The sequence below is a fragment of the Paractinoplanes ovalisporus genome, from assembly GCF_016834655.1.
GTDB lineage: Bacteria > Actinomycetota > Actinomycetes > Mycobacteriales > Micromonosporaceae > Actinoplanes > Actinoplanes ovalisporus.
The window spans coordinates 55444-96866 of record NZ_JAENHP010000033.1 but is presented as its reverse complement, the minus strand read 5'-3'; the positions used below and the strand labels follow the sequence as shown (position 1 = coordinate 96866).

The following is a 41423-nucleotide window of genomic DNA, read 5'->3' as shown; positions in this document are numbered from 1 at the left end:
CCGTACGCGGAAACAAGGCTGAGCCTGAAACCGGCGGGACGGACATAAGAGCGTACGCGGAAACGAGGTTGGCCTCGAAGCGGCGGAGCCGGCCTCACGCCGTACGCGGAAACAAGGCTGAGCCTGAGACCGGCGGGACGGACATAAGAGCGTACGCGGAAACGAGGTTGGCCTCGAAGCGGCGGAGCGGGGCTCGCGCCGTACGCGGGAACGGGGTTGATCTGGGTCTTGCGGCGTCAGGAAGGCTGGACCATGGCTGACTTGGCGGCCCGGTCGTGGAGGCCCCGGCCGTCGCCGTCGTTGATCATGGCGGGGATCACCAAGGCCAGCAGCAGGGCTCGGAGTGCGGCTCGGGGCAGGCCGATCGCGCCGCCGTCGGTTATGGACACGCAGCGGATGCGGGCCAGGGCCATGCCCAGCGTCTGTCCGAACAGGCCGACGAAGAAGGCGTGCACCAGCACGAAGATGCCCAGCTGGGGCCACGGGTTGGCGCGCAGATCGTCGACCAGCAGGGCGGCGACCACGGTGGCCAGCGCCCAGTCGATCATCAACGCGCCCAGGCGGCGGCCGAACGAGGCCACCCTCGCCGAGCCGAGATCGAGTGCGCCGTCTGCCCTGCCTGCCATGCGCCCAGCCTAGCGGGGGCGGTTTCGGCGAGCTGGCACGCGGGCCGGGCAGGCGCGATAGCCTCGCCTTGATCGCGCTGCGGGCCGGAATCCTCACAGACGCCGTAACACGACGGAAACAATAGGGATACGCCCGGGCAACTCCCGCCCCATAGCGTCGCGACCAGCCTAGCCATGCGGCGGAACCACGCCGCCCCGGTATTGAAATCGTGTGCCAGGAGGACGTGTTGTTCGCCAATCCCGAGGAACTCCTGCGATACCTCAAAGACGAGGACGTCAAGTTCGTAGACGTACGGTTCTGCGACCTGCCCGGCGTGATGCAGCACTTCAACATGCCGACCGAGTCGTTCGACGACAGCGTCATCACCGACGGTCTCGCCTTCGACGGATCCTCGATCCGCGGGTTCCAGGCCATCCACGAGTCCGACATGATGCTCCTGCCGGACGTGACCACGGCCTTCATCGACCCGTTCCGGATCCAGAAGACCCTGGCCCTCAACTTCTTCATCCACGACCCGTTCACGCGCGAGCCCTACTCGCGTGACCCGCGGAACGTGGCCAAGAAGGCCGAGACCTACCTCGCTTCCAGCGGCATCGCCGACACCGCCTACTTCGGCGCCGAGGCGGAGTTCTACATCTTCGACTCGATCCGCCACTCCACCGGCGCGAACGAGTCGTTCTACTACATCGACTCGATCGAGGGCGCCTGGAACTCCGGCAAGGAGGAGGAGGGCGGCAACCGCGGCTACAAGACCGCGTACAAGGGCGGCTACTTCCCCGTGGCGCCGGTCGACCACTACAGCGACCTGCGTGACGCCATGGTCCGCCGCATGATCGACGTCGGCTTCACCGTCGAGCGGTCGCACCACGAGGTCGGCACCGCCGGCCAGGCCGAGATCAACTACAAGTTCTCGACGCTGCTGCACGCCGGCGACCAGATGCAGATGTTCAAGTACATCATCAAGAACACCGCCTGGGAGCACGGCAAGACCGCCACGTTCATGCCGAAGCCGCTGTTCGGCGACAACGGCTCGGGCATGCACACCCACCAGAGCCTGTGGCTGAACGGCGAGCCGCTGTTCTACGACGAGACCGGCTACGCGGGTCTGTCCGACACGGCCCGCTGGTACATCGGCGGCCTGCTGCACCACGCGCCGTCGCTGCTGGCGTTCACCAACCCGACCGTCAACTCCTACCGGCGCCTGGTGCCCGGCTACGAGGCCCCGGTCAACCTGGTCTACTCGCAGCGCAACCGCTCCGCCTGCACCCGCATCCCGGTCACGGGAAGCAACCCCAAGGCGAAGCGCGTCGAGTTCCGCGTGCCGGACCCGTCGTCCAACCCGTACCTGTCGTTCTCGGCCCAGATGATGGCCGGCCTCGACGGCATCAAGAACAAGATCGAGCCCCCGGCGCCGATCGACAAGGACCTGTACGACCTGCCGCCGGAGGAGTGGGGCAGCGTCAAGCAGGTGCCGGGTTCGCTCGACGCGGTGCTGAACAGCCTCGAGAACGACCACGAGTTCCTGACCGCCGGTGGCGTCTTCACCGACGACCTGATCTCGACGTGGATCGACTGGAAGCGGACCAACGAGATCGACCCGGTCCGCCTGCGCCCGACCCCGCACGAGTTCGAGATGTACTACAACGTCTGATCTCGGGCGTTGCTGACAACGGCGGTCATCTGTGGCTAAACGCCCGGGTGGCCGCCGTTTCGCATGGTGAAGCGGCGGTAGTGAGTGGGCGTGCCGAGGTAGGTGCCCGACTCGCCCGGCTCGATCTCCCGCATGCCCAGGCGCTGGAGGATGCGTACGGACGCGGTGTTGGCCGCCCACGCCTCGGCCCAGATCTCGTGGAGGCCCAGGTCGGTGAAGCCGTGGTGCAGGGCCGCCCGGGCGGCCAGTCCGCCGAGCCCGTGCCCCCACCGCCGCGAGTCGCCGATCACGAAGCCGAGTTCGCGCCGCCGGGGCTCGGTGCCCTGGAGGTCGACGTACCCGACCAGGTCGCCGTGGCCGACCAGATCGCCGTGGCCGACCAGATCGCCGTGGCCGACCAGGTCGCCGTCGTGGACGACTCCCAGCCGGATCAAGCCGTCCGGCGGGTCGGTGATGAGGCGGCCCTGGAACCGCTCGTGCTCCGCCAGCGGCAGACCGGGTGACCATTCCGCGGCGGCGCGGAACCGCTCGTCGAGCGACCACGAGGCCAGGACCGCGGCGTCGGAAGCTTCCAGAGGCCGGAGTCGGACAGCGAGGTTGGACGGCACTCGCGAAGGCTAGCGGCGGCCCGCCCGATGTCGCCAGAATCAGCGGCATGACGGATCGCGAGCTGGTGGAACTCAGGGAGCGGGCGGCGCGCGGGGACTCGGACGCGGTGGGGCAGCTGGTGGAGCTGGCGGGCGAGCGCGGCGACCTCGCCGAGCTTCGCCGGCTGGCCGAGGCGGGCAGCTCCGACGCGACCGACGAGCTGGTGCAGGCGGCGGGTGAGCTCGGAGACGTGGCGGAACTGCGGCGCCTGGCCGACGGCGGCAACCAGGACGCGGCGGATGTGCTGGCCGAGATCGAGGAAGACTGAGCGCTAGGGTTACCCGGTGAAGATTTCCGACGTGCCGGAGAAGGGTCGCTTCGAGGCACGGGACGACGACGGCACGCTGGCCGGGATGATCACCTATCAGGTGACCGGCAACGTGGTCGCCTATACGCACACCAAGGTCGAGCCCGAGTTCGAGCACCACGGCGTCGGTGGTGAGCTGGCCCGCGCGGCCATGGAGGACGCGCTGGCCAAGGGGCGCCTGGTCGTGCCGATCTGCCCGTTCCTGGCCGGCTGGCTGGACAAGAACCACGACTATGACGCGATCGTCGCCCGCTCCCACCGCCGGGTCAAATAGCCCGGAACGGGCGCTGCTGCGGCCGGAGCGGCTGTTCACGGCGGCCGAGGTGCGGGAACGGGACTGCCCCATCCCGAAAGCCGCAGGGGTCTACGCCTGGTATTTCGATGCGCCGCCGGTGCCCGTACCGGTCGGTGGTTGTCATGTCGTCGATGGGTGGACGCTGCTGTACGTGGGCATCTCGCCGAAGAGCGACGCCAGCCGGCAGACGATCCGCAGCCGGATCCGCTACCACTACCGAGGCAACGCGTACGGGTCGACGCTTCGCCTGACGCTGGGCTGCCTGCTCGCCGACGAGATCGGGATCGGGCTGCGGCGCGTCGGCTCCGGGACCCGGCTGACCTTCGGGGCGGACGGCGAGGCACGACTGTCGGCGTGGATGGCCGAGCACGCGCGGGTGGTCTGGGTCGTGACCGGCGAGCCGTGGCTGCTGGAGGAGCGGCTGATCCGGGAGCAGACCTTGCCGCTCAACCTCGACCAGAACCGGCACAGCCCCTTCCACCAGCAGTTGTCCGCGTTGCGGGCCGAGCAGCGGGCACGGGCCCGGCAAGGCCCGATCCCCTGAGAACGCAGCCCGCTCTAGGAGAACGGGCTGATCGGGCGGGGTTGGGGCTCGCCGTCGACGATGACGTCTACCCGCTCGTCGTAGAAGCAGAGCAGGTCGCGGATCTTGGGGAGCTCGGCGATCGGGTCGGGGTAGCTCCACGCAGCGTCGGGTAGCGCCGGGTGTGACCAGTAGCGGGCCACGCCCTTGTACGGGCACCGGCTCACCGTCTCGCTCGCGGTGAGCAGGTCGGTGCGCACGTCGGCGAACGGCAGGTAGTAGCGCGTCGGCAGCGACGTCTCGAACAGCAGCACCGGCCGGGTGCTGTTGGCCACCTCCTGGCCGTCGATCAGGACCTGGACGCGGCGGGAGCTGTGCATCGTGTCGACCCGGTGGCGCGGCGAGCGGGCGTGCACGAAGACCTGCTCGTCCTCCTCGTACCAGTCGACGGTCTCCCACGAGAACGTGACGTGACCTTTGAGCTCGTCGAAACGGTCATCGGCCCACGCCGCGCCACGCACGTGCCGGTCCCCCGCGGTCACCGACCATCTGCCCTCGGCCTCGTCGGTCAGGGCTTCCGGCCGTACGTCTTCACGGGGCAGAAAATACGTCGGGAAGCCGTGCTCACTGATCTCGTCGAGCAGCAGCGCGCGTGTGCTGTCGGCAATCACCTCGCGGCCCAGGCGCACCCGGATCCGGCGCGGGGTCGGCTCGACGACGGTCGGGGGCGGGCGAAATTCGTCCATGATTCCGGCATACACCGTCCGGCGCATAGATTCCACGGATGGCCTATGACTATCTGGCCGAGAGCCGTCGCCTGATCGCGGACGGGCTGCCCGACCGCCCGGTGCGTCTGAGCCGCCGGCACCGGTTCGCGGCGCTCGCCGTGGACGTCGACGGTGCGATGGCGGCAACCCGGTTCGTACGGCGTGGGGTGGCCTGTCACTGGGACGACACGCACGTGCTGACCCGCGGCGCCGACGGGCTCTGGTGGGTGCACGGCGGGGGCGGCGGCTCGTCGGACGGGCCGTGGTCGACGGCCGAGTTCGAGCGGGCGCGGGCCGAGCTGGAACCCGGCGCGATCGTGGTCGAGGGCGGTTCGGGCGTGATGGTGCCGCCGTGGATCCAGGCCATCGAGCTGCTGGTGGGAAGAGACGCGGCCACCGTACGGATCGACGACCGTCGAGAGCTGCAAGTGCCTCCGCACGGTCGCCTCGTGGTGGTGTCAGCGGAGCGGTGCCCCCAGCTGTCCACGCACGACGCCGCCGGAAACAAGCTGGCAGAAGCATAGCCGCGGCCCTCGCGCGTACGAAGCAGATTGCTGGAGCCGCAGCAGACGCTCGTACGACCCGGAGGGCTGGAGCCGCCACACACGCTCGTACGACGCGGCGTGCTAGATGTGCGGCACTCGCGCGTACAACATCGCCGCGATCGCCGCGTGGCCGGCCGCGTTCGGGTGGTCGCCGTCGGGCGCCAGCAGTCCGGTCGGGTCGTCCTCGCCGCCGTCGCCGTGGAACGCGGCCCCAGTCGGCACGAAGACCGCTCCGCTCCTCGTCGCTGCGGCCGACAGCGCGTCGTTGACCAGGTCGGTGGCCCGGGCCGCATCCCGCACGCCGTCGGCGCCGTACTTCGACACCGCCACCTGGCCGTCCACCATGACGTTCCAATAGCCGACCAGCACCACGGGCATCCGGTGCACCCGCTCGATCGCCGCCACCGTGGCGACCACGTCGTCCTCGACCGCCGCCGCCACCGTCGAATACCGCGCCGGCTGCCCGAACACCGCGGCCATGTCGTTGGCGCCGGTCATGATGACGACCTCGGACGCCGACGCCAGCTCGCTGCTTTCCGAGGAGAGATTTCCCCGTACGTCGGAAGCCGTTGATCCGGGTATGGCGAGGTTGACGTCGTGGGCGTGCACCTCGGCCGCGTAGAGGGCGGGGAACGGCGTGCAGCCGCAAGCCGTGCCGGCCGGAACCGAATCACCGAGCGTGACCACTGTGGGCATGGCGGCAGGGGCGGCGCAACCCGCGAGCAACAGGACCGCCAGCGCGAGCAGCCGCCTCACGACGCGGGCCGGGCCAGGTGAGCGGAGAGCCAGTCGAACGACGGCGCCTCCATCTGCCGCCACACCGCGCTGCTGTGCCCGCCGTGCGCAACGACCGCCGTCGTCACCGCGAGTGGCGCGTGGGCCTCCGCGGCGAGCCGGCGCGAGTCGCGGGCCGCCCCACGGTCGTCGTCCGCCCAACCCAGCCAGAGCGCGATCGCCGGTTGCGGAAGGTGACGCAGCCGCCAGCCCGGGTTGTTGGTGGTGTTCTCGGTGCCGTCACCGATCGTGATGCCGGGTGAGGCGTACCCGGACAGGCTGGCGGCCGCCGCGTACTGGCCGGGGTGACGCAGCGCGAGGTTGGTCGCGCAGAACGCCCCCGCCGAGTAGCCGGTGAGCCCCCACCCGTCCCGGTCGGTGCGCACCGAGTAGTGGGCGCGCACGAACGCGGGCACGTCGACGGTCAGGAACGTCTCGGTCTGCGGCCCACCGCGCAGATTGGTGCATTCGGTGTCGAGCAGACGGTCGGGCGTCTGGTAGGGGAACAGCACCACGGTCGGCGCCATCCGGCCCGCCGCGATCTCCTTGTCCAGGTAGGACTGCACGCGCAGCTTGCGCAGCCAGGTCTCGGGCGTGCCCGGATAACCGTGCAGGGCCTCGATCACCGGCAGGCGGACGCCGCTGCGGTAGGCGGCGGGGAGGTAGACGTACATGGAAAGCGTCAGCCGGCTGGCCGGCCCCGGGACCGTCACGTCGAGCAACCGGCTGCCCTCACTCGATGTGAGGGACGCGCCGACCGTGGGGAACGCCTGCGTCAGCGAGTTGACCTGGACGGCCACGGTCGCGGCGACGCTGAGCACGCACGCGACGATCAGCCCGGAGCGTCCGACCGCACGCACGCGGTTCCAGCCGAGCGCGATCGCGACCGCCGTCAGCACCACCGCCACCAGTCCGATGATCATGACGCGGGGAGGGTCAGAGGGGCCGCCAGCGCAGGTGGCAGCGTGTTCGCGGGCCGGTCGAGGGCGGCCGTTCCGGGTGGCGCGGCGGCGACGAACGCGGCCGCCAGTGGTCCGCCTTCAACCGACCAGCCGACGGTCGACACCCGGAGGTCGCGGGCGAGCTCGGCCGGCAGCGAGAGCAACGCTGTGGCCGACGTGGTTGCGGTGGGTGAGAGCGTCACGGTTACTTCCTCCCCCGTACGGTGGGAGGCCGCACCCTGCGTAGCGAACTCCAGCATCACGGGGAAGGTGACGTCCGTACGGTCGTGGTAGTCGGCGGGCAGGGTCACGGTGGGTGGCCGGGCGAGGTTCCACGCGCGCAGCCCGGGCGGCCGCCACGTGAACGATCCGTCACGGGCGTGGACGTCGAGCAACCCGGCGTGCACACGATCGGTGACAGTCTCCGTGCCGGTGTCGCCGCGCAGCGCCTGCCACGACGGGTAGAACTCCTCGTGCCGGTTGACGGCCAGCCCGGCCGTGATCACGAGGCTCGCCTCCAGCAGGAGGACTCCGGCCGTACGGGAAAGGGCTCGGAACCGGCCGCCCCGGGACCAGAACCGGACGGTCGCCGCGCCGATGACAACCGCCGTGAAGGCGGCCAGCAGAATCAGCGGACGACCGGTCAGGCTCATGCGCCGGCCCTTTCCCGCTTGTCGCGCGAAGGCTTGTCGCGCGAGGGCTTCCCGACCGAGGAATTCTCGTGCGCGGGCGTCTCATGCGTGGACGTCTCGTGAGCACGCGTTTCGAGCGAGCGCGGCTCGTGGGCGCGCTTCTTGTGGGCGGGTCGCAACCGGAGGCGCGGCGTGGGCAGAAACGCCTCGGCCGAAAGGGCAGCCACAGCGATCCGTGGCAGATCCCGAGCGGTCGGGAAACACAGATAGCGCGGCGACCACGTAGGCAGATATTTGGCGTTCGCGCGGTAGAGCGACTCGATCTGCCACCGCCGCGACGCCGCCTTGAGCAGCCGGTGCCACACGCGCAGAACCGGTCCGGCGCCCAGCTCCTCGGCCCGCGCGAACACCGACCGCAGAACGGCGAAATTCAGCGACACCCGCCGGACGCCCAGACCCGGCGCCGCCTCGAGAACGGCCACCACCATCAGCTCGGTCAGGCCGTTGTCGGCGGTGCGGTCGCCCCGCATCAGATCGAGCGAAAGCCCGGACCCGCCCCACGGCACGAACTGCAGCAGGCCGCGCAGTTTCCCCTCGGCGTCGGAGCAGAGAACCAGCAGGCAGCCGGCGTCGCGCGGGTCACCCAGCCGGGACAGCGCCATCGAGAAACCGCGTTCGACCGGCCCGTCGCGGAACTGATCGGCGGCCCGGACCGCGGCGTCCAGATCGGTCTCGCTCAGGTCGCTCTGACGCACCACGCGGCACGTGTATCCCGCCCGCCGCATACGATTCACGGCCTGCCGGACACCGCGCATCGGCCGGCCGTCGAGCGAGAAGACATCGGTGTCCACAATGGCTTCGTCGCCCAGTTCCACCACGTCCAGACCCGCTTTCCGGTACGCCTTTCCGGCCGCGTTCCCGCATCCGAGAACGGCCGGGGTCCAGCCGTGCCGGGTGGCGTCGCCGAGCCATGCGCCGATGGCTTCCGGCCATGCCGACTCGGGCCCGATCGGATCGCCGGCGGCCAGGCTCACGCCGTTGACCACGCGATAGGCGACCACCGCGGCATGGTTCGGCGACCACATCAGCGACTTGTCGGCGCGCAACGCGAAATAGCCGAGGGAGTCGTTCCCGCCGTACCGGGAAAGGAGCCGGCGCAGACGCTCCTCGCTCTCGCCGTCGGTCTGCGGCCGGCGTGAGCCCGGCCTCAGCAGCAGAATCATCGCGACACCGGCGGCGAGCAACCCACAGGCGCCCGTCGTACAGGCGACCAGTTCGGCCGCGAACCGCCGGTGGAATTCGACCGGTCCGTCGAGCCCGACCAGGCCCAGGGCCGCTTCCTGGGCCCAGGCCACGACGCCCGGCGAACCGACCAGATGGTCGACGCGGATCCCGATCTCGACGAACCCGAGCACGAACCCCGCCGCCGCGAACCCGGCCAGCGCGCTGAGGGCCCGCCACCGGTTGCGCTGATCGGCCTCGGCGGTGAATCGGTCGTGCGTGGCGACCAGCATCACCAGCAGCACCCCGGCCACGATCGCGGCGTCGTAGTCGAAGCTTTTGACCAGGTGCAACACGATCGACGCGGCGGTCAGCCCGACCGCGACCTGCCAGGCCCGCCGCTTGCCCCGGCGCAACCCGGCCCCGAGATAGACCAGGAGCAGGCCGACGACGATGGTCGCGGCCCGCGCCGACAGCACCCCGGCCGCCGGCACGAACTCCACAACCTCCGCCATCCGCCCATGCCGCGGCGGCACCACCGCGGTGACAACAGTGAAGAGGCCGGCCACCTGCACGATGCGCGCGATGGTCCGCCGGGAGAGCGGCGCCCGCTCCAACGTCTGCTGCATGCCGTCATCTTCTGTGCGCCCGCTGTGAAACGCCCTGAAAGCCAGCTGTGTGCTAGCTCAACGCCACGCTGACCAGCACCCGAACCCGCTGTGTCGCTGATCCCGTCACGCGCGGACTCGCGGATGGCGCACGTTCGGCTCGGAGACAGCCGGTAGCGTCGAGGGGTGCAGACCTTTCTTCCGTACGCGGATTTCGTCGCCTCGGCCAAGGTGCTCGACCAGAAGCGACTCGGGAAGCAGCGCGTCGAGACCGTTCAGGTTCTGCGGGGGCTGGTCACGCCGGGTTACGGGTGGCGGCACCACCCGGCCGTCAAGATGTGGCGGGGGTATGAGGAAGGGCTGGTCCGTTACGGGCTGGACACGGTTGAGGTGTGGACCGCCACCGGGCGGGCCGACACCACGGCCGCGACTCTGCTGATCGATCTCGGCACCACGACCGACATCCGTACGCAGGAGGAACTCGCCGCCGTGGGGGAACTGCCGCCCTGGCTCGGTGACCCGGATCTGCATCGCAGCCACCAGTCGGCGCTGTTGCGCAAGGATGCCGAGTTCTATCGGCCGCTGTTCGGGCCGGAGGTGCCGGACGACCTCCCTTATGTCTGGCCGCCCTCGGACCGGCCGGGCCGCGACCTTTAGGGCCTGTCTGGTGGATCACGCGGGAGTGAGGCGTGGCCGTCATCTACGCCAAGCCACAGTCCATTCTCGACTGCGAGTACGTCTGGTCCCGTACGGACAAATGGATCGACCCTGGCGGCGCTCGTCCCGGCGTGGCGCGGCAACCGGACCGGACTGATCACCGTGGTCGCGTCGCGGGTGCTGTCCGCCCTGCTGGGCATCGGCGCCTACTTCGACGACCGGGCGCCGACGTGGGCCCGGATCGGTGTCACCGTCGCGATGGTGCTGACCGCGCTGGCGGTATGGCTGCTCATGCCGGCCCTGAGGAACCGGCGGGTGTCACAGGCGGCCGGGTAGGACAACGGGTGCGCGGAGCGGGCAGAATCGTACGGGTGGAAATCGCGGTGCTCGGGCCGTTGGAGCTGCGCGGCCGCACCGTCTCGGGAGCGCGCCTGCGTGCGCTGCTGATTCTGCTCGCCCTCGAACCGGGCCGCGTCGTCTCGGCCGACCGCCTGATCGACGGCGTCTGGGGCGACGACCCGCCGGCCGCCGCCGGCAACGCACTGCAGGCCCTCGTGTCGCGGTTGCGGCGGGCCGCGCCCGAGCTGGTGATCGAGGCGACCGCCCACGGCTACCGCCTGGTCGTCGAACCCGACGCCGTCGACGCCCACGTCTTCACCCGCCTGGCCACCACCGACCCGGCCGCGGCGCTGCGCCTGTGGCGGGGCGACCTGGAGTTCCCCGAGGTGGCCCGGGCCGAGGCGGTCCGCCTGGAACACCTGCGCATGCTCGCGCTCAAGCAGCGGATCGCCGACGACCTCGGCTCGCGCACCGTGGTGCCCGAGCTCGAAAGCATGCTCGCCGCCGACCCGCTCGACGAGTCGCTGGTCGGGTTGCTGATGCGCGCGCTGGTCGCCGCCGGCACCCCGGGACGCGCGCTGGAGGCGTACGAGAAATTCCGTTCCCGCCTGGCCGACGAGCTCGGCACCGACCCCTCACCGAGCCTGCGGACGCTGCACGTCGATCTTCTCAACGGGCGGGTCGAGGCGCGGCGCGGCAATCTGCCGGCCGAGGTGAGCAGCTTCGTCGGGCGCGAGTCGGACGTGACCTCCGTACGCTCCCTGGTCGCAACCCACCGCCTGGTCACGCTGCTCGGGCCGGGTGGCAGCGGCAAGACGCGCCTGTCGATCGAGGCCGGCGCCAAGATCCCGGGCGAGGTGTGGCGGGTCGAGCTGGCCCCGGTCACCGATCCCGGCGAGATCCCGCAGGCCATCCTCACCGCCCTCAACCTGCGCGGCCACGCCGTGCTCGACCGGCCCGGCCGGAGCGCACGGTCCGGTCTGCTCGAGGCGCTGTCCGGTCGCGAGATGCTGCTCGTTCTCGACAACTGCGAGCATCTGATCGCCGCCGCGGCCGAGGTCGCCGACGATCTGCTGCGCGCCGCGCCCGGTCTGCGGCTGCTGACCACGAGCCGCGAGCCGTTGGGCATTCCCGGTGAGCGTCTCTATCCGGTCGAGCCGCTGGCGCTGCCTCCGGTGGGCGCGGATGCGACGACCGCTTCCGGCTTTCCCGCCGTACGGCTTCTGCTCGATCGCGCCGCGACCTTCGTGCTGACCGAGGAGAACACCCAGGCCGCCGTGCGGGTGTGCCGCGCGCTCGACGGCATGCCGCTGGCGATCGAACTGGCCGCGGCCCGCCTGCGCACGCTCCCCGTCGACGTGCTGGCCGACCGCCTGACCGACCGGTTCCGCCTGCTCACCGGCGGCAGCCGCACCGCACTCCCCCGCCACCAGACGCTGCGCGCGGTCGTCGATTGGAGCTGGGATCTGCTCGGCGAGCCGGAGCGGGAGTTGTGGCGGCGGTTCGCCCTGTTCGCCGGCGGCGCCACCGTGACCGCCGCCGAGCAGGTCTGCGGCACCGACCTCGACGCGCTGGCCGCCCTGGTCGACAAGTCGCTGCTCGTGCTCGGCCGCGACGGGCGTTACCGCATGCTCGAGACGATCCGCGAGTACGGCCTGGAGCGGCTGGCCGAGGCGGGCGAGTTCGAGCCGCAGCGTCTCGCCCTGGCCGGCTGGCTGCTGGCGGCGGCGGCCGAGGCCGACCCGCATCTGCGCGGCGCCGACCAGATGCTGTGGCTGGCCCGGCTCGGCGAGGAGCACGACAACCTGCACGCCTCGGTCCGGGCCGCGATCGAGGCCGGTGACCGGGCGACCGCGGCCGCGTTCGTGGCCCGCCTCGGCTGGTACTGGTGGCTCAGCGGGCACCGCTCCGAGGGCTCGGTGCTGGCCGCCGAGGTGTCGACGATGCCGGGCGAGGCCGAGCGGGAAGACATCGCGCTGGTCCACACGTACGCGGCGATCAACGGGCTCGAGGGTGGGCTGCCGGTCGACCGGGTGCAGAAGGAGTTCCGCCTCGCCCACGAGGCGAGCGCCGGCGTCGACCCCACCCATCCGGCGCTGCGGCTGATCCCGCCGCTGTCCGTCATGTTCGAAGACCCGACCGGTCCGGAGGCCGGGTTCCGGCTGGTCGAACCGCTCTTCGACGACCCCGACCCGTGGCTGCGGGCGGTGTCCAAGATGTTCGTGGCGCAGCTGCGGCTCAACTTCGGGCAGAGCGCCGAGGTGGCCGAGGCCGAGCTGCGCGAGGCGCTCGACGGTTTCCGCGAGATCGGTGAGCGGTGGGGCATCGGGTTCGCGCTGAGTTCGCTGGGCGACCTGGCCGCCGCCCGCGGTGACTTCGCGCAGGCGGTGGTGTGGCAGCGCGAGGCGATCGCGCTGGTGCGTGACGTCGGCATCCGCGAAGACCTGCCGCAGATGGAGGTGAAGCTCGCCCACCAGCTGTGGCTGGCCGGCGAGAACTCGGAGGCGCGGGCGGTGCTCAAGCAGGCGCGGGCGGCGGCCGAGGAGGTCAACCTGCCCGAGGTGCTGGCCTCGGTCGCGTACGGCGCGGCCACGTTCGCCCGCATGGAGGGCGACCTCGAGGAGGCCCGCCGCAGCATCAACGCGGCCGTCGGCAAGATGCGGCACCCGGCCGCCGTCCCGCAGTTCCGGGCGATGGCGTTCCACACCGAGGGCCTGATCCAGGCCGCCGCCGGGGAGTACGCCGCGGCCCGGGCCAGCCACACCGAGGCGGTGCACACGGCGGTCGAGTCGCGGGATTCGCCGGTGATCGCGCTGACGCTGGTCGGGGCGGCCGATCTGGCCCTGCGCACCGGCGATCCGGAGCGCGCGGCCCTTCTGCTGGGCGCCTCGGACGCCGTACGGGGGTCGCGTGATCTTTCCGTGCCCGACGTCGAGCGCATCACGTTCGAAGCCCGCGCCGCACTGGGCGACACGGGCTTCGAGGCGGCTTACCGCCGTGGGACCGCGACCACGTTGTCCACGGCCACCGAACTGATTTAGAGGAGGCGTCCCAGGCGGAGGAAGACGGTCTCACCGGTGGCGTCGTCGATGGCGTCGTTGTCGGTGACGGCGTACGTCTGCCCGTCGCCGCCGATCGCGAGGCCCTCGACCTTGTCCTGCACCCAGCCGTTGTCGGCCTTGAGCAGCGGCAGCAGGTCCTTGACGAGCTTCTTCCGCACGGTCGGGGTGCCGGTCCAGCCGGCCGGGGTGTCGAACGCGTACACCTTCTTGATCGACGCTTGCGGGCCGCGCTGGTTGTCCCGCTCGATCACGGCGAACGTGTTGCCGTCGACCGCGACGATCTCGGACAGGCCGGTCCAGCCGATCGGGGCGGTGTCGAGCGGGTAGAGCAGCCACGACCACGCGCCGGTCTTCAGATCGAGCTTCCCGATCCGTACGACGTTCTGGGGGTCGGTCTTGATCGGGCGCTGGATCGCGACCCACACCGCGCCGTTGGTCTCGGCCACCCCTTCGAAGCCGTTCGTGGTGACGGCCGCGGCGATGTCGGCGGGCAGGGTGATCTCCTGCTGGACCCGGCCCTTCTCGTCCAACCGCACCAGCAGATCGGGCGCTTCACTCGCGAGCCAGTAGCCGCCCGCCTTGCGTGCCACGATGCCCTCGGCGTCGTACCCGACCGGCTTGCCGTCCTTGGTGACGGTCAGCTGCCGCTCGATCTCGGCCGGCCGCTGGGCGGTGTCGATCGTCAGAATCCGGGTCGGGGTGTAGGCCGAGTCGGTGACCGAGACCAGCTGTGAGCGCTTGCCTGGAACAGCGGAGAGCGCCGACAGCGTGCCGAACGGGATCCGGTCGTCCGAGACGATCGACGGGAACTGGCCGTGGCCGATGCCGAAGACCTGCACCGAGCCGCGGATGTTGGCGTCCGGGTTCTCCTCCTCGCTGGAGACCACGACCAGGCCGCGCGACGGCACCGCGACCACGCCCTCGGGCGCGTTCACGGTCGGGAGGATCTGCTGGAACTTAGGCTTCCACGGGTTCGACACGTCGTAGACGGCGGTGAAGTTGCCGCGCTCCGAGTTGACGAAGACGTACGGCGTACGGCCGATCGTGGCGAACGCGACGTTCTCGACCTCGATGCCCTTGGCGTCGGAGCGCTTGTCCGGGTAGAGGCCGTGCTGGACGGCGATGTGCTCGAGCGTGTTGCCGGCGTCCCAGACGACCTTGCCGTCCCGCGAGAAGATCGTCCAGCCGCGGGTGCCGCCCTGCCAGTCGCCCTCGTTGGCGGCGGCGAACATCGAGTCGTTGATCCAGGTGACGCCGTCGGGCTCCCGCTTGGCGGTGATCGAGCCGTCCAGCGTGATGGTGTCGTCGTCCTTGGTGTCGACCTTGTCGACCGTGACCGTGCCGGCCGGGAAGTGCTTGACGACCTTCTTCGAGGCCAGCGACACGATCGCGATGTGGTTGTTCTCCTGCAGGGAGACGACCGCCTCGTCGCGCGAGTTGACGCTGACGTACTCGGGCTCGGGGTCGGCCGGGCCGATCGCGGCGAGACCGGTGAGGTCGACCTTCGAGGCCTTCCACGTCCGCGTGTCGATCACTGACAGGTAACCGGCGGGCAGCTGCGGGATCGCGCCGTCGTTGACGTCCTCGTCGCGCTCGTTCTCGATCGCCACCGCGATGTAGCGGCCGCTGGGCGCCACCGCGACCGAGTCGGGCTGGCCGCCCAGGTCGATCGTGCGGACCACCTTGCGGCTGCGGTCGTCGATGACGACCAGCTTGCCGGACGGGTTGACGAAGCTCTCGCTGGTGTTGACGCCGGCCAGCAGCAGACGGCCCAGGTGCGCGACCGAGGTCGGCTCGCCGTCGAGGGCCAGCGTGCCGGCGGGCTTGGGCTTGCCCGGGTCGGTGATGTCGACGAACCCGAGGCGCTGGCCCGGGCTGTCGGTGTAGACGACCGTGCGGCCGTCCTCGGTGACGGTGGAGATCTCGGCGGCGGCCGTGTCGTCGATCGACGAGTTCAGATATGCGGGGAAGGTGGAGAGTCGCTTGAACTCCGTTGGCTTCTGATGAGCCGCGGCCGGCGTCGCGACAAAGGTCGCGGCCAGCCCGATCAGGGCGATTGCCGAGCGTTTACGCATGCGCTCTGACTACGTGAGGATCTTGTCCTCCTCGTGGACTTCCGCTGAACGACGGGTGCCGATGGGTGTCCAGATCAGCAGGGCCAGGCTGAACCAGACATAGAGGTTGCCGCCGATGAGCTCCAGCGGCGGGCGCGGGCGTTTTTCCCACAGCCAGGTGAGGCGGCTGGTCATGACCACGTACGCACTGATTCCCAGCGCTTTCCGGTTGGTCTCGATACACCGGATGATCGCCGGCAGCAGCCAGACGCAGTGGTGGATCCACGTGACCGGACTGATCAGGCAGCCGACGATGCCGGTCAGCGCCAGCCCGCCCACGATGTCGTCCGGCGCCTTGGCCACCCGCCACGCCCAGAACACCAGCGTCAGCAGTACGCAGACCATCCACACCTTGGCCTCGACCTGCGGGATGGGCAGGCGGGCCAGGAAACCCCGCTCGGACTGGTTGGACAAATAGGACAGCACGCCGACCCGGTTGGTGTCCCACAGCGCCGACGTCCAGAACTCGCGGGACTCGTCCGGGAAGATCGCGGCGGCGAGCAGGGTGGCGCCGGCCGCGGTGCCACTGGCGGTGGCGGCGGCCCGCCAGCGACGGGTCACGAGCAGATAGACGATGAAGATGCCCGGCGTGAGCTTGATCGCGGTGGCCAGGCCGATGCCGACGCCGGCCCACTTGCGGCCACGCGACAGCCCGAACAGCAGGTCCCCGGCCACGAGCGTGAGCAGCAGCGTGTTGACCTGACCGAACGTGATCGTCTCGCGGACCGGCTCGAACGAGAGGGCCAGACAGACCGCGATCCCGTACGCGAACCAGACCGTCCACCCTCTACGCCGGATCAGGTCTCCGGCCAGCCACCACGTGAGCAGGGCGGTGGTGAGAACCGTGGCGACGACCGCGAGGACGACCACCGCCCCGAACGGCAGAACCGCCATGGGCGCCATGACCAGGCCCGCAAAGGGCGGATAGGTGAAGCCGTACGGGGTCCCGGGCCGCAGCCAGTCGTAGACCATGCCGCCGTCGCCGTGGAACCAGTACTGGATCGCCCCGTAATAGACCTTGGAGTCGAAGTAGCCGTTACGCGTCTCGGCGAGATAGACGATCAGGATCGTGATCAGCCCGGCGGCGCTCAGCAGTCCGATTTTTCGCTTCATCAACCGATTTCCACGCTAAATAAAGGATGAACGCTGTCATGGCGACGGCGCCCTGGGCCTTCACGGCCAGGGCCAGGTTGTAGCCGTCGGGCAGACAGAGGGCGGCCGCGACCGCGCACGGGACAACCAGCCACCTAAGGCGGTCGTGCAGGGTGGCGGCCAGGATCGGGAGCGGCCAGAGCGCGTACCAGGGGTGGAAGACCGGCGCGAGCAGCACGGTCGCGGCCAGGGCGTAGCCGGCGTAGAGCAGCGGGTTCTTGTTCCGAGCCGTCCACCAGAGGGAGATCAGCACGCCGGCCAGCGCGACGATGCCGAGGACGCGGGTGACGGGAACCGCGTCCGGGCCGATCAGGTCGATCGTCATGCCGAGGGCGGTGGGCAGCGAGGTCCACTGCACCGAGACGCCGCTGCCGCTGAGGGCGGTCACCCAGCCGAAACCGCGCCCGCTGACCGCTGAGACCGCCGCCAGCGCGAGAAGCAGGCCCCCGACCAGCGCCGTAGCGTTCGCCACCACCTCCCCCGCCCGCCCAGGGAGAGGCCCGACGTTACGCCTTCCCTCCGACAAAACCGCGGGGTTGGCCACAGGCCGGTCGCCCCCGGTTATGCCGTTCTCCCCAGAGCGGATCCGCCGGTCGAGCAGGAGCAGCAGCGCGAACGGCGCCACCACCACGGCCGTCGCCTTCACCGCGACCGCCAGCCCCAGCAGCACCCCCACCGCGAGCCCGGCCGCCCATCCCTTCCGGACGACGGCGACCGCCAGCCCCGCGACCAGCAGCCCGACCATCAGCGCGTCGTTGTGCGCCCCCGAGATCAGGTGGATCGGCACCAGCGGGCAGGCCAGCGCCAGCCACACCGCCCGCCCCAGTGGAACGTTGCCCCGCCGGGCCAGCACCGGCAGCGCCACCGCGATCAGCCCGACCCCGAGCAGCGCGATCACCCGCAGCCCGACGAGCGTGCCGGCGAGACTTCCCGTGGCCTTGGCCGCGATCCCCGCCAGCACCAGGAACAGAGGGCCGTAGGGCGCCGGGGCATCACGCCAGGTCGGCGCCACGGCGTCGGCCCAGGGACAACCCAGAACGTCGACCCCACCCGCGTACGGGTCGAGGCCCGCACTCTGCTGCCAGCCCTGACACGCGTACGAGTAAGCGTCGTAGCTGCCCAGCGGCAGGAACGCGACCAGCGGCAACATCCACAGCGCCGCCGTGACACAGGCCCAGCGCGCGGTCTTCTCGAGCCGGACGCCGGCCACCCACGCCGCGATCAGCAGCCCCGTGCCGGCCAGCCACGCGACCGGCAGCAGAATCCCGTCGTCCCCCGCGAAGATCGTGCTAGGCGTGACCGTCGGCTGCCACGGATCGGTCGCACCGCCGAGCCAGGCGGCCACCGCGAGCGAGGCGCTGCCGGCCAGGCCCCCATAGCGGACGAGAGCGGGGCGGGGCATGGCGAGCACACTACCGTGCGTACCGGTAGGGTCTGTGCGCGTGTGGGCTCGGCACCGGCTGGAATGCATCACCGCCGCCCTCGCGGCGGCCCTCGGCGTCGCCTACCTGCTGCTCCCGCCGATGGGCTCCGACCTGGCCGCTCAGCAGGCCCGGGCCGACTTCTTCGCCACGCACGGCTACACCCCCATGGACCTGCGCTGGTACGCCGGCGTGGACCAGCTCGGCTACAGCCTGATCTCACAGCCCGTAATGGCGCTCCTGGGCGTACGCCTGACCGGCGCCCTGTCCCTGCTGGCCGCCGCGGTCCTGTTCGCCCTGCTGCTGCGCCGGACCGCCGCCCCTCGCCCGTGGCTGGGCGCCGTCGTGGGAACGGTCGGCATAGCCGGAAACCTGGTGAGCGGGCGGGTGACGTACGGCCTCGGGGTCGCCCTGGCCCTGGCCGCGCTGGTCGCCCTGACCACCCGTCACCGCACCTGGCTCGCGCCGCTGTTGACCGTGCCGGCCGCCGCCACCAGCCCCGTCGCCGCCCTCTTCCTGGGCCTGGCCGGCGTGGCCCTCGCCGTGTCCCGCAAGTCCCGTCGCGCCGGTCTGCTGATCGCCGTGCCGGCCGCGCTCCCCCTCGCGCTCAGCGCCCTGCTCTTCGGCGACGGCGGCTGGATGAACATCAGCCGCACCGACACCGTGAAGGCAGTGGTCGCCAGCCTCGCGGTGGCCCTCCTGGTCCCCCGCCGCCCCGTCCGCATCGGCGCCGTGTTGTCCGCGCTGGGGGTTCTGGCCGCCGCGTTGATCCACACACCCGTGGGCCTCAACGCCACCCGCCTGGCCGTGATGTTCACCCTGCCGCTGCTGGCCGCTTACGCCGCTCTCCCCCGCTTTTCCCGTACGGCACCAGTTTCCGCCGACTCGCATACGTCTCCTGTTTCAGCCGACCCACGTACGACGCCAGTTTCGGCCGACTCGCATACGTCGCCAGTTTCGGCCGACCCTCATTCGCCACCTGTTTCGACCGACTCTCGCCCGTCGCCCGTTTCGACCGACTCGCGTACGTCGTCAGCTTCGACCGACTCGCATGCGTCGCCAGTTTCCGCCCGCGAGCCGCGAAGCCCGGCTCCGATCACGGCCGGCGACCCGGTCCCCGAACCCACCGCTCCGCACCGGACCACCGCCCGGCCCCTACCTATCTGGGCCGTGCTGGCGTTGCTGGTCGTGGCGTGCTGGTGGCAGCCCCCCGTGGTGACCGGCGACATCCGCGACATCGGCAACCCGACCGCCGACGCCGCCTACTTCCGCCCCCTCCTGGACCGCCTGGCCCAGGAACGCTTGACCGGCCGAGTCGAGATCCCCGCCACGCGCGACTACTGGGAAGCCGCCCACATGGCCGACATCCCATTGGCCCGCGGTTGGCTGCGCCAGGCCGACATCGACCGCAACCCGCTCTTCTTCACCACCATCCCCGGCGCAACCGGCACCGGCGTACCCCTGACCGCCGACACCTACCGCGCATGGCTGGACGAGCTGGCCGTCCAGTTCGTAGCCGTCCCCGACACCGAGTTGACCTGGTCGGGCCGCCCCGAGGCCGCCCTTGTGACGGCAGGGCTCCCCTACCTGACCGAGATCTGGTCCAGCCCCGACTGGCACCTCTACTCCGTGACCAACCCTCGTCCCTTGATCGCCGAGCCGGCCACCCTCGTACGGCAGGACGCAGCCTCCGTGACATTCGAGGCCCCCACAGCCGGCGACGTACCCGTGCGAATCCGCTGGAACCGCTGGCTCTCCGTAGGCAGCGGCGCCACCCTGACCCGCCAGGGCGACTGGACCGTCGTACGGGTCCCCGCCCCAGGCACCTACACGGTAACGAGCTGAGCCGGCCCGCGAGAGTTATCCACATTGCCCGGTTGTCCACAGGCCCCCACGCAAAGATCGCCTCGTCACGAAACAATGGGGGTTGGGTGGGGGTCCCCCTGGTAGGGCGGGTTATGGATAGGAGCAGTAATGGGTGGGAGCAGTGACGAGTGGGAGCGGTAATGGGTGGGAGCGGTCATGGGTGGGAGCAGCTACCCCTGGCGCGGCGGTGAATTGATCGGCTCCAAGACTCGGTTGCGGGCGTGCTGGTAGATCACTGAGCTTCGGAAACCGACGATCTCGCGGCGGCCGGTGAACTTGTCCATCAGGAACGAGTGGAGCGCGTCGACGCTGGGAACGCCCACGTGCACCAGGAAGTCGTCGCCGCCGGCTACCACGAACACCGACAGCACCTCGGGCAGGCCGGTCGCGTAAGCCTTGAAGTTCTCGATCACCTCGCGGCTCATCGGGCGCACCTGGACGTGCAGGAACGCCTGGACGTGGCGGTTGAGGGCGCCCAGGTCGATCTCGGCGTGATAACCGGTGATCACTCCGCGGTCGCGCAGCAGCCGTACGCGTTCCAGGCACGTCGACGGCGCGATGCCCACCGCGCGGGCCAGGTCGCGGTTGGTCTGCCGGGCGTTCGCCTGCAATTCCCGCACGATCGCCGAATCAACTTCGTCCACGGGGTCGCCTTTCCTGCCGGTTGCCGAACAAGATTCGGCGCGGCGCCTGAACGGCTGGGCAAGCGCCTAGCTTCACCCCATGTTCTCGCATGAACGGATCATCATCCGGCGCGGTCCCGAGTCCGGGCTGCCGATCGTCGTGGCCGTGCACTCGACGGCCCTGGGCCAGGCTCTCGGCGGGTGCCGTCTGGCCGTGTACCGGGACTGGCGCGACGGCCTGGCCGACGCCCTGCGACTGTCCGCCGCCATGACCGACAAGTGCGCCCTGGCCGGCCTGCCCAACGGCGGCGGCAAGACGGTGGTCGCCCTCGACGCGCCGCTCGACGACTCCCGCAAGCAGGCCGCCCTGCACGACGTCGGCACGGTCATCGAGGAGCTGGGCGGCATCTACGCGACCGGCCCCGATGTCGGCACCGGCCCGGACGACATGGTGACAATCGGTTCCCGTACGCGGCACGTCTTCTGCCGTCCGGTAGCCGCCGGTGGCAGCGGCGACTCCTCCCCCGGCACCGCCACCGGAACGGTCGCCGCCTTGCGGGCCGTGTGCGCCGACCGGTTCGGTTCGCCCGAGCCGGCGGGCCGTTCCTTCGCCGTTCTCGGCCTGGGCCGGGTCGGGGGCCGGGTCGCGCGGCTGCTCGCCGAGGCGGGCGCGAAGCTGCTCGTGGCCGACGTCGACCGTTCGAAGCACGCCCTGGCCGACGAGCTCGGCGCCACCTGGGTCACACCCGACGAGGGCCTGTCCGCCGCCGTCGACGTGGTCGTGCCGGCCGCTCTGGGCGGTGTGCTGACCCCGGACTCGGTCGCCGCCCTGCGCTGCTCGGCCGTGGCCGGACCCGCGAACAACCAGCTGGACTCCCCCGCGACGGCCGACCTGCTGCAGGCCCGCGGCATCCTGTGGGCGCCCGACTACGTGGTCAGCGCGGGCGGAGTCGTCAGCGCGACCGCCGTCGAACTGCACCACGAGACCCCCGAGCAGGTCACAGCGCGGCTCGACGGCATCGGCAACACGCTGACCAACGTGTTCGCCGCGGCCCGGCGCGACAACATCACGCCGAGCGCCGCGGCCGCTGCGGAAGCCGCCCGCAGACTGTCCAAAGCAGGTTGAAGCCAGACGGCCGACACCAAAGCGAGCCGTACGGGCGCAGCCAGGCAAAGCGCGTGCTGGGCAGGCGCAGACGAACGAGCGGCGAAGCCTGATCGCTCACGGATGACGGCGGCGCCACCCAGCGACGTGATCGCAGGCCCGGCGACTCTCGTACCGGGGTGGGAACGAGGTCAGTCGCCGGCGTGGGCGGGTGGGCTGACCGGCTCGGCCCGGTCGTACGGCGGATTCAGCGGCGCGTCACCCGGCATGTCGGCGAAGTGGCGGTTGAGGTGGGCGTACGGGTTGCGCCGGGGGTCCCGGGCGGCGCGGGCGACACGCCGCTGCTGGCGGCGCAACGTCACGGCGAGCCGCAGTTCGGGCCACAGCCGCAGCCGGCGTGACGAGTCGAGGGCGGCGAGCGCGCGGGCCAGGCTCTCGCGTTCCCGCTCCGGCACGAAGGCCAGGACGATGATCAGCGGCAGCACGGCCGACACGATCTCGGTGAGGACGAACAGCAGCACCAGCAGAGCGACGATTCCGGCCAGCAGGTTGATGGTCATCGACGTTCTCCTGTCCGAGGAGGAGGCGGATCCGCCCGGTGTGGGGACCGGTCGGCTCGGAGAGGTGATACCTGGATGAGAAACGACCAGGAAACGGTCGCATATGCACTTGCAGGGTCCGACCTCGTCGTCGCGAGAACCGCTGAACACGTACGGCTATTGATCCGACGCTTGCAGCAACCCCTCGTGACCCCTACCACTGAATATCCGCGTCTATGCACCGAGATGCAAGCACGATCCGAGGGCATGAATATTCTTTCCTTGGCGTTCACGCGGACCTACCCAGCTCTGGACCTTTGTGCTTGCATGAGGTATGCGCCGCTGCCGCATGACCATCAGGACTGCTGTATCGTTCGCGCGTGACGACAAATCAGCCCTTAACGGCTGCTCAGGATGCAGCGCCGCGCCTGACCTTGGTGACGACGCTGTGCGGCGGCGGGACCTGCCCGACCGTCTACCGCACCGACCGGAATACATTTGTTGTGCAGGGATACACCGTGACCGCGGAGGCCGCCGGTCTCGACCTCCCCGCGGGAGAACAACTCGTCGAGATCCCGGCCGAGCTCATCGCCGAGGCCATGAAAGCAGTCAGCTGACCGAACTGACCGAACTGACCGAACGGGAAGGAGGGCGAGCGGAATGACCACCTCGCCCGAATTCCCGGACAGCGCCGAAGAGCACGTCGGCGCGGCCCTGGCCCGTCGGCGCAAGAGCCTGAAGATTCCCGGGCAGGTGCTCGGTGAACGGGTCGGCATGAGCCAGGCCAAGATCTCGCGTCTCGAGACCGGCAAGTCGGCGGCCGACCCCCAGGATGTCCGGCTCATCGCCGAGGCCCTCAAGATGCCCGACACCGAGGTCGAACGCCTCGCCGGGCTGGCCGAGCGCTCGAACAACCAACTTGTCGACTGGCATCCGGCCGAGCTGGGCCTGCAGAACCGGCAGAAACGTGTCCGGCAGCTCGAAGCGCCTGTCCGCGAGATCCGCACCTTCCAGCCGGCTGTCGTCGTGGGCCTCCTCCAGACCAGCGAATACGCGCGGGCCGTGCTCGACCAGCTGCGGACCCAGCTCGACGACGACCAGATCGCCGATTCGTTGCTGACCGTCTCCGAGGCGGTCTCGATCCGGATCCAGCGGAGCCAGCTGCTCTACGATCCCGGGCGCCAGTTCCACTTCGTCATGACCGAGACCGTTCTGAGCAACCGGGTGTGCGGACCGGCCGAGATGCTGGGCCAGATCGCCCGGCTACGCGAGGTCGCCACACTGCCGAACGTCAGCATCCGGTTCATCCCGCGCGAGGCGGAGTTGCCGATCGCGCCGTTCCACGGTTTCGAGCTCATGGGCGACCGCACTGTGATGGTCGACATCTTCAGTGCGAGCCTGGAGTCCCAGGGCCGTGGCATCGTCCGCCGGTATCGGCGGGTGTTCGACGCCTTGGAGTCGGCTGCGACCACGGACATCGAGCCTCTTCTCGACGCGTACGAGAAGAACTGCATCCGGCAGCTGGCCCAAGCCGCGGCCTGACCCATTGTGACGGGGTTGTTTCGGTCCGTACGGTGGTGTCATGACGACCCACAAGGATTCCGTCGAGGCCACCGACAACCGGCTCGACATACTGACGAGTCTCTGCGGAAGTGGCACCTGTCCGACCGTCTACCGCACTGCCGGCCAGTCAGTGGTCGTGCAGGGCCACGCGCTGACCGGCGAACAAGCCGGTGTGGAGGTGCCCGACGGCGAGCACCTCGTGGAGATCCCGGTTGAGGTTCTGCTCGCGGCAGCCGACAAGATCCGGAACCAGGCCTGAGACAGCGTCGTCACCAGGCGAAACGACGCCGCTTCTTCTTCTGGCCCCGCAGGCCGGACAGGAAGTCGGCACCCTCGCGCAGCGCGCGGGAACCGCGGCTCGGGCCGCGCCTGGCCTCCAGCTTCTCGCTCAGCTTGCGAGCGCCGAAGGCGGCCAGCGGAACGGCGATCGCCATGATCGCAAAGCGCTTCACCATGTTGAACAGCATGGAAGAGGGATACCCACTCAGGACTCGAGCACACGCTCCATCGCCGCGCGGGAACGGCGGGTCAGGCGCAGGTAGCGGTCGACGAACTCGCCCGGGTCGCCTCCGCCCAGCAGCATCACTGTGCCCGCCAGTTCGACCCCGTGGCGGGGCAGCTGGTCGGTCGGACGGCCCCGGACCAGGGTCAACGCGTTGCGCACCTGGGCCGCCAGGGTCCAGCCGGCGGTCATGGCGGCCGCGTCGACCTTGTCGACCAGCTTGGCCGCGACCGCCGCGTCGAGGGCCTCGAGCGTGCGGGTCTTGCGCAGATCCGGTTCCGCGTACGCGTGACGCAGTTGCAGCAGCTGGATGGCCCATTCGACGTCGGACAACCCGCCCCGGCCCAGCTTGGTGTGGGTGTGCGGGTCGGCGTTGCGGGGCAGGCGTTCGACCTCGACCCGGGCCTTGATGCGGCGGATCTCGACGACCTGCTCGCGGGTCAGGCCACCCTCGGGGTAGCGGATGCGGTCGGCCAGTTCCTCGAACTTGAGGCCCAGGTCGTGGTCGCCGCTGACGAAACGGGCCCGCAGCAGCGCCTGGGCCTCCCAGACGCGCGACCAGCGGGCGTAGTACTGCTGGTAGGCGGCCAGGCTGCGGACCAGCGGCCCCTGCCGTCCCTCGGGACGCAGGTCGGCGTCGATGCCCAGTTCGGGGTCGGGCGCGGGCGCGGTCAGCAGTTTGCGCAGCTGTTCGGCGATGGCCAGCGACGCCGACGACGACTCGTTCTCGGGGGTGCCGGGGGCGGGCTCATAGACGAACAGCACGTCGGCGTCGGACGGGTAACTCATCTCGTATCCGCCGAGGCGGCCCATACCGATGATCGCGAACTTGAGCCCGGCCGGACCGGGATGGGCCCGGCGGGCCACGCGCAGGGCGGCGCTCAGCGTCGCGTCGGTGACGTCGGACAGCGCGATGCCGATCCGGTTCACGTCGAGCGGCTCGGCCGGGGCCAGCTCGCCCGCCTTGCTGAGGATGTCGGCGCAGGCCAGCCGGAACAGTTCCCGGCGGCGCCGGGCCCGGACGGCCGCGATCGCCTTGACCGGGTCGTCGGCGTAACGCTCGGCGGCGGCCGCGAAGCCGTCGAGCAGGGACTCGCGGGAGCGCGGGAGCAGTTCGGCGTCGTCGGCCAGCAGGCGCAGTGCCTCGGGGTCGCGGGTGAGCAGGTCGGTCGCGTAGCGGGACAGGCTGAGCACCCGGGCCAGGCGGCGGGCGACCGGGCCGCCGTCGCGCAGCAGGCGCAGGTACCACGGGGTGCTGCCCAGCTTGTCGGAGACGTGACGGTAGTTGAGCAGGCCGCGGTCGGGTTCGGGGGCGTCGGCGAACTCCTGCAGCAGCATCGGCAGCAGCGTGCGCTGAATGGCCGACGTGCGGGTGACGCCGCCGGTGAGCGCCTGCAGGTGGCGCAGCGCCCCGGCCGGGTCGGCGAACCCGAGCACCTCGAGGCGCCGGCCGGCCGACTCGGTCGTCATGCGCAGCGCCTCGGCCGGCACCCGGGCCACGGCCTCGAGCAGGGGCTGGTAGAGCAGTTTGACGTGCAGCCGGCGAACCTGGGCGGCGTGGCCGACCCAGTCGGAGCGGAAGGCCTCGACGGCGTCGCGCCCGGGCAGGGCCGTGTAGCCCAGCGCGGCCGCCAGCCAGCGCAGCGCCGCCGGGTCGTCGGGCACGGTGTGGGTGCGGCGGAGCTGCTGAAGTTGCAGGCGGTGCTCGACTCCGCGGAGGAAACGGTAGCCCCGGAGCAGGGTCTCGCCGTCGTCGCGGCCCACGTAGCCCCCGGCGACCAACGCGCGCAGGGCCGGGATGGTGCCCGGCGGGCGCAACGTCTCGTCGATGCGGCCGTGCACGAGCTGGAGCAGCTGGACGGCGAACTCGATGTCACGCAGCCCGCCCGGGCCGCGTTTGATCTCGCGGTCGGCCACGCCCGGCGGCACATTGTCGATGATCTTGCGGCGCATGTCGCGGACGTCGGACACCGCCTCGGGGCGTTCCGCGGCGTGCCACACGAGCGGGGCCAGGTCTTCGATCCAGCGGCGGCCCAGGGCCAGGTCACCCGCGGCCGGACGGGCCTTGAGCAGCGCCTGGAACTCCCAGGTGCGGGCCCAGCGGCGGTAATAGGCCTCGTGGCTGGCCAGCGTGCGCACGAGCGGCCCGCGGCTGCCCTCGGGGCGCAGCGCGGCGTCGACCGGCCAGGCGACCATGCCGCAGATCTCGATCAGGCGGGCGGCGACGATCGTGCCGGCGTTGAGGTCTTCGTCGGAGTCGGCGACGAAGATGACGTCGACGTCGGAGACGTAGTTGAGCTCGTTGCCGCCGCACTTGCCCATCGCGACCACGGCCAGGCTGGGCTCGGCGGTGCCGGAGGGCAGACCGGCGACGGCGATCGCGTAGGCCGCGGCCAGGGTCTCGTCGGCGAGCCGGGAGAGCGCGGCCATCGTCGGTTCGAGGCCGCGCCCGCCGGTGAGGTCGGCGGCGGCGATGCGCAACAGGGAGATGCGGTAGGCCCGGCGCAGCGCCGGCACGCTGGGTTCGTCGCTCTCGACCTCGAGGTGGCCCTCGGCGTTGGGCGGCAGGCCGGTCTTGCCGGTGGCGAGCACCTGCCAGTCGCCCGGGTTGGCCACCAGGTGGTCGCCGAGCGCGGACGAGGCGCCCAGCACGGCGATCAGGCGGCGCCGCAGCCCGGGGTCTTGCGCCAGCGCGCCGATCAGCGCCTCGGTCGCCTCGTTGGTGGCGATCTCGCCGCCCGGCCCGGTGACCCGGCCGCCGTTGCCCCGCGCGGCGGCCCGGCCGGCCGCGTCGACCAGCCGGTGCAGCTGGCGCAGGGCCAGGTTGGGGTCGGCGGCGCGGGACAGCGAGTTGAGGAGTTCGGCCGCGTCGGTGCCGACCGGGGCCTGCGCTTCCGGGTCCCACAGCCGCAGGCCGGTCGGGCCGAGCAGGTCGGACGCGCGGGCGCCGTTGTCGGCAAAGCCGTACCGGGCGAGCCGGCTGGGCCTGGTCAACTCACTGTCCCAGCAGCGGGAGGGTGCGGCCGGCGCCGGCGTCGGGTATGTCGGCGTCGGGCAGCGTGCCCAGGGCGAGCGAGGCGAACCGGGCCACGAACGGCTGCCACACCTCTTCGACGTCGGGCAGGATGTCGGCGATCGCGAACACGACCGCCTCGGCGTCGTAGCCCAGCTCGTCGATGGTGGCGCGGTCGCTCGCGGCCCACTGCTCGACCATCGCGGTGTCGCACTCGATGTGGAACTGCAGGCCCCAGGCCCGGTCGCCCAGGCGGAAGGCCTGATGGGGGTAGCGGCTGGACGCGGCCAGCAGCACCGCCCGCAGCGGCAGCTCGGTGATCTCGTCGCGGTGCCACTGGATGACGTCGGGCAGCAGCGGCACCCACTTGAACAGCGGGTCGGTGTCGGCGGCGTCGCGCTTGCCGACCAGGCCCGGGCCGATCTCGGGGCCGCTGGTGCTGCGCTCGACCAGGCCGCCGTGGGCGTTGGCCAGCAGCTGGCCGCCGAGGCAGACGCCGAGCGTGGGCACGCGGTGGCGGACGGCCTTGCGCAGCAGCCCCTCGAGGGCCGGGAACCAGGGCGCGCCGGGCGTGCCGTCGGCGTCGGGATAAGCGTTCTGATCGCCGCCCAGCACGATCAGAGCGAGGTAGTCGTCGAGGGTCTCGGGCAGCTCGTCACCGGCGTGCGGGCGCAGGACGGTGAGCTCGAGGCCGGCCTCGGTCAGCCACTCGCCCAGCCGGCGCGGGTCGTCGGTCGGATCGTTCTCGATGACTAGTGCAGTCGCCACGCTCACGAGGCTAACCCTTCAGGAATTCCCGTACGGCGGCGAGCCAGGCCGACGGGTTGTCGAAATGTGTCATGTGCGCCGCCTCGGGGATCATCCGCAGCCGGCTGGCCGGAACTTCGGCGTGCAGCCGGTGGGCGACCGACGGCGGGAACGTCATCTCACGCTCGCCGTGCACGATCAGCACCGGGCCGCCCCAGCGCCGCAGAACCCCCGGTGGATCGGCCGGGCGGGCCGGTTTCAGCTTTCCTTCCAGGTACGGCGTGTCCCACGCGCTGGAGAACCGCACGCCGCCCAGAACCGCCCGCCACTCGTCGGCCCGGTCGAGCCGCCAGATCGTCGCCGGCAGATCGGCCTCGGCCATCGCCCGGGCCACGGCGCCGTCCTCGCCCTTCAGGTTCCAGTCGACCTCTTTGCACTGCGCGGCCCGTTCGGGCGGGATCTCGGCCTCGAAATCCCCGTAAGCCGTGGTGGAGGCGAGCACCAGACGCCGCACCAGGGCGGGGTGCTGCTCGACGACACGCATGGCGACCCCTCCCCCGTAAGAGAAGCCGAGCACGTCGGCCCGGGTCGCGCCGATGTGGCTGATCAGGCCGGCCACGTCGTCGGCGATCAGGTCGGGCTGGAGCGGCACGTCGCGGCTGGACCGGCCGCACCCGCGCAGGTCGAACAGGACGACGTGGGCGACGTCGGACAGCCCGGCCACGGGCCGCAGATAGGAGTGGTCCCACCCCGGTCCACCGTGGATGACGACCAGCGGCGGCAAGCCCGGGTCACCCGAACGGCTGACGAAGAGCTTGACCCCGTTGATCTGCTCGATAGCGTCCACGGCAGGCAACCTAGACCGGGGGTACGACATGTCCCGCGCGCCCCTGCTCGTGCTCGCCTCGGTCGTCTCGATCCAGTTCGGGTCGGCCGTCGGGCGCACCCTCTTCGACGACCTCGGCGCCACCGGCGTGGTGCTGCTGCGGGTGGCGATCTCGGCCCTCGTGCTGGCCGTGGTGGTCCGTCCGCGCCTGCGCACGTGGCCGCGCGAGGCGTGGCGGGCGGCGGCGATGCTCGGGGTCGCGGTGGCCGGCCTCAACCTGCTGTCCGCGCTGGCGATGCGCACGGTTCCGCTCGGTGTCGTGGTCACCGTCTCGTTCCTGGGCCCGCTGACCGTCTCGCTGGTGCAGACCCGCCGCCTGCTCGACCTGGTCTGGGCCCTGTCGGCGCTGACCGGGGTCGCGTTGCTCGGCTGGCACCCGGGCCCGGCCCTGCCCGTCGGGGGCCTGCTGCTGGCCGCGCTGGCCGGGGTCTGCGGCGCCGGATACATCGTGCTCACCGCGCGGGTCGGCGGCCTGATCCCCGGCGCCGGCGCGTTGCCGGTCTCGCTCTCGGTGGCGGCGCTGGTCGCCCTGCCGTTCGGCGTCTCACCCGCCGCCGCCGTGATCGGCCACCCCGCCCTGCTGATCGGCGCGGCGTCGGTGGCGCTTCTTCAGACCATTTTCCCGTACGTGCTGGAACTGCACGCCCTGCGCCGGATCCCCACGCGGGTCTTCGGCATTCTGGTCAGCCTCAATCCGGCCGCCGCCGCGCTGGCCGGGCTGGTCGTGCTGGGCCAGCGCCTGGACGCGGTCGCGCTCGCCGCGCTGGCCCTGGTGACGCTGGCCAGCGCCGGGGTCACGCTGGTGCGGGAGTCCAGCGGGCCACCAGTTCCGTCTCCTCGGTCTCGCCCGTCTCGTGGAAGCCCAGTGTCCGATAGAGGTGCCTAGCCGCAGTGTTGTCGGCGGCGTAACTGAGCGCCACGTTGGGCGTGCCCGGCTCGGCGATCAGGCGTTCGCGCAGGGTCCGCACGATGGCGTGTCCGATGCCCTGGCGCTGGTGCCGGGCGTCGACGACCAGGCCGCCGATCCAGGCGCTGCGGTCGTCGTCGATCCCCCACATGACGAAACCGACCACTTCGCCGTCCCGGGTCGCCGCGAGCGGGTTCCAGGTGTCGCCGTAGTGGCACAGACAGAGGTAGTAGCTGACGTCATTGACGAACCGCCGCTGCTCGTCATGCACCGTGAGCGCCGCGCAGTCACGCCAGTTCTCCGGCGTGACCGGCACAAGATCGATCGACATCGCAGGGTCCTCGGGCTTCGGGTTTGGGCGTTTCCACTCACGCACGTCGCCCGGGTGGCTCGAGCGCTCTGGACGCGCCAGCGGCCAGCTCGATCCGCCCGGGTCCCCGCGGGAGCGACGGTCCGTACACACCACCCCGCTGGGACATCCGGATCTTGATCTTGGTCTTTCGGATCCGTCAGGAAATACACGCACACACGATCAGGGCCGCACCGAAATGCGACGCCGCGCTCACCATCGCTCCGCCGTGGCGTTCGGGCGTGCAGATGACCTCGCCGAGCTTGCCCGGGGTCATCCAGTCGAGAACCAGGAACGCCAGCCCCATGATCGCGATGCCGATGATGCCGAACAGCACCGTCGACGCCAGGCCCTGACCGAACGAGTCGTAGGACGTGAAGATCGCCGTGAACACGATCGCGGCGATGCCGAGCTGGTTGGCCGCCAGCAGCAAGGACGCGTTGGGGTTGCGTTCGACGAAGATCAGGTCGCGCAGCTTGCCCGGGGTGAGCAGGTCGACGAGCACGTAGCCCACCGCCATCAGCCCGATGCCGACGATTCCGAACACGATGCTGCGACCAGCACCCTCGAGCAGATCTTGAAGCACGGCCTCTCCCTTGTCGCGCGACGTCAGGAGAGACCGTACAAGACAGGATCTACGTCATTACAGCGCGCCCAGGTAACGCTGCCTTTCGTAGGGCGTGACCTCGCGCCGGTACTGCTCCCATTCGGCCGTTTTGTTGCGGAGGAAGAAGTCGAAAACGTGCTCGCCCAGCACCTCGGCGATCAGTTCCGACTTGCTCATCACGTCGATCGCCTCGGACAAATTCTCGGGGAGCGCGTCGTAACCGGCGGCCTTGCGCTCGGCCGGCGACAGCGACCACACGTCGTCCTCGGCGCCCGGCGGCAGCTCGTAGCCCTCCTCGATGCCCTTGAGACCGGCCCCGAGCAGCACCGCGAAGGCCAGGTAGGGGTTGGTGGCCGAGTCGATCGAGCGGACCTCGACGCGGGCCGAGCTGGGCTTGCCGAACGCGGGCACGCGGACCAGCGCCGAACGGTTGAGGTGACCCCAGCTCACGAACGCCGGCGACTCGGTCACCACGTTGGGCAGCTGCAGCGGGAACAGGCGCTTGTACGAGTTCACGTACTGGTTGGTGACGGCCGTGTATTCCCGCGCGTGCACCAGCAGGCCGGCGATGAACGAGCGCGCGGTCTTGGACAGCTTCTGCGGGTCGTCGGCGTCGTAGAACGCGTTGCGCTCGCCCTCCATGAGCGAGAGGTGCGTGTGCATGCCGCTGCCGGGCTGGTCGGTGTAGGGCTTCGGCATGAAGGTGGCCCGCACGCCCTGCGACAGCGCGACCTCCTTGACCACGTGCCGGAAGGTCATGATGTTGTCGGCCGTGGTCAGCGCGTCGGCGTAGCGCAGGTCGATCTCCTGCTGGCCGGGGGCGACCTCGTGGTGGCTGAACTCGACCGAGATGCCGATCCGCTCGAGCGCGAGCACGGCCTGACGGCGGAAGTCACGGGCCACGGCGTGGGTGGTGTGGTCGAAGTAGCCGCCGCTGTCGACCGGGATCGGCACCGAGCCGTCGAGCGGGCCGTCCTGCACCAGGAAGAACTCGACCTCGGGGTGGGTGTAGAAGGTGAAGCCCTTCTCGGCCGCCTTGGCCAGCATGCGGCGCAGCACGTGGCGCGGGTCGGCCCAGGCCGCACTGCCGTCGGGCAGCAGGATGTCGCAGAACATGCGGGCGCTCTCGCCGCTCACGCCGCCCTCGAACGGGAACACCTGGAAGGTCGTGGGGTCGGGCATCGCGACCATGTCGGACTCGTAGACCCGGGCGAAGCCCTCGATGGCCGAGCCGTCGATGCCCATGCCCTCTTCGAAGGCGGACTCCAACTCGGCCGGGGCCACCGACACGCTCTTGAGGGTGCCCAGCACATCGGTGAACCAGAGCCGGACAAAACGGATGTCGCGCTCCTCCAGAGTACGAAGCACGAACTCCTGCTGTCGGTCCACGGTCACCCCTAGTATCAATGCCCTGACAGGCCAGTCTTCCCCGGCCCAATTACGCCGAGATTACGCTGGCACTGCCCCCTGGCGGCGGCCTGGGGTGTGAAAACCTCCACTCGCCCCTGACCGCGGCGCCCGCGCGGGTGCGACGATCGAATCCGCACCCGGGGACCGCATCCGCGCGGCCTCGAGGGAAGGAGCGCACCATGACCGAGATCCCGACCCTGTACGGTGGCCCGCCCACCCGCCGGGTACGCACGCGTGACCTCGTCGCCGCCAAGAGCCGCGGCGACCGCTGGCCGATGCTGACCTCCTACGACCAGTACACGGCCTCGATCTTCGACCAGAACGGCGTGCCCGTGCTGCTGGTCGGCGACTCGGCGGCCAACAACGTGTTCGGTCACGAGACCACCCTGCCGATCACCGTCGACGAGCTGATCCCGCTGGTCCGCGCCGTGGTCCGGGCCACCAAAACCGCGCTGATCGTGGCCGACCTGCCCTTCGGCAGCTATGAGGAAGGCCCGACCCAGGCGCTGCGCACGGCCGTCCGGTTCATGAAGGAGGGCGGCGCCCACGCCGTGAAGCTCGAGGGCGGCCGTCGCGTCGCCGCCCAGATCGAGGCGCTGGTCGGGGCCGGCATCCCGGTCATGGGCCACGTCGGCTTCACACCGCAGAGCGAGCACACCATCGGCGGCTACCGCGTCCAGGGCCGCGAGAACGAGGGCGCCCAGGTCGTGTCCGATGCCCGTGCGGTCGCCGACGCGGGCGCGTTCGCGGTGGTGCTCGAGATGGTGCCGGGCGAGGTTGCCAAGACGATCACCAAGGAGCTCGAGATCCCGACGGTGGGCATCGGCGCCGGTCCCGACACCGACGCGCAGGTGCTCGTCTGGCAGGACATGGCGGGGCTGCGGACCGGACGGACGCCGCGCTTCGTGAAGCAGTACGCCGATCTGGCGGGGATGTTGTCGCAGGCGACTCAGCAGTTCGCGGCGGAAGTCCGGGGCGGCGAGTTCCCGGCCGCGGAGCATACGTTCTAAAGATCAAGATCAAGAGCCGGATGTCCTCGCGGGGTGGTGGGTGACGGACCGTCGCTCCCGCGGGGACCCGGGCGGGCTTCGCTGGCCGCTGACGCGTCCAGAACGCGAAACCCACCCGGGCGGCGTGCGTAAGTGGTTGCGCTCGAAAACCCCGGACTCAGAACCGGCCGTACGCGGTCGATGAGACTGGTGTGGCTTCGTCGCGCCGTACGGGCTGGGTGATTCTGGCCGCCGTGGCTGGGGCCGTGGTGGCCGGCAGCCTCACCGCACGCCGCCGGCGTCACCCAGCCGATCCGCCCACCAGGCTTCCCGAGCCGTCGCCGCTGCCCACGTCGCCGCCGCTGTCCGAGCCGTCGGCGCTGCCCATTTCGCCGTCGCCGCTGTCCGGGCCGCCGACGTCAGATCCGTCGCGGGCGCTTGTTCGTATGGCGGTCTGGGCCGGCGTTGTTGTGGTGCTGTGCATTCTCACCGTGGTCGTGACGCGCCCCGACGAGCCGGCGCCGCGCCGATTCGACGCCCTCACCGCGCTCCCCCATCCCCCGCCGTCCGGGCCCTCGCCCTGGCCTGTGACGGCGCCGTTGCCGCTCGCCGCCTGCCAGTCCCTGATCGCCGAGCGACCCACCCTGACCTACGGCATATGCGGAGACGAGACGGCCGGATTCGACCGGCTCCACGACGCGCCGTCGGCCGACCCAAACGACCCCCGCTACGCCGGTGCGGCCCTGCCGACCGGGCTGAGCACCGACGGCCGGATCTGCGTGGCCGGCTCGGAACGACCCGTGCTGGACACCGTCCGTCCCACGCTGTCGGCCTCGTTCACTCAGACGGACGGGCTCCGGTCCATCCAGTCGACCTTCCAGATCACCGGCGTCTACGGCCGCACCGCCGAGGACCTGCAACTGCCCGGCGACTCCGGCGACCCGCTCAAGGCCACCCTGGAGCTCTTCCGGCACGGCCGGCTGAAGCACGGCGAGTCCTACCGCTGGCGGGTTCGGGGCACACCCCCGTCGATCGGGGCCGGCGGCTGGTCGCCGTGGTGCGAGTTCACGATTCCCGCCAGGACCCCGGACGACCTGGGCCTGGACGACAACCGCGACTACCGGGCCACCCTCACCCCGGCCCAGTGGCGCGAGGTGATGAAGGTGGGCCCGGGGCGCATGGACGCCATCGGCCCGATCGAGGCCGCGGCGAAGGCCACCGGGCCGGCACCGGTCACCCTCGAGGGCCGGGTCTGGACCGACGTCGTCAACGCCCTGGCCTGGACCGCCTCCCAGAACGACGACCAGGCCGTCTGGGACCTCGCCGACCTGGTCTCGTCGGCGTTGAACGGCCCCAGCCACGTGACCATGGGTCATCCCCGCAACTAAGGCACGAGGACGGTGCGCACGCCGGGCTGCTCCGGGGTGGTCCAGGCCGCCTCGACGTCGGCCAGCGGGACGGTCCGGGTCTTCAGCGACAGCCGGCCGGCCGTGATCTCGTCGATCAGGGAGGGCAGTTCGGCTAGGTAGGCCCGCGCCGACACCGCGCCCTGGCCGTTGCCCAGCAGGCGGAAGTTGGCCGAGCGCAACGCCACCGAGGGCAGCTCGATCGTCGGGCCCGCGACCGAGCCGATCTGGATCCAGTTGAGTTCGCGGCCGCGGTCGGGGCGGGCCCGCAGGATCGCCATCATCGCCTCGGCGGCGGGGGCGCCCCACAGGTAGTCGAGCACCACATCGGCCTCGGCGGCCACGGAGGCCACATCGGACAGGGCGACGACGTCGGGACCGGACGGGCGGCGGGCCGCGCCGACGACCCGACCGGCGCCGAGCAGCGACGCGACCCGCATCGCCATGCCCCCCGCGTTGCCGCCCGCGCCCAGCACCAGCACCGACTGGCCGGCCCGCAGCGGCACCCGGCGGCGCAGGGCGACCCAGGACGACATGGCCGGGTTCATGGCGGCCGCGATCATCACGGGGTCGGCGCCCGCGGGCAGGTCGACGCTGCGGCGGGTGTCGATCACCGTGCGGGTCGCCATCGGGCCGGTCAGGTCGTCGTCGGCGACGAAGTAGACCGTACGGCCGTCCGCCAGCCGGCCGACACCGTCGACGCCCGGCACCATCGGCAGCTTCCCGGTGCTCGTGTAGTGGCGGCCCGACGCTCCGCTGCGCACCCGCGGGTGCAGCCCGACGGCCAGCACGTCGGCCACCGCCAAGTCGTCGCCGCCCTCGAAGTCGGGCAGGTCGAACGGTTCGTACGCGGGTGGGCGGTCGAACGAGCTCACGACCGCTGCGTGGATCTTCATGACATCCTCCCCGAGGTTTAGTTCGTGGCACGTACTAATTAGTTTGTACCACGTACCTTCTCGGATAGGATCCCCCCGTGGCCGATGAAAATTTTGTCGATGCGCTCGCCCAGCTGTCGTTCCTCGTGCAGAACGCGCTGGCCGAGATCGCCGGGCGGCACGACCTGTCGCTGATCCAGACCCGGCTGCTCGGGGTGCTGCGCGACCACCAGCCGACCATGCAGGACCTGGGCCGTCACCTCGGGCTCGACAAGTCGTCGATCAGCGGCCTGGTCGACCGGGCCGAGCGCCGCGGCCTGGTCACCCGCACGCCCAGCGCCTCCGACCGCCGCGTGGTCCTCGTGTCGATCACCGAGGACGGGCTACGGCTGGCCCGTCAGGGGGCGGCCGAGTTCGCCGAGCGCATCGAATCGTTCGCCGCGGGCCTCTCCGAGGACGACCGCCGGGCGCTGACCGTCCTGGCCCAGCGGCTCATACCTCGAACTGCACCTTCCGCGTGACCGGGTCGGCCACGGTGAGACGGGCCTGGATCCGTACGCCGAGAGACAGCGCCCCCAGGCAGCGGGCGCGCACGGCCGGCTCGTCGATCGCGACCGTGCCGCCCGGCGGCCGGCCCTTCGACGGGTTGTCCAGGTCGACCACGCCCGCCTCGAACAGCTCGCCGACCCGGTGTTCCAGCAGCACGGCCTCGGCCAGGTCGATCGCGCCCCGGTTGGCCGCGCCGGCGAGCCGGTCCGACTCCGACATCGCCTTGGGCAGCCGGGGCAGCGCCGCCCGCGCCCACTCCGGGATCGTCGCGCCGGCCGCGACCGCCAGGCACACCTCGGTGGCGTACCGGTCGGCCAGCCTCCGCAGCGGGGCGGTGACATGCGCGTACGGCGCTCCGACACCACCGTGCCCGGTCTGCTCGGGCGGCGTTCCGTCGAACGGCGTGTAGGCCGCACCCCGCAGCAGATCGGCGGCCTGGTCGAGGAACGCCGCCCCGCGCGGACTGGCCGGATCGACCGACGCGACCACGGTGCCGACCTGGGCCCCGGCCGGCCACAACACACCCAGCGACTTCGCCGCGGCCTGCAGCTTCATGACCGCCTCGGGCTTCGGCGGCGGCATCGTGCGCAGCAGTCCGACCCCGCCGCGCAGCATCAGATCGGCCGCCGCCATGCCGGTGAGCAGGGAGATCTGCGCGTTGTGCTCCTCGACCGGCAGCGGCGCCCGCAGCACCAGCCGCCAGCCGCCGTCGTGCGGTTCGACCTCCTGCTCGGGCAGCGGCAGGTTGACCGCGCCCCGCTCGGAGGCCCGCGCCGCCAGCAGCGTGCCCAGTTCGGTCAGCAGCGCCAGCGGTTCCGGCGCCTCACCCGCGTCGACCTGCTGCTGCACGGCCTCGTAGTTGAGCTTGGCCCGGCTGCGGACCACCGCCCGTTCCAGGGCGACCGAGGTGGTCGCGCCGTCGGCGTCGAGGTCGATCGTCCACACCACGGCGGCCCGGTCGACGTCGGGGAAGAGGCTGACCGCGTCCTCACTGAGCACCGGCGGGTGCAGCGGGATCCGCCCGTCCGGCAGATAGATCGTCTGACCGCGCACCCAGGTCTCGGCCTCGAGGGGCCCACCCGGCCGTACGTAGGAGGCCACGTCGGCGATCGCGTAGAGCACGCGGTAGCCACCGCCGGGCCGCCGGCTCAGATGCATGGCCTGGTCGAGATCCTTGGACGTGGCCGGGTCGAGCGTCACGAACGGCACGTCGGTGCGGTCGGCGCCCGGCGGGGGCGGCCCCGAGGCGGCGGCTTCGGCTTCGGCCAGGGCATCGGCCGGAAACTCACCGGGCAGCCTGAGCTCGCCACGCAGCGAGTCGAAGTCAATGCGCGGCGCCCACACCCGTCTGATCGGCACGGATCATTCCTACCAGCTTCCCGTACGAACAAGGGCCACGCCCGTCGGCGCGGCCCTCGTTCGTACGGTCGTCCAGCTCCACCGCGCGGCCACCTTGGGCCGTTCGCGACCAGCATCGCGGTCATTCAGCGCCGGTTGCGACCACCTCCCGGGCAGCCGCAGTCGACACCACGGTCGTTCAGCACCGTGCGGCCACCTCGCGAGCGGCCGTACAAAGTCGCCGCGCGGCCACCTGGCGGGCGGTCGCGGTCGGCATCGCGGTCGTTCAGCGCCGGCGCGCGGCCGCCTTGCGAGCGGTCGTGACCGGCGCGTCCATCATGTCCGCGGCCGGGGTGTTGCCCAGCGCGGCCTGGCGAGCCGCCGCGGCCGAGGCCGCCTTGCTGACCCGGGCCCGGTTGGTCGACGAGTTCTTGGTGGTCGCCGCCGCCCGCGGCGTGTTCGCCGACCGGGTGGCCCGGCCCCGGGTCGCGCCCGCCTCGTTCGTTGTGCTCCGCTTGGCCGTCGGCGTGGCCGCGGGCTTGTTGCCGCCCCGCGAGGCCACCGGGCTCAGACCGGCCACCTTCGCGACGGCCGACCGGCTGCCGGCTCCGCTCGCGGTCCTGGTGGTGCCCTCCACAGCCGTACGCCCGAGCGAACGCGGCGCCGTCGTCTTCTTCGCGGGGGCGGCCTTGGCGGTGGTCGCCTTCCGGGCCGGCGCTTTCTTGGCGACGGCCTTGGTCGCCGGCCTGGCCGCGCTCTTGGTCGCGGTCTTGGCCGGGGCCTTCTTCGCCGCGGTCTTCGCGGGCGCTGCCTTCTTGGCGGCGGTCTTGGCCGGGGCGGCCTTCTTCGCCGTCGCAGCCTTCTTGGCCGGCGCCGCCTTCTTGGTCGCCGCCTTCGTCGCCGTGCTCTTCGCCGCGGTCGACTTCGTTGCCTTCGCGGCCGTGCTCTTCGCGGCGGTCGACTTCGCTGCCTTCGTCGCCGTGCTCTTCGCAGCCGTCGACTTCGCCGCCTTCGTCGCCGTGGGCTTCGCGGCCGTCGACTTCGTGGCAGCCGACTTCGGGGCCGTCGACTTCGTAGCGGCCGCCTTCCGGGCCGCGGTCGCCTTCTTCGCGGCCGCCGTCGACTTGGCGCCCGCCTTGGCCGCAGCGGCCGCCGCCCGGTTGGCCGAAGCCGCCGAGCTGCGATCGGCCGAGGCCGTGGCGCGGTTGGTGCCACTCTTGGCGGCGCCGGCCGCGGCCCGGTTGGCCGAAGCGGTGGTGCTGCGGTTGTAACCCGCACGGGCCGTGCCGGCCGCAGCCTTGTTGGCCGACGCCGTAGCGGTCCGGGCCGCCGCGGTAGCCGCCTTGGCCGCGGTAACCGCCTTGGCCGCCTTGGCCGTAGTGGTCTTGGCCGAAGCCTTGCCGGCACCCGCCTTCTTGGCCGCCGCCGTTCCCGCGGCGGCGCTCGTGGCCGAAGCCTTGGTAGCAGGCCCGTTCTTGGCCGACGACTTGGTGGCCGGCCGCGTAGTCGCCTTGGCCGCAGTCTTCTTGGCCGCCGCTGTGCTCTTGGCCGCGGTGGCGCTCTTGGCCGCAGTCGTGCTCTTGGCCGCCGTCGCCGTCGTCGTCTTCCGGGCCGCCGTAGCACTTTCCGCAGCCGCCGTAGCCTTCCGCGCAGCCGCAGTGCCGCCACCCGCCGCCTTCTTGGCCGCCGCCGTGGTCGTCTTCCGAGCAGCCGTCGTGCTGTCAGCCGCCGCGGTCACCTTCCGCGCACCAGAAGCACTACCAGCCGCGGCAGTCACCTTCCGCGCCCCCGAAGCACTCCCAGCCGCAGCCGTCACCTTCCGCGTGCCGGAACCGCCCGCCGCCGCAGTCACCTTCCGCGCACCCGAGCCGCCGGCCGCTGCAGTCACCTTCCGCGTGCCGGAACCGCCCGCCGCCGCGGTCACCTTCCGCGTTCCCGACCCGCTGGCCGCCGCGGCCACCTTCCGGCCCCCGGCGCCACCGGCGGCCTTCTTCGCGCCCGAAGCGCTGCCGGTCGCCGACACGGTCGTCGCCTTACGAGAAGCCGTGGCGCTGCTGGCCGCGGCCGTGGTCTTCCGGGTCGCCGTAGTGGTCTTGGCCGCCGCCGTCTTCTTGGCGGCCTTGGCCGCGGTCGTCTTGCTCGCTGTTGTCATCGCCCCAGCCTTGATAGCCGCCGTCTTGGTCGCACCGCGGCTGGCCGGAACCCTGGCCACCCCGGTTGCCGCCCCCGCCGCCGTCCGGGCGGCGGTGGTCGCCTTCTTGGCGGCCGAGGCCGCCTTCACCGCGGCCGCAGCCGAAGCGGTGCTCTTCCTGGCCCCCGAACCCGCCCGCGAGGTCGCGCCATTGGCCCGGGCCGCTTTCGCCGCCGTCACACCACCAGCGCCCTCAGCAGTCGCATCCGCGGTCCGCGCCGTCGCACTCCCCCGAACCGCAGCGGCCCGCGCCGTCGCACTCCCCCGAACCGCAGCGGTCCGGGCCGTCGCGTCGGTTCCCGCCGCGCCACCCAGTCGGCCCATCGTGGACGAAGGCGCGCTCGTGGAGCTTCCCGACTTGCCCCCGGCACGTGCCGTCGCGGTCGCGGATCCCTTGCCAGCACTCGTCTTACCCGCGCTCGCCCGGCCCGCCGGCGCCTTGGTCCCCGCCGCCTTGGCCGCGGAAGTCCCAGTCGCAGAGGCCTTGGTCGTGGCCAGCTTCGCGGCGCCGCCGCGTGCGGCGGTGCCCGCCGTCCGCTGCTTGGGCGCAATCGCCTTACCCACCGCCGGCTTGGACGCGGAAGCCGCCTTCGAGCCGGCAATCTTGCCCGCCCCCGCCGCGGCAGCAGTCTTGGTGCCAGCGGACTTCACAGCGCCAGTGTTCGCAGCGCCCGTTTTCGCAGCGCCCGTTTTCGCAGCGGCCGCTTTGGTGGCTGCAGTCTTCACAGCGGCCGACTTCGCGGCGGCCGCTTTGGTGGTTGCCGTCGCGGCGGCCGTCTTCGCAGCACCGGCCTTCGCCGCTGCCGTCTTCGCGGGCCCCGACTTCGCAGTGGCCGACTTCGCAGCGGTCGCCTTGGTGGTTGCGGTCTTGGCGGCGCTCGCCTTAGCAACAGCCACCTTCGTAGCGCCGATCTTGGCCGCCGCCGTCTTCGCGGCCCCCGACTTCGCAGCGGCCGCCTTGGTGGTTGCGGTCTTAGCGGCGCTCGCCTTAGCAACAGCCACCTTCGTAGCACCGATCTTGGCCGCCGCCGTCTTCGCGGATCCCGGCTTCGCGGCGGCCGACTTCGCAGCGCCAACACTCTTCGCGCCGCCAACAGACTTGGCGGCGGCCGTCGTACCCCGCGCGGTAACGGACTTACCAGACGCGGTCACACCCTTGGCCGCCGTCGCGCTTCGAGCGGCCACCGTCCCAGAACGAACAGCACCCGAACGAGACCCCGCGGATCGCGACGCGGCGGCCGTGGGCTCGCGCGCCGACGTACGCGAAATACGGTTTTTGTCCGCTCTGGAAGCAGAATCGGGGGCCTTTTTGGCAACGGCCATCTGGGGTGTTCCTCCTTGCGAATGACTGCGCGAGTGATGCGCGTACGTCTGCGGGCTTGTCCCCGCCCGGAGACTGCAACGATCGATGAGGGCGATCAGTGGTGCGGCATGGTCTCGGGGGCCGGCACCGGCGTCAGCCGGCCTCCCCGGTCCAGCGGGCATCCTCGGCGTCCCACTCGGCGTTGCGCTTCTCGACAGTCTCGAGCGCTCGCTCAGCTTCGTCGGCCGTGGCGTAGGGGCCGAGTCGATATTGAGCGGGACACACGTCGTCGCCGCTCTCGACCCGATGGTGGCGAAGGCACCAGAAGTAGCCTCCGCCGGGCCCACTGTCGCTCATGCAATCACTCTGCA

Annotated in this window: 41 protein-coding genes; 19 read left to right on the top strand and 22 right to left on the bottom strand. The window is 71.2% G+C overall.

What is annotated here, in order from left to right; genetic code table 11:
* Nucleotides 1-236 precede the first annotated feature (236 nt).
* On the bottom strand, nucleotides 237-626 hold the full coding sequence (locus JIG36_RS48085) for an RDD family protein (protein ID WP_203383634.1): 390 nt from the start codon (nucleotides 624-626) through the stop codon (nucleotides 237-239).
* 227 nt (nucleotides 627-853) lie between these two features.
* On the opposite strand from JIG36_RS48085, the gene glnA reads away from it, so the two are divergent.
* The gene (gene glnA / locus JIG36_RS48080) at nucleotides 854-2278 is read left to right on the top strand and encodes a type I glutamate--ammonia ligase (RefSeq protein ID WP_203383633.1); all 1425 of its coding nucleotides are present in this window, start codon (nucleotides 854-856) and stop codon (nucleotides 2276-2278) included.
* A 35-nt stretch (nucleotides 2279-2313) separates the two neighbouring features.
* On the opposite strand, the gene JIG36_RS48075 is transcribed toward glnA, so the two are convergent.
* A complete protein-coding gene (locus JIG36_RS48075; RefSeq protein WP_203383632.1) occupies nucleotides 2314-2886 on the bottom strand; it encodes a GNAT family N-acetyltransferase in 573 nt (190 codons plus the stop codon).
* 47 nt (nucleotides 2887-2933) lie between these two features.
* Here JIG36_RS48075 and JIG36_RS48070 point away from each other — a divergent pair, with 47 nt between their 5' ends.
* From JIG36_RS48070 to JIG36_RS48060, 3 genes are read left to right on the top strand one after another with little or no spacing between them, the layout of a single operon-like run.
* A complete protein-coding gene (locus JIG36_RS48070; RefSeq protein ID WP_203383631.1) occupies nucleotides 2934-3194 on the top strand; it encodes a hypothetical protein in 261 nt (86 codons plus the stop codon).
* Nucleotides 3195-3210: 16 nt separating this feature from the next.
* Nucleotides 3211-3507, top strand: a complete 297-nt coding sequence (locus JIG36_RS48065; protein ID WP_307873211.1) for a GNAT family N-acetyltransferase — start codon at nucleotides 3211-3213, stop codon at nucleotides 3505-3507.
* Nucleotides 3467-4072, top strand: coding sequence for a GIY-YIG nuclease family protein (locus JIG36_RS48060; RefSeq protein ID WP_203383630.1), 606 nt, complete (start codon nucleotides 3467-3469; stop codon nucleotides 4070-4072). The genes JIG36_RS48065 and JIG36_RS48060 overlap by 41 nt, the downstream gene beginning before the upstream one ends.
* Before the next feature lie 14 nt (nucleotides 4073-4086).
* On the opposite strand, the gene JIG36_RS48055 is transcribed toward JIG36_RS48060, so the two are convergent.
* The gene (locus JIG36_RS48055; protein ID WP_203383629.1) at nucleotides 4087-4797 is read right to left on the bottom strand and encodes a DUF427 domain-containing protein; all 711 of its coding nucleotides are present in this window, start codon (nucleotides 4795-4797) and stop codon (nucleotides 4087-4089) included.
* Between the two features lie 38 nt (nucleotides 4798-4835).
* On the opposite strand from JIG36_RS48055, the gene JIG36_RS48050 reads away from it, so the two are divergent.
* Nucleotides 4836-5342 carry a hypothetical protein gene (locus JIG36_RS48050; RefSeq protein ID WP_203383628.1) on the top strand — a complete coding sequence of 169 codons (507 nt, stop codon included), beginning with the start codon at nucleotides 4836-4838 and terminating at the stop codon, nucleotides 5340-5342.
* Nucleotides 5343-5444: 102 nt separating this feature from the next.
* On the opposite strand, the gene JIG36_RS48045 is transcribed toward JIG36_RS48050, so the two are convergent.
* From JIG36_RS48045 to JIG36_RS48030, 4 genes are read right to left on the bottom strand one after another with little or no spacing between them, the layout of a single operon-like run.
* Complete coding sequence (locus JIG36_RS48045; RefSeq protein ID WP_203383627.1) at nucleotides 5445-6059, bottom strand: SGNH/GDSL hydrolase family protein; 615 nt, start codon at nucleotides 6057-6059, stop codon at nucleotides 5445-5447.
* A gap of 56 nt (nucleotides 6060-6115) precedes the next feature.
* Nucleotides 6116-7060 (bottom strand): alpha/beta hydrolase, encoded by a 945-nt coding sequence (locus tag JIG36_RS48040; protein WP_203383626.1) that lies wholly within the window; start codon nucleotides 7058-7060, stop codon nucleotides 6116-6118.
* Entirely contained in the window at nucleotides 7057-7731 is a 675-nt protein-coding gene (locus tag JIG36_RS48035; RefSeq protein ID WP_203383625.1) for a hypothetical protein, read from the bottom strand. The genes JIG36_RS48040 and JIG36_RS48035 overlap by 4 nt, the downstream gene beginning before the upstream one ends.
* A complete protein-coding gene (locus JIG36_RS48030; RefSeq protein WP_203383624.1) occupies nucleotides 7728-9560 on the bottom strand; it encodes a phosphatidylglycerol lysyltransferase domain-containing protein in 1833 nt (610 codons plus the stop codon). Before JIG36_RS48030 ends, JIG36_RS48035 begins: the two co-directional genes overlap by 4 nt.
* Nucleotides 9561-9725: 165 nt before the next feature.
* Here JIG36_RS48030 and JIG36_RS48025 point away from each other — a divergent pair, with 165 nt between their 5' ends.
* From JIG36_RS48025 to JIG36_RS48015, 3 genes are all read left to right on the top strand, one after another.
* On the top strand, nucleotides 9726-10196 hold the full coding sequence (locus JIG36_RS48025) for an MSMEG_6728 family protein (RefSeq protein WP_203383623.1): 471 nt from the start codon (nucleotides 9726-9728) through the stop codon (nucleotides 10194-10196).
* 162 nt (nucleotides 10197-10358) lie between these two features.
* Complete coding sequence (locus JIG36_RS48020) at nucleotides 10359-10532, top strand: hypothetical protein (protein ID WP_203383622.1); 174 nt, start codon at nucleotides 10359-10361, stop codon at nucleotides 10530-10532.
* A gap of 35 nt (nucleotides 10533-10567) precedes the next feature.
* Nucleotides 10568-13576 carry an AfsR/SARP family transcriptional regulator gene (locus JIG36_RS48015; RefSeq protein ID WP_203383621.1) on the top strand — a complete coding sequence of 1003 codons (3009 nt, stop codon included), beginning with the start codon at nucleotides 10568-10570 and terminating at the stop codon, nucleotides 13574-13576.
* Here JIG36_RS48015 and JIG36_RS48010 read toward each other — a convergent pair.
* The 3 genes from JIG36_RS48010 to mptB are packed head-to-tail and all read right to left on the bottom strand — an operon-like array spanning nucleotide 13573 to nucleotide 18334.
* Entirely contained in the window at nucleotides 13573-15672 is a 2100-nt protein-coding gene (locus JIG36_RS48010) for an esterase-like activity of phytase family protein (RefSeq protein ID WP_203383620.1), read from the bottom strand. The genes JIG36_RS48015 and JIG36_RS48010 overlap by 4 nt on opposite strands.
* Before the next feature lie 9 nt (nucleotides 15673-15681).
* Nucleotides 15682-16824, bottom strand: coding sequence for a glycosyltransferase 87 family protein (locus JIG36_RS48005; protein ID WP_203383619.1), 1143 nt, complete (start codon nucleotides 16822-16824; stop codon nucleotides 15682-15684).
* Nucleotides 16748-18334 carry a polyprenol phosphomannose-dependent alpha 1,6 mannosyltransferase MptB gene (gene mptB / locus JIG36_RS48000; protein WP_203383618.1) on the bottom strand — a complete coding sequence of 529 codons (1587 nt, stop codon included), beginning with the start codon at nucleotides 18332-18334 and terminating at the stop codon, nucleotides 16748-16750. Before mptB ends, JIG36_RS48005 begins: the two co-directional genes overlap by 77 nt.
* 52 nt (nucleotides 18335-18386) lie before the next feature.
* Between mptB and JIG36_RS47995 the strand changes: the two genes are divergently transcribed.
* Nucleotides 18387-20129 carry a hypothetical protein gene (locus tag JIG36_RS47995; RefSeq protein ID WP_236049882.1) on the top strand — a complete coding sequence of 581 codons (1743 nt, stop codon included), beginning with the start codon at nucleotides 18387-18389 and terminating at the stop codon, nucleotides 20127-20129.
* 191 nt (nucleotides 20130-20320) lie between these two features.
* On the opposite strand, the gene JIG36_RS54555 is transcribed toward JIG36_RS47995, so the two are convergent.
* Nucleotides 20321-20794: an Lrp/AsnC family transcriptional regulator gene (locus JIG36_RS54555; RefSeq protein WP_203383616.1), complete on the bottom strand. Its 474-nt coding sequence runs from the start codon at nucleotides 20792-20794 to the stop codon at nucleotides 20321-20323.
* A gap of 79 nt (nucleotides 20795-20873) precedes the next feature.
* On the opposite strand from JIG36_RS54555, the gene JIG36_RS47985 reads away from it, so the two are divergent.
* The gene (locus tag JIG36_RS47985; protein ID WP_203383615.1) at nucleotides 20874-21899 is read left to right on the top strand and encodes a Glu/Leu/Phe/Val dehydrogenase dimerization domain-containing protein; all 1026 of its coding nucleotides are present in this window, start codon (nucleotides 20874-20876) and stop codon (nucleotides 21897-21899) included.
* Between the two features lie 170 nt (nucleotides 21900-22069).
* Here the strand turns inward: JIG36_RS47985 and JIG36_RS47980 are convergent, their stop codons facing one another.
* Nucleotides 22070-22438, bottom strand: coding sequence for a hypothetical protein (locus tag JIG36_RS47980; RefSeq protein WP_203383614.1), 369 nt, complete (start codon nucleotides 22436-22438; stop codon nucleotides 22070-22072).
* Nucleotides 22439-22797: 359 nt separating this feature from the next.
* On the opposite strand from JIG36_RS47980, the gene JIG36_RS47975 reads away from it, so the two are divergent.
* Genes JIG36_RS47975 through JIG36_RS47965 form a run of 3 tightly spaced genes read left to right on the top strand, consistent with a single transcriptional unit; the run spans nucleotide 22798 to nucleotide 24239 of the window.
* The gene (locus JIG36_RS47975; RefSeq protein WP_307873210.1) at nucleotides 22798-23034 is read left to right on the top strand and encodes a hypothetical protein; all 237 of its coding nucleotides are present in this window, start codon (nucleotides 22798-22800) and stop codon (nucleotides 23032-23034) included.
* 43 nt (nucleotides 23035-23077) lie between these two features.
* Nucleotides 23078-23959 carry a helix-turn-helix domain-containing protein gene (locus tag JIG36_RS47970; RefSeq protein WP_203383613.1) on the top strand — a complete coding sequence of 294 codons (882 nt, stop codon included), beginning with the start codon at nucleotides 23078-23080 and terminating at the stop codon, nucleotides 23957-23959.
* Between the two features lie 40 nt (nucleotides 23960-23999).
* Nucleotides 24000-24239 (top strand): hypothetical protein, encoded by a 240-nt coding sequence (locus JIG36_RS47965; protein WP_203383612.1) that lies wholly within the window; start codon nucleotides 24000-24002, stop codon nucleotides 24237-24239.
* A gap of 10 nt (nucleotides 24240-24249) precedes the next feature.
* Here the strand turns inward: JIG36_RS47965 and JIG36_RS47960 are convergent, their stop codons facing one another.
* The 4 genes from JIG36_RS47960 to JIG36_RS47945 are packed head-to-tail and all read right to left on the bottom strand — an operon-like array spanning nucleotide 24250 to nucleotide 29089.
* Nucleotides 24250-24447: a hypothetical protein gene (locus JIG36_RS47960; RefSeq protein WP_203383611.1), complete on the bottom strand. Its 198-nt coding sequence runs from the start codon at nucleotides 24445-24447 to the stop codon at nucleotides 24250-24252.
* A 17-nt stretch (nucleotides 24448-24464) separates the two neighbouring features.
* Complete coding sequence (locus JIG36_RS47955; RefSeq protein WP_203383610.1) at nucleotides 24465-27476, bottom strand: bifunctional [glutamine synthetase] adenylyltransferase/[glutamine synthetase]-adenylyl-L-tyrosine phosphorylase; 3012 nt, start codon at nucleotides 27474-27476, stop codon at nucleotides 24465-24467.
* A gap of 1 nt (nucleotide 27477) precedes the next feature.
* A complete protein-coding gene (locus tag JIG36_RS47950; RefSeq protein ID WP_203383609.1) occupies nucleotides 27478-28263 on the bottom strand; it encodes a type 1 glutamine amidotransferase in 786 nt (261 codons plus the stop codon).
* Nucleotides 28264-28273: 10 nt separating this feature from the next.
* A complete protein-coding gene (locus tag JIG36_RS47945; protein WP_203383608.1) occupies nucleotides 28274-29089 on the bottom strand; it encodes an alpha/beta fold hydrolase in 816 nt (271 codons plus the stop codon).
* A gap of 28 nt (nucleotides 29090-29117) precedes the next feature.
* Between JIG36_RS47945 and JIG36_RS47940 the strand changes: the two genes are divergently transcribed.
* A complete protein-coding gene (locus JIG36_RS47940) occupies nucleotides 29118-30014 on the top strand; it encodes an EamA family transporter (RefSeq protein WP_203383607.1) in 897 nt (298 codons plus the stop codon).
* Here the strand turns inward: JIG36_RS47940 and JIG36_RS47935 are convergent.
* The 3 genes from JIG36_RS47935 to JIG36_RS47925 form a co-directional block, all read right to left on the bottom strand.
* Entirely contained in the window at nucleotides 29923-30366 is a 444-nt protein-coding gene (locus tag JIG36_RS47935) for a GNAT family N-acetyltransferase (protein WP_203383606.1), read from the bottom strand. The genes JIG36_RS47940 and JIG36_RS47935 overlap by 92 nt on opposite strands.
* Nucleotides 30367-30544: 178 nt before the next feature.
* Nucleotides 30545-30970: a DUF350 domain-containing protein gene (locus JIG36_RS47930; protein WP_203383605.1), complete on the bottom strand. Its 426-nt coding sequence runs from the start codon at nucleotides 30968-30970 to the stop codon at nucleotides 30545-30547.
* A gap of 57 nt (nucleotides 30971-31027) precedes the next feature.
* Nucleotides 31028-32380: a glutamine synthetase family protein gene (locus JIG36_RS47925; protein ID WP_203383604.1), complete on the bottom strand. Its 1353-nt coding sequence runs from the start codon at nucleotides 32378-32380 to the stop codon at nucleotides 31028-31030.
* Nucleotides 32381-32580: 200 nt separating this feature from the next.
* On the opposite strand from JIG36_RS47925, the gene panB reads away from it, so the two are divergent.
* Both panB and JIG36_RS47915 read left to right on the top strand, forming a co-directional pair.
* Complete coding sequence (gene panB, locus JIG36_RS47920) at nucleotides 32581-33411, top strand: 3-methyl-2-oxobutanoate hydroxymethyltransferase (protein WP_203383603.1); 831 nt, start codon at nucleotides 32581-32583, stop codon at nucleotides 33409-33411.
* Between the two features lie 191 nt (nucleotides 33412-33602).
* Entirely contained in the window at nucleotides 33603-34778 is a 1176-nt protein-coding gene (locus JIG36_RS47915) for a hypothetical protein (RefSeq protein ID WP_203383602.1), read from the top strand.
* Here JIG36_RS47915 and JIG36_RS47910 read toward each other — a convergent pair.
* Nucleotides 34775-35692, bottom strand: coding sequence for a zinc-binding alcohol dehydrogenase family protein (locus tag JIG36_RS47910; RefSeq protein WP_203383601.1), 918 nt, complete (start codon nucleotides 35690-35692; stop codon nucleotides 34775-34777). The two genes, JIG36_RS47915 and JIG36_RS47910, sit on opposite strands and share 4 nt — an antisense overlap.
* 77 nt (nucleotides 35693-35769) lie before the next feature.
* On the opposite strand from JIG36_RS47910, the gene JIG36_RS47905 reads away from it, so the two are divergent.
* Entirely contained in the window at nucleotides 35770-36192 is a 423-nt protein-coding gene (locus JIG36_RS47905) for a MarR family winged helix-turn-helix transcriptional regulator (RefSeq protein ID WP_203383600.1), read from the top strand.
* On the opposite strand, the gene JIG36_RS47900 is transcribed toward JIG36_RS47905, so the two are convergent.
* The gene (locus tag JIG36_RS47900; protein ID WP_203383599.1) at nucleotides 36164-37579 is read right to left on the bottom strand and encodes an RNB domain-containing ribonuclease; all 1416 of its coding nucleotides are present in this window, start codon (nucleotides 37577-37579) and stop codon (nucleotides 36164-36166) included. The genes JIG36_RS47905 and JIG36_RS47900 overlap by 29 nt on opposite strands.
* A gap of 299 nt (nucleotides 37580-37878) precedes the next feature.
* Between JIG36_RS47900 and JIG36_RS47895 the strand changes: the two genes are divergently transcribed.
* Together JIG36_RS47895 and JIG36_RS47890 are read left to right on the top strand one after the other, a co-directional pair.
* Nucleotides 37879-38829 carry a hypothetical protein gene (locus JIG36_RS47895; RefSeq protein WP_203383598.1) on the top strand — a complete coding sequence of 317 codons (951 nt, stop codon included), beginning with the start codon at nucleotides 37879-37881 and terminating at the stop codon, nucleotides 38827-38829.
* A gap of 30 nt (nucleotides 38830-38859) precedes the next feature.
* On the top strand, nucleotides 38860-41097 hold the full coding sequence (locus tag JIG36_RS47890; protein ID WP_236049854.1) for a hypothetical protein: 2238 nt from the start codon (nucleotides 38860-38862) through the stop codon (nucleotides 41095-41097).
* A gap of 108 nt (nucleotides 41098-41205) precedes the next feature.
* Here the strand turns inward: JIG36_RS47890 and JIG36_RS47885 are convergent, their stop codons facing one another.
* A complete protein-coding gene (locus JIG36_RS47885) occupies nucleotides 41206-41409 on the bottom strand; it encodes a hypothetical protein (RefSeq protein WP_203383596.1) in 204 nt (67 codons plus the stop codon).
* Nucleotides 41410-41423: the final 14 nt, after the last annotated feature.

Excerpts from the sequence above, each read along its gene's own strand:
- JIG36_RS48085 (WP_203383634.1), bottom strand. The coding sequence starts at position 626 with ATGGCAGGCAGGGCAGACGGCGCACTCGATCTCGGCTCGGCGAGGGTG.
- JIG36_RS48070 (WP_203383631.1), top strand. The coding sequence starts at position 2,934 with ATGACGGATCGCGAGCTGGTGGAACTCAGGGAGCGGGCGGCGCGCGGG.
- JIG36_RS48060 (WP_203383630.1), top strand. The coding sequence starts at position 3,467 with ATGACGCGATCGTCGCCCGCTCCCACCGCCGGGTCAAATAGCCCGGAA.
- JIG36_RS48055 (WP_203383629.1), bottom strand. The coding sequence starts at position 4,797 with ATGGACGAATTTCGCCCGCCCCCGACCGTCGTCGAGCCGACCCCGCGC.
- JIG36_RS48050 (WP_203383628.1), top strand. The coding sequence starts at position 4,836 with ATGGCCTATGACTATCTGGCCGAGAGCCGTCGCCTGATCGCGGACGGG.
- JIG36_RS48045 (WP_203383627.1), bottom strand. The coding sequence starts at position 6,059 with ATGCCCACAGTGGTCACGCTCGGTGATTCGGTTCCGGCCGGCACGGCT.
- JIG36_RS48040 (WP_203383626.1), bottom strand. The coding sequence starts at position 7,060 with ATGATCATCGGACTGGTGGCGGTGGTGCTGACGGCGGTCGCGATCGCG.
- JIG36_RS48035 (WP_203383625.1), bottom strand. The coding sequence starts at position 7,731 with ATGAGCCTGACCGGTCGTCCGCTGATTCTGCTGGCCGCCTTCACGGCG.
- JIG36_RS48030 (WP_203383624.1), bottom strand. The coding sequence starts at position 9,560 with ATGCAGCAGACGTTGGAGCGGGCGCCGCTCTCCCGGCGGACCATCGCG.
- JIG36_RS48010 (WP_203383620.1), bottom strand. The coding sequence starts at position 15,672 with ATGCGTAAACGCTCGGCAATCGCCCTGATCGGGCTGGCCGCGACCTTT.
- JIG36_RS48005 (WP_203383619.1), bottom strand. The coding sequence starts at position 16,824 with ATGAAGCGAAAAATCGGACTGCTGAGCGCCGCCGGGCTGATCACGATC.
- mptB (WP_203383618.1), bottom strand. The coding sequence starts at position 18,334 with ATGCATTCCAGCCGGTGCCGAGCCCACACGCGCACAGACCCTACCGGT.
- JIG36_RS47995 (WP_236049882.1), top strand. The coding sequence starts at position 18,387 with ATGGGCTCCGACCTGGCCGCTCAGCAGGCCCGGGCCGACTTCTTCGCC.
- JIG36_RS47985 (WP_203383615.1), top strand. The coding sequence starts at position 20,874 with ATGTTCTCGCATGAACGGATCATCATCCGGCGCGGTCCCGAGTCCGGG.
- JIG36_RS47980 (WP_203383614.1), bottom strand. The coding sequence starts at position 22,438 with ATGACCATCAACCTGCTGGCCGGAATCGTCGCTCTGCTGGTGCTGCTG.
- JIG36_RS47970 (WP_203383613.1), top strand. The coding sequence starts at position 23,078 with ATGACCACCTCGCCCGAATTCCCGGACAGCGCCGAAGAGCACGTCGGC.
- JIG36_RS47965 (WP_203383612.1), top strand. The coding sequence starts at position 24,000 with ATGACGACCCACAAGGATTCCGTCGAGGCCACCGACAACCGGCTCGAC.
- JIG36_RS47960 (WP_203383611.1), bottom strand. The coding sequence starts at position 24,447 with ATGCTGTTCAACATGGTGAAGCGCTTTGCGATCATGGCGATCGCCGTT.
- JIG36_RS47940 (WP_203383607.1), top strand. The coding sequence starts at position 29,118 with ATGTCCCGCGCGCCCCTGCTCGTGCTCGCCTCGGTCGTCTCGATCCAG.
- JIG36_RS47935 (WP_203383606.1), bottom strand. The coding sequence starts at position 30,366 with ATGTCGATCGATCTTGTGCCGGTCACGCCGGAGAACTGGCGTGACTGC.
- panB (WP_203383603.1), top strand. The coding sequence starts at position 32,581 with ATGACCGAGATCCCGACCCTGTACGGTGGCCCGCCCACCCGCCGGGTA.
- JIG36_RS47910 (WP_203383601.1), bottom strand. The coding sequence starts at position 35,692 with ATGAAGATCCACGCAGCGGTCGTGAGCTCGTTCGACCGCCCACCCGCG.
- JIG36_RS47885 (WP_203383596.1), bottom strand. The coding sequence starts at position 41,409 with ATGAGCGACAGTGGGCCCGGCGGAGGCTACTTCTGGTGCCTTCGCCAC.